At 63.5% G+C, this 56,357-nt stretch carries 55 protein-coding genes and 1 pseudogene (2 of these 56 cut by a window edge); 20 read left to right on the forward strand and 36 right to left on the reverse strand.

Translation table 11 applies throughout. From position 1 onward, the window contains the following. From gnd to AB6809_RS21605, 3 genes are all read right to left on the reverse strand, one after another. Positions 1-781, reverse strand: the 5' portion of a protein-coding gene (gene gnd, locus AB6809_RS21595; RefSeq protein ID WP_371027121.1) for a phosphogluconate dehydrogenase (NAD(+)-dependent, decarboxylating). It extends 257 nt beyond the left edge of the window; only the first 781 of its 1,038 coding nucleotides appear in the window; its start codon is at positions 779-781; the stop codon falls past the left edge of the window. A 201-nt stretch (positions 782-982) separates the two neighbouring features. After that, complete coding sequence (locus tag AB6809_RS21600; protein WP_371027122.1) at positions 983-2,326, reverse strand: sugar efflux transporter; 1,344 nt, start codon at positions 2,324-2,326, stop codon at positions 983-985. A gap of 159 nt (positions 2,327-2,485) precedes the next feature. Beyond that, entirely contained in the window at positions 2,486-2,782 is a 297-nt protein-coding gene (locus tag AB6809_RS21605) for a DUF2628 domain-containing protein (protein ID WP_053859122.1), read from the reverse strand. A 272-nt stretch (positions 2,783-3,054) separates the two neighbouring features. Between AB6809_RS21605 and AB6809_RS21610 the strand changes: the two genes are divergently transcribed. The 3 genes and pseudogenes from AB6809_RS21610 (at position 3,055) to AB6809_RS21620 (ending at position 4,914) form a co-directional block, all read left to right on the forward strand. Beyond that, a complete protein-coding gene (locus AB6809_RS21610; protein ID WP_006047069.1) occupies positions 3,055-3,375 on the forward strand; it encodes a thioredoxin family protein in 321 nt (106 codons plus the stop codon). A 22-nt stretch (positions 3,376-3,397) separates the two neighbouring features. Then, positions 3,398-3,818: pseudogene (locus AB6809_RS21615) on the forward strand (secondary thiamine-phosphate synthase enzyme YjbQ). A 76-nt stretch (positions 3,819-3,894) separates the two neighbouring features. Beyond that, on the forward strand, positions 3,895-4,914 hold the full coding sequence (locus tag AB6809_RS21620) for a class I fructose-bisphosphate aldolase (RefSeq protein ID WP_371027123.1): 1,020 nt from the start codon (positions 3,895-3,897) through the stop codon (positions 4,912-4,914). Positions 4,915-5,046: 132 nt separating this feature from the next. On the opposite strand, the gene AB6809_RS21625 is transcribed toward AB6809_RS21620, so the two are convergent. Both AB6809_RS21625 and AB6809_RS21630 read right to left on the reverse strand, forming a co-directional pair. Beyond that, positions 5,047-5,349, reverse strand: coding sequence for a hypothetical protein (locus AB6809_RS21625; RefSeq protein WP_006047066.1), 303 nt, complete (start codon positions 5,347-5,349; stop codon positions 5,047-5,049). Positions 5,350-5,465: 116 nt separating this feature from the next. After that, positions 5,466-7,619, reverse strand: coding sequence for an ATP-binding protein (locus AB6809_RS21630; protein WP_371027172.1), 2,154 nt, complete (start codon positions 7,617-7,619; stop codon positions 5,466-5,468). 282 nt (positions 7,620-7,901) lie between these two features. On the opposite strand from AB6809_RS21630, the gene AB6809_RS21635 reads away from it, so the two are divergent. Further along, a complete protein-coding gene (locus AB6809_RS21635; RefSeq protein ID WP_371027124.1) occupies positions 7,902-9,494 on the forward strand; it encodes an FAD-dependent oxidoreductase in 1,593 nt (530 codons plus the stop codon). 147 nt (positions 9,495-9,641) lie between these two features. After that, positions 9,642-9,815: a hypothetical protein gene (locus AB6809_RS21640; protein WP_006047063.1), complete on the forward strand. Its 174-nt coding sequence runs from the start codon at positions 9,642-9,644 to the stop codon at positions 9,813-9,815. Between the two features lie 94 nt (positions 9,816-9,909). Here AB6809_RS21640 and AB6809_RS21645 read toward each other — a convergent pair whose 3' ends face one another. The 3 genes from AB6809_RS21645 to glgX all read right to left on the reverse strand — a co-directional run bounded on the left by AB6809_RS21645 (position 9,910) and on the right by glgX (position 14,543). Next, positions 9,910-11,982, reverse strand: a complete 2,073-nt coding sequence (locus tag AB6809_RS21645) for an AI-2E family transporter (protein ID WP_371027126.1) — start codon at positions 11,980-11,982, stop codon at positions 9,910-9,912. A 57-nt stretch (positions 11,983-12,039) separates the two neighbouring features. After that, the gene (locus tag AB6809_RS21650; RefSeq protein WP_006047061.1) at positions 12,040-12,219 is read right to left on the reverse strand and encodes a DUF2934 domain-containing protein; all 180 of its coding nucleotides are present in this window, start codon (positions 12,217-12,219) and stop codon (positions 12,040-12,042) included. A gap of 107 nt (positions 12,220-12,326) precedes the next feature. Continuing rightward, positions 12,327-14,543 carry a glycogen debranching protein GlgX gene (gene glgX, locus AB6809_RS21655; protein ID WP_371027127.1) on the reverse strand — a complete coding sequence of 739 codons (2,217 nt, stop codon included), beginning with the start codon at positions 14,541-14,543 and terminating at the stop codon, positions 12,327-12,329. A gap of 204 nt (positions 14,544-14,747) precedes the next feature. Between glgX and AB6809_RS21660 the strand changes: the two genes are divergently transcribed. After that, positions 14,748-15,167 (forward strand): PRC-barrel domain-containing protein, encoded by a 420-nt coding sequence (locus AB6809_RS21660; protein ID WP_192698993.1) that lies wholly within the window; start codon positions 14,748-14,750, stop codon positions 15,165-15,167. 87 nt (positions 15,168-15,254) lie between these two features. On the opposite strand, the gene AB6809_RS21665 is transcribed toward AB6809_RS21660, so the two are convergent. The 7 genes from AB6809_RS21665 to AB6809_RS21695 form a co-directional block, all read right to left on the reverse strand. Next, entirely contained in the window at positions 15,255-17,504 is a 2,250-nt protein-coding gene (locus AB6809_RS21665) for a xanthine dehydrogenase family protein molybdopterin-binding subunit (protein ID WP_371027128.1), read from the reverse strand. Next, positions 17,501-18,505: a xanthine dehydrogenase family protein subunit M gene (locus AB6809_RS21670; protein ID WP_371027129.1), complete on the reverse strand. Its 1,005-nt coding sequence runs from the start codon at positions 18,503-18,505 to the stop codon at positions 17,501-17,503. The genes AB6809_RS21665 and AB6809_RS21670 overlap by 4 nt, the downstream gene beginning before the upstream one ends. Beyond that, positions 18,502-19,062, reverse strand: coding sequence for a (2Fe-2S)-binding protein (locus AB6809_RS21675; protein ID WP_371027130.1), 561 nt, complete (start codon positions 19,060-19,062; stop codon positions 18,502-18,504). The genes AB6809_RS21670 and AB6809_RS21675 overlap by 4 nt, the downstream gene beginning before the upstream one ends. Before the next feature lie 180 nt (positions 19,063-19,242). Next, positions 19,243-20,109, reverse strand: coding sequence for an SDR family oxidoreductase (locus AB6809_RS21680; protein WP_053859132.1), 867 nt, complete (start codon positions 20,107-20,109; stop codon positions 19,243-19,245). Between the two features lie 255 nt (positions 20,110-20,364). After that, complete coding sequence (locus AB6809_RS21685) at positions 20,365-20,823, reverse strand: response regulator (RefSeq protein ID WP_006047054.1); 459 nt, start codon at positions 20,821-20,823, stop codon at positions 20,365-20,367. Between the two features lie 128 nt (positions 20,824-20,951). Then, positions 20,952-22,637, reverse strand: coding sequence for an ATP-dependent DNA ligase (locus AB6809_RS21690; RefSeq protein WP_006047053.1), 1,686 nt, complete (start codon positions 22,635-22,637; stop codon positions 20,952-20,954). Then, positions 22,634-23,788: a ligase-associated DNA damage response exonuclease gene (locus AB6809_RS21695; protein WP_371027131.1), complete on the reverse strand. Its 1,155-nt coding sequence runs from the start codon at positions 23,786-23,788 to the stop codon at positions 22,634-22,636. The genes AB6809_RS21690 and AB6809_RS21695 overlap by 4 nt, the downstream gene beginning before the upstream one ends. 134 nt (positions 23,789-23,922) lie before the next feature. Here AB6809_RS21695 and AB6809_RS21700 point away from each other — a divergent pair, with 134 nt between their 5' ends. The 3 genes from AB6809_RS21700 (at position 23,923) to AB6809_RS21710 (ending at position 27,233) form a co-directional block, all read left to right on the forward strand. Then, the gene (locus AB6809_RS21700; protein WP_371027132.1) at positions 23,923-24,825 is read left to right on the forward strand and encodes a YihY/virulence factor BrkB family protein; all 903 of its coding nucleotides are present in this window, start codon (positions 23,923-23,925) and stop codon (positions 24,823-24,825) included. A 151-nt stretch (positions 24,826-24,976) separates the two neighbouring features. Beyond that, positions 24,977-26,053, forward strand: a complete 1,077-nt coding sequence (zapE, locus tag AB6809_RS21705) for a cell division protein ZapE (RefSeq protein ID WP_371027133.1) — start codon at positions 24,977-24,979, stop codon at positions 26,051-26,053. 94 nt (positions 26,054-26,147) lie between these two features. Next, positions 26,148-27,233 (forward strand): hypothetical protein, encoded by a 1,086-nt coding sequence (locus AB6809_RS21710; protein ID WP_192699000.1) that lies wholly within the window; start codon positions 26,148-26,150, stop codon positions 27,231-27,233. 68 nt (positions 27,234-27,301) lie between these two features. Here AB6809_RS21710 and tkt read toward each other — a convergent pair whose 3' ends face one another. From tkt to AB6809_RS21730, 4 genes are all read right to left on the reverse strand, one after another. After that, positions 27,302-29,386 carry a transketolase gene (gene tkt / locus AB6809_RS21715; RefSeq protein ID WP_371027134.1) on the reverse strand — a complete coding sequence of 695 codons (2,085 nt, stop codon included), beginning with the start codon at positions 29,384-29,386 and terminating at the stop codon, positions 27,302-27,304. A gap of 241 nt (positions 29,387-29,627) precedes the next feature. After that, the gene (locus AB6809_RS21720; RefSeq protein WP_371027136.1) at positions 29,628-30,230 is read right to left on the reverse strand and encodes a cupin domain-containing protein; all 603 of its coding nucleotides are present in this window, start codon (positions 30,228-30,230) and stop codon (positions 29,628-29,630) included. Positions 30,231-30,329: 99 nt separating this feature from the next. After that, complete coding sequence (locus AB6809_RS21725; RefSeq protein WP_006047046.1) at positions 30,330-30,500, reverse strand: hypothetical protein; 171 nt, start codon at positions 30,498-30,500, stop codon at positions 30,330-30,332. A 26-nt stretch (positions 30,501-30,526) separates the two neighbouring features. Continuing rightward, complete coding sequence (locus AB6809_RS21730) at positions 30,527-30,859, reverse strand: hypothetical protein (RefSeq protein WP_006047045.1); 333 nt, start codon at positions 30,857-30,859, stop codon at positions 30,527-30,529. A 170-nt stretch (positions 30,860-31,029) separates the two neighbouring features. On the opposite strand from AB6809_RS21730, the gene AB6809_RS21735 reads away from it, so the two are divergent. After that, entirely contained in the window at positions 31,030-31,266 is a 237-nt protein-coding gene (locus AB6809_RS21735) for a hypothetical protein (protein WP_006047044.1), read from the forward strand. A gap of 20 nt (positions 31,267-31,286) precedes the next feature. On the opposite strand, the gene AB6809_RS21740 is transcribed toward AB6809_RS21735, so the two are convergent. After that, complete coding sequence (locus AB6809_RS21740; protein ID WP_006047043.1) at positions 31,287-31,532, reverse strand: DUF6723 family protein; 246 nt, start codon at positions 31,530-31,532, stop codon at positions 31,287-31,289. Positions 31,533-31,724: 192 nt separating this feature from the next. On the opposite strand from AB6809_RS21740, the gene AB6809_RS21745 reads away from it, so the two are divergent. Beyond that, complete coding sequence (locus tag AB6809_RS21745) at positions 31,725-31,946, forward strand: hypothetical protein (RefSeq protein WP_371027137.1); 222 nt, start codon at positions 31,725-31,727, stop codon at positions 31,944-31,946. A 110-nt stretch (positions 31,947-32,056) separates the two neighbouring features. On the opposite strand, the gene AB6809_RS21750 is transcribed toward AB6809_RS21745, so the two are convergent. Both AB6809_RS21750 and AB6809_RS21755 read right to left on the reverse strand, forming a co-directional pair. Next, a complete protein-coding gene (locus AB6809_RS21750; protein WP_006047041.1) occupies positions 32,057-33,163 on the reverse strand; it encodes a porin in 1,107 nt (368 codons plus the stop codon). 183 nt (positions 33,164-33,346) lie between these two features. Then, positions 33,347-34,027 carry a MarC family protein gene (locus tag AB6809_RS21755; RefSeq protein WP_006047039.1) on the reverse strand — a complete coding sequence of 227 codons (681 nt, stop codon included), beginning with the start codon at positions 34,025-34,027 and terminating at the stop codon, positions 33,347-33,349. A 300-nt stretch (positions 34,028-34,327) separates the two neighbouring features. On the opposite strand from AB6809_RS21755, the gene AB6809_RS21760 reads away from it, so the two are divergent. From AB6809_RS21760 to glgA, 3 genes are all read left to right on the forward strand, one after another. Further along, positions 34,328-34,543: a DUF3311 domain-containing protein gene (locus AB6809_RS21760; protein ID WP_006047038.1), complete on the forward strand. Its 216-nt coding sequence runs from the start codon at positions 34,328-34,330 to the stop codon at positions 34,541-34,543. After that, positions 34,540-36,012 (forward strand): sodium:solute symporter, encoded by a 1,473-nt coding sequence (locus AB6809_RS21765; protein WP_029970579.1) that lies wholly within the window; start codon positions 34,540-34,542, stop codon positions 36,010-36,012. Before AB6809_RS21760 ends, AB6809_RS21765 begins: the two co-directional genes overlap by 4 nt. Before the next feature lie 249 nt (positions 36,013-36,261). Continuing rightward, entirely contained in the window at positions 36,262-37,869 is a 1,608-nt protein-coding gene (glgA, locus tag AB6809_RS21770) for a glycogen synthase GlgA (RefSeq protein ID WP_029970578.1), read from the forward strand. 32 nt (positions 37,870-37,901) lie between these two features. Here glgA and AB6809_RS21775 read toward each other — a convergent pair whose 3' ends face one another. Together AB6809_RS21775 and AB6809_RS21780 are read right to left on the reverse strand one after the other, a co-directional pair. After that, on the reverse strand, positions 37,902-39,053 hold the full coding sequence (locus AB6809_RS21775) for a GGDEF domain-containing protein (RefSeq protein ID WP_029970577.1): 1,152 nt from the start codon (positions 39,051-39,053) through the stop codon (positions 37,902-37,904). Continuing rightward, positions 39,013-39,885, reverse strand: coding sequence for a hypothetical protein (locus AB6809_RS21780; RefSeq protein WP_371027138.1), 873 nt, complete (start codon positions 39,883-39,885; stop codon positions 39,013-39,015). The genes AB6809_RS21775 and AB6809_RS21780 overlap by 41 nt, the downstream gene beginning before the upstream one ends. A gap of 299 nt (positions 39,886-40,184) precedes the next feature. Here AB6809_RS21780 and AB6809_RS21785 point away from each other — a divergent pair, with 299 nt between their 5' ends. Continuing rightward, entirely contained in the window at positions 40,185-40,493 is a 309-nt protein-coding gene (locus AB6809_RS21785; RefSeq protein ID WP_035570365.1) for a hypothetical protein, read from the forward strand. Here the strand turns inward: AB6809_RS21785 and AB6809_RS21790 are convergent. The 7 genes from AB6809_RS21790 to AB6809_RS21820 form a co-directional block, all read right to left on the reverse strand. After that, complete coding sequence (locus AB6809_RS21790; RefSeq protein WP_029970574.1) at positions 40,487-40,846, reverse strand: cupredoxin family copper-binding protein; 360 nt, start codon at positions 40,844-40,846, stop codon at positions 40,487-40,489. The two genes, AB6809_RS21785 and AB6809_RS21790, sit on opposite strands and share 7 nt — an antisense overlap. 29 nt (positions 40,847-40,875) lie before the next feature. After that, positions 40,876-41,817: a metallophosphoesterase gene (locus AB6809_RS21795; protein ID WP_029970573.1), complete on the reverse strand. Its 942-nt coding sequence runs from the start codon at positions 41,815-41,817 to the stop codon at positions 40,876-40,878. 198 nt (positions 41,818-42,015) lie between these two features. Further along, on the reverse strand, positions 42,016-44,184 hold the full coding sequence (locus AB6809_RS21800; RefSeq protein ID WP_029970572.1) for a M1 family metallopeptidase: 2,169 nt from the start codon (positions 44,182-44,184) through the stop codon (positions 42,016-42,018). Positions 44,185-44,795: 611 nt separating this feature from the next. Next, a complete protein-coding gene (locus AB6809_RS21805) occupies positions 44,796-45,431 on the reverse strand; it encodes a glutathione S-transferase family protein (RefSeq protein ID WP_371027139.1) in 636 nt (211 codons plus the stop codon). Positions 45,432-45,482: 51 nt separating this feature from the next. Further along, the gene (locus AB6809_RS21810) at positions 45,483-45,929 is read right to left on the reverse strand and encodes an SRPBCC domain-containing protein (RefSeq protein WP_029970570.1); all 447 of its coding nucleotides are present in this window, start codon (positions 45,927-45,929) and stop codon (positions 45,483-45,485) included. A gap of 2 nt (positions 45,930-45,931) precedes the next feature. Beyond that, positions 45,932-46,264 carry a helix-turn-helix transcriptional regulator gene (locus tag AB6809_RS21815; RefSeq protein ID WP_029970569.1) on the reverse strand — a complete coding sequence of 111 codons (333 nt, stop codon included), beginning with the start codon at positions 46,262-46,264 and terminating at the stop codon, positions 45,932-45,934. Between the two features lie 210 nt (positions 46,265-46,474). After that, positions 46,475-47,629, reverse strand: a complete 1,155-nt coding sequence (locus AB6809_RS21820) for an epoxide hydrolase family protein (RefSeq protein ID WP_371027140.1) — start codon at positions 47,627-47,629, stop codon at positions 46,475-46,477. A gap of 136 nt (positions 47,630-47,765) precedes the next feature. Between AB6809_RS21820 and AB6809_RS21825 the strand changes: the two genes are divergently transcribed. The 4 genes from AB6809_RS21825 to AB6809_RS21840 all read left to right on the forward strand — a co-directional run bounded on the left by AB6809_RS21825 (position 47,766) and on the right by AB6809_RS21840 (position 51,647). Next, positions 47,766-48,149 (forward strand): CidA/LrgA family protein, encoded by a 384-nt coding sequence (locus AB6809_RS21825; protein WP_006047025.1) that lies wholly within the window; start codon positions 47,766-47,768, stop codon positions 48,147-48,149. Next, positions 48,146-48,886, forward strand: a complete 741-nt coding sequence (locus tag AB6809_RS21830) for an LrgB family protein (RefSeq protein ID WP_006047024.1) — start codon at positions 48,146-48,148, stop codon at positions 48,884-48,886. Before AB6809_RS21825 ends, AB6809_RS21830 begins: the two co-directional genes overlap by 4 nt. A gap of 331 nt (positions 48,887-49,217) precedes the next feature. Next, complete coding sequence (gene treA / locus AB6809_RS21835; protein ID WP_029970566.1) at positions 49,218-50,921, forward strand: alpha,alpha-trehalase TreA; 1,704 nt, start codon at positions 49,218-49,220, stop codon at positions 50,919-50,921. A 135-nt stretch (positions 50,922-51,056) separates the two neighbouring features. Then, the gene (locus AB6809_RS21840; RefSeq protein ID WP_371027141.1) at positions 51,057-51,647 is read left to right on the forward strand and encodes an alpha-ketoglutarate-dependent dioxygenase AlkB; all 591 of its coding nucleotides are present in this window, start codon (positions 51,057-51,059) and stop codon (positions 51,645-51,647) included. A 45-nt stretch (positions 51,648-51,692) separates the two neighbouring features. Here AB6809_RS21840 and AB6809_RS21845 read toward each other — a convergent pair whose 3' ends face one another. Together AB6809_RS21845 and AB6809_RS21850 are read right to left on the reverse strand one after the other, a co-directional pair. Then, the gene (locus tag AB6809_RS21845) at positions 51,693-52,328 is read right to left on the reverse strand and encodes a carbonic anhydrase (protein WP_006047021.1); all 636 of its coding nucleotides are present in this window, start codon (positions 52,326-52,328) and stop codon (positions 51,693-51,695) included. 217 nt (positions 52,329-52,545) lie between these two features. Beyond that, positions 52,546-52,818, reverse strand: a complete 273-nt coding sequence (locus tag AB6809_RS21850; protein WP_371027142.1) for a DUF1488 domain-containing protein — start codon at positions 52,816-52,818, stop codon at positions 52,546-52,548. A 226-nt stretch (positions 52,819-53,044) separates the two neighbouring features. Between AB6809_RS21850 and AB6809_RS21855 the strand changes: the two genes are divergently transcribed. Further along, positions 53,045-54,538, forward strand: a complete 1,494-nt coding sequence (locus AB6809_RS21855) for an MDR family MFS transporter (protein WP_371027143.1) — start codon at positions 53,045-53,047, stop codon at positions 54,536-54,538. A 68-nt stretch (positions 54,539-54,606) separates the two neighbouring features. On the opposite strand, the gene cobM is transcribed toward AB6809_RS21855, so the two are convergent. The 3 genes in view from cobM to AB6809_RS21870 are tightly spaced (at most 28 nt apart) and all read right to left on the reverse strand, a layout consistent with a single transcriptional unit that may run on beyond the window. Beyond that, entirely contained in the window at positions 54,607-55,332 is a 726-nt protein-coding gene (gene cobM / locus AB6809_RS21860) for a precorrin-4 C(11)-methyltransferase (protein WP_192699005.1), read from the reverse strand. Positions 55,333-55,360: 28 nt separating this feature from the next. Continuing rightward, on the reverse strand, positions 55,361-56,083 hold the full coding sequence (locus AB6809_RS21865) for a cobalt-precorrin-6A reductase (protein ID WP_371027144.1): 723 nt from the start codon (positions 56,081-56,083) through the stop codon (positions 55,361-55,363). Beyond that, positions 56,080-56,357: the final stretch of a cobalt-precorrin-5B (C(1))-methyltransferase gene (locus AB6809_RS21870; protein WP_029970560.1), read on the reverse strand. It continues 811 nt past the right edge of the window; the window shows 278 of its 1,089 coding nt (coding positions 812-1,089); the start codon falls outside the window, past its right edge — the gene reads right to left on this strand; it ends in the stop codon at positions 56,080-56,082. The genes AB6809_RS21865 and AB6809_RS21870 overlap by 4 nt, the downstream gene beginning before the upstream one ends.

Consider the following 56,357-nt stretch of genomic DNA (forward strand, 5'->3'; position numbering starts at 1 on the left):
TCAGGTCGAGCAGCCACGAGCCGATCACGCTGCCGCGCCGCCACACTTCGGCGATATCGGCCAGATTGAAATCGTATTGATACAACTGTGGACGACGCAGCGGCGAGGTCTCGGCGTCCGCCTCGCGCGCGTGCTTGCCGGCATCCGCGTGACGCAGAATGTTGAGGCCCTCGGCATACGCGGCCATCAAGCCGTATTCGATGCCGTTGTGGACCATCTTCACGAAGTGCCCTGCGCCGAGCGGACCGCAATGCAGGAAGCCCTGCTCCGCCGTGCTGCTGCCCGGATTGCGTCCTGACGTCGCGGGCGCGGCGGCGGCGCCTGGCGCGAGCGTCGAAAAGATCGGCTCAAGCCGCTCGACGACCTGCGTTTCCCCGCCGATCATCAGGCAATAACCGCGCTCCCGGCCCGCGACGCCGCCGCTCGTACCGACGTCGACGTAATGCAGTTTGCGTGCGGCGAGGTCGGCGCCGCGGCGAATGTCGTCGTGATAGTACGAGTTGCCGCCGTCGATCACGATGTCGCCCGGCTCGAGCAAGGGCACGAGTTTTTCAAGCGTGCCGTCGACCACCGCGGCGGGCACCATCAGCCACACGGCGCGCGGCTTGTCGAGCCTGGCGACGAGGTCTTCGAGCGACGACGCGCCCGTCACGCCCTCCTGCGCGAGCCGCTCGACAGCCGCAGGCTGTACGTCGTAGACGACGCATTGCTGCGCGCCCTTCGTCAGGCGCCGCACCATATCCGCGCCCATGCGTCCCAATCCAATCATGCCTAGCTGCATTTTCACCGCTCCCGAAAGTGCCTTGTGATGCTGCCTGGTTTCAGTCAGATGGTCATGCTGCGTTTGTTGCGTCGGCCGCGTCCGGCAGCATGCGTGACGACAACGATACGCCTCCTTGCCGAAGTTGTGCGCGACGTAAGGTCCCTGTCATTCAGCGCGTGGCAAACCGGCCCGCCGCACATGAAACGTGTGCCGTGCCCGCTAAAGCTCGCGCCCTCCGCGCAACGCGCGCCTCGATTGAAGCTTCGCGTATTGCGTGCGGGCGAAACGCCGCCCGGCTCGCCACATCAGCGGATAACGATAGCCCGGCACGGCAAACAGCACGAGCGCGCACAGCGCGAGCAAACCGCAAAAGAGAAACGTGCCGCGATAGCTGAACGCCTGCACCAGCAGGCCGGACAACACGCCGGAAAGAATCGAGCCGACCCGCGCCGCGTTGAAGAAGAGCGCGGTGGCGCGGCCTGGCGCATCGGGCATCAGGTCCTGCACGTAGGTCATGCCGAGGCATGAAGTCACGGCAACGACGAACGCGTTGAGAATCTGCATCGGAATCAGCACATGCACGTTTCCGGCGAGCGACATCGCGACGAAATAGGCCGCATGAACCGCCGCGCAGGCGGCAAGCCAGTTCGGCTTGTGCAGGCTCGAAGACTTCGCGCCGAGCGCGAGCATCATCGGAATCTCGGTCAATGCGCCGAGGCCGAGCATCACCGATACGTCCAGATGCGTGCCGTTCAGGCCATGCACGATGTAAAGCGGCAACACGATCATCGTGGCGTTGGCCGCGAGCCCGAGCAAGGTCAGCGCGGCGACTGCACGGCCAATGTCGTTCGCCGATGCGACGCCCGGCAGGTCCTCGTGCGCATCCGCTCCGGGTTCCCTGAGCGGCGGCACGGTAATCGACGACGACGGCTCGGATGCGGTGTCTTCTACCGTATGGTCACCGAGATGCCCTTGCGGCTCGCGCATGCGCCACACGATGGCCGCGCACGCCGCAAAGCTCGCCGCGGCGAACAGAAAGAGTCCGGTGAAACTCGTCGCCGCGAGCACCAGCGCGCCCACCGACGGCCCGAACACCCACGCCGCCGAGAGAATCGTGCGCAGCGTCGCGCTGGCGAACGCGCGCTCGGACGCGTCGGGCACGGGCAGCGCGGCGCGGCTGAACGAGAACACCATCGAAATAGCCGAGCCGCCGACGCCGATAAACACAATGCCGACGACGAGCAGCAGCCTGTAATCGCGCACCACGCATAACGACAGATAGCCGAGCGCGGCCAGCACGAGCGCGACGAGCAGTAACGGCCGATGCCGCCCGCTTGCATCGCTCCAGCGGCCGGCAAAGGTGCTCGCGAGCACGCCGCTCGCCGCGATCAGCGTCATGAAGACGCCGAGCCGGAACGGCGTCATGCCGGCGCGCTCGACGCCGAACAGCGACAGATACGGCGCGGTGAACGACATGGCCACACCGAGCATCAGCGTGGCGGCGGCAAGCGGCTTGAAGCCGGGAATGTGCAGCAGACCAAAAAAACGTGAGTTTTTCGACACGGGCGGCTGTGAGTTCAGGAGAAGCCAGCCTGCGAGGCGCGGCGCGCACGGCAGGCTTCGTGGCGGGAATGAACGGGGCATTATCGACCGCTCGCGCGGGCGCGTAAAGGTGGGGAGGCGTGTCCCAAATCTCACTCCCGACCGCACTGGCGCTCAGACTTACAGCACCGCATACCCCCGTTTCTCCAAGACCCGTCGATGCCAGCCATTGCCATACTTACCGCAGGCGATGCCAAACAGGATCGACAGGAGCAAGGTCACTATGTCGCCCCGGTCTAACCACAAGCTCGGTAAGTACAGTGCCAGCTCCACAGCCACCATTGCAAAGGCCGCAAACCACATGCGCCTCGACAGAGCCCAGATCGGGCCCAGCAAGAATGCGCCCCAACTGAAACCAGTGGGGACGCCAATGGTGTCGTCCGTGCCGGGGCGCCCCAGATAAATCCTGTCCGCCATTTTTCCTTCCTCAAATTCGCCGGCAGATTGCCGATGATGTGCGGCATTGTTTAACAGCCGCGCGTGACGAACTTGTACGTTTGTGTCAAATCCCCGTTCCGCCAGTCTGAACCCCGAACCAATAGCTGATACTCTTATCCAAGCAAAATGCGGCGCGTGTTGACCGCCGCGATTACTGCGGCGATTACCGTAGCGACCAGCACAACGGCCACAGGATCGCCGCGCGCCGCGGCAACCCCACACCGCACAACCCGATCCACAGCGGAGCATGCATGGCAATACGGACGCCCTATTCCACCAAAGCCCCGTCGCGAGCCGAAGTCGACGCCCTGCCCGGCGCCACCGTCATCGAGTTCGGCACGGACTGGTGCGGCTACTGCCAGGGCGCGCAGCCTTCGATTGAAAAAGCCTTCGAAGCGCATGCCGGCGTCAGGCACCTCAAGATCGAGGACGGCCCCGGCCGGCCGCTCGGCCGCTCGTTCAAGGTCAAGCTGTGGCCCACGCTGATCTTCATGCGCGACGGCGCGGAAGTGGCGCGCGTCGTGCGCCCCACCAGCGTCGAGCAGATCACAGACGCGTTCGCGTCGCTATAAACCGTAGACGAGCGCTTCCATCATGAAGCAGGCCATCCACCATCTAAGCGTCAAGGCGCGCACTCGCGGACTTGCCGAATTCACCGACGAAGCGCGCCGCTTCGTCGCGGCGCAGCACATCGACACGGGACTGCTGACGCTCTTTTGCCGTCACACGTCGGCATCGCTGCTGATTCAGGAAAACGCGGACCCGTCGGTGCAGCGCGATCTGGAGCGCTACTTCGCGAACCTCGCGCCCGAAGACGAGCAAACGCTATGAGCACGACGCCGAAGGTCCCGACGACATGCCCGCGCATCTGCGCACCGCGTTGACGCAAGTGCAATTGAGCGTGCCCGTCGAACATGGACAGATGGTGCTCGGCACGTGGCAGGGCCTGTATCTATTCGAGCATCGGCGCCATGCGCAGCATCGCGACATCGTGTTGCATCTGATCGGCGAATAAGTCATAACCCGGGCGCAGCCGCACGCGCCGCGACGGCAGGTTTTCTTCCGCAACCCGAACAAAGGGAGCACATCTCATGGATACCCGCAGCGAACTGCAAGCCACCGTCGACGCCATGGTTCAGCCCGGCAAGGGTCTGCTCGCCGCCGACGAAAGCGGTCCCACCATCGCGAAACGCTTCAAGACAATCGGCATCGACTCCACGGAGGAAAACCGCCGCGCGTATCGCAACCTGCTGCTCACCACGCCCGGTCTCGGCGAATTCGTGAGCGGCGTCATTCTGTATCAGGAAACACTCGGTCAAAAGGCCGACGACGGCACGCCGTTTCCACAACTCGCCGCCCGAAACGGCATCGTGCCGGGCATCAAGGTCGACCTCGGCAAGATCGCGCTCGCCCATGCTCCGGGCGATGAAATCACCGAAGGCCTCGACGGCCTCGCACGCCGCTTCGTCGATTACAAGCAACAAGGCGCCCGCTTCGCGAAGTGGCGCGCGGTCTACAACATCACGGCCAATTTGCCGAGCCGTCTCGCGATCAAAGCCAATGCGGATTCGCTCGCGCGCTATGCGGCGATCTCGCAGGAAGCGGGCATCGTGCCGATTGTCGAACCCGAAGTGCTGATGGACGGCGATCACAGTATCGAGCGCAGCGCCGAAGTCACCGAAGCGGTGCTGCACGAGGTGTTTGATGCGCTGCATCGGCATCGCGTGGTGCTCGAACATATTCTGCTGAAACCGAGCATGGTGCTCGCCGGTTCGGAGAACGCGCGGCAATCGTCCACCGCGGACATCGCCGCTTATACCGTGCGGATTCTGAAACGCACGGTGCCTTCGGCCGTGCCCGGCATCGTGTTTCTGTCCGGCGGACAATCGCCCGAGGAAGCCACCGCCAATCTCGACGCAATGAATCGCCTCGGGCCGCTGCCGTGGAATCTGAGCTTCTCGTATGGGCGCGCGTTGCAGGAACCGCCGTTGCAGGCATGGAAAGGCGCGGCGGGCAACGTCGAGGAAGCGCAGCAGGCGTTGCTCAAACGCGCGCGTTTGAACAGCGCCGCGGCGCTCGGGAAATACGACGCAGCGCAAGAGAAAAGCTAGGCTGCGTTAGCCAGAACAAACGCGAAAGTAAAAACAACAGCGCGGTGTAAATGAGTGACGCGCACACGGGCGCGTCACTCACGAAACTTACGCAAGCGTGCGTGCGTGAACTCTACGCACACGACGCACGCATTACTTACCCTTCGTGTCGCTGCTCGCGTTCGCGCCCGGCATATTTGTGGTGTCGGTCGCGGGCTTGGTCGTCTTCGACGAATGCTTCTTCGTCTTAGAATGCGACATCGTGCCCGATCCCGTGTCGCCGCCTTCGCGCGTCGACGTATTCGCGCCGGCGCTCGTGCTCGGGTCGTTGCCGGCCGGGCCCGCGCCGCCACCTCCGCCGGCGCCGCCACCACCCGCACCGCCTGTGCCTTGCGCCATGGCCAGCGACGACGCTGCGAGCAGTGTGGAAACGAGCAATGCCTTCTTGATCTTCATAACTGTTCTCCTGTCGGGATGAATGCGGAATAGAAGCGGATTGCGCAAGCGGACGCGCCGCCTGCGCATGCCTCATCAGGAGTTCAGCAAGGGGTGTGCCGCACAAACGGCGTGGCTTACGATTCGCAAGCGACGAGCGCGTGCAGTTCCTCGATATCGAATGGCTTCGCCAGAATGGCGACGCCGATGCGGCGCGCGCGTTCGAGCTCGTCGGCATAGCCCGTCATCAACGCGATTTTCTGCGAAGGCCAGGTGCTGCGCACTCGTTCGGCGAGGTCGATGCCGTTCAGCTTGCCCGGCATCTGAATGTCCGACAGCACGAGTTCGAAACGCTCGCCGCCGTTGAGCACGTCGAACGCCTGGTCGGCGGTCGGTTCGTGCCGCACTTCGCAGCCGAACGTCTCGAGCACCGCTGCGACGCCCGCGGCGACATCCTCGTTGTCTTCCACCAGCAGCACCATGCCGGCATGCCGCAGCGCGGGCTGTTCGACCACGGTCTGACTCGCCGCGTGCGTCGCGCGGCGCTCGCGATAGCGCGGCAGATACAGCCGCACCGTCGTGCCGCTGCCAGGCACGCTGTCGATCTTCGCGGTGCCGCCCGCCTGTTCGCACATCGACAGCACCTGCGCGAGACCGAGGCCCGCGCCCGAGCCGCCCAGCTTGGTCGTGAAAAGCGGCTCGAAGGCGCGCCGCGCGACCGATTCGGGCATGCCCTCGCCGTCGTCCGAACAGGCGATCAGCACATACTCGCCGTCGGGCAGCAAGGTATCGCTGCCGACCAGCCGGTTGTTCTGGCAACGAATCACAAAGCGTCCGCCTCGCGGCATGGCATCGCGCGCGTTGACCGCGAGGTTCATGATCGCGAGTTCCAGGTCGGTCGGATCGGCGAGCACGGGCCACACATCGTCGACGATGCTGAGCGCCAGTTCGATCTTGTCGCCGAGCGCCGCTTCGATGAGCGGCGCGGCGCCCGGCATCCATTTCCTGAGGTCGATCGGCTCCTGCTTGAGCGGCTGCTTCTTCGCGACACTCAAAAGCCGGCGTGTCAGCGATTCAGCCGTTGCGGTCGCACGCTGCACGGCGGTCATCTCCTTCTCAAGGTTGTTGTAGCGCTTTAGCCGCGCCAGTTCGATATTGGCGGACACGACCATCAACAGATTGTTGAAGTCGTGCGCCACGTTGGCAACCAGATTGCCGAGCGCGCCCATGCGCTGCAGTTGCCGGCTCGATGCTTCCGCCGACAGCCGCATCGCGACCTCGCCCTGCCAGCGTTCCCACGCGACGCGCTCGCCGTCGAGCTGACGCAGCGAGTACAGCACCAGCATCCAGATCGCGATGCACGGCACCGCGGTCAGCGCGGCGATCACGATGAAGTGCCGGCGCCATGCATCGACGATCGAGCCCGTTGCATAAGCGCTCGACACGTAGAGCGGATAATCGCCGACGCGCCGAAACGCAACGAGCCGCTCCACGCCGTCGACCGGCGATTTGACGCGCACATGGCCCGACAACTGTTTGTCGCGCAAGGCCGCGCCAAACGCGTTCGCCGCGGGCGGCTGCACGCCGCCTGGCCACGGCGGATAGCGCACCAGCAGACTGCCGTCCTGCCGATACAGCGAGAGCGCAAGCGACGGATCGCCGTTCGTCAACTCGCGATAAAAGCGCGAGAAGTACTCGCTGCGCAATGCGACGGAAACGACGCCGAGAAATTTGCTGTCCGCACCGATACGCCCGATCGATGTGTTGAACACGTTCGTCTGCGACAGCGTGCCGAGCATCGGCAGCGAGAAGTACGGATGCGGGCGCATCGCGCGCGCGGCGATAAAGTCTTCGCGCTGACTGACAGACACGGTTGGCGCCGGATAAGCACGGGTCGACACGAGCAGATCGCCGTTCGCGCCGATCAGATAGATGGACGCCACTTGCGGGAAGTCTCCGCCGATCTCGCGCAACTGCCGGTTCAATTCCGCCTCGCGCGCGCGAATCTGCGCGTCGTCTTCGGTGCCGATCAACTCGACGATGCGCGACGCCATCTGCTGATTGAGGTCGAGCACCTTGACCGCCTGTTCTTCGGCGACGCGCACGAGCCGGTCGATCACATCGTTTGAATCGGCGATACGGCGCTGGTAATCGAAGTAGCCATAACCGGCGAGGCAGGCAAGCGGGAACAGAATGGAAACGGCAAGAACAATAAGGAGCATTCGCCGCGTCGCCGCAAAGTTGCGCGACGGCATCGGAAAATCAACTGCGACTCGCTCCGCACGCTGCACGGCCCACGCTCCATCAAAGGTCATACAAGTTAGGCAATCGGACGCACGTATCGTGCCGCGGCGTTCGTGCGCTAATTCCTTAGTGAGGAATCTACCCCACTTTCGGCCATGTACATAGCGACGCGCGAAGAAACGCGAACGTTTCTGCTTAACTGATTTATCAGGGCGTGTTGGGCACATGAATTGCTGCTCACGCAACGAGTTTCGCATTCTCCCGAGTCGCCGAATCGCTGCGGCATCCTGCCGCGCCGAATCCTGCTGATTACGTTCACGGAAACCAGCATGCCCACCACCGCCCGACACGTTGCCCAGCTTTCGCAACTGCGCGAAGACCGGGGCCAACGCGTTGTCGTGGACGGTGAAAAGATCATGCTGATCCGCGACGGCGACGTGGTGCGCGCGTATTCCGCCGACTGTCCGCACGCAGGCGGACCGCTCGAAGAAGGCGCGCTATGCCGCGGCAGGATCATTTGTCCGTGGCACAAAGGCACTTTCGATGCGGCCACCGGCAAGGTGCTGGAGCCGCCGCCGCTGGTGCCGCTCAAACGTTACGCGGTGATCGTCGACGGCGACGACGTCATGGTCACGCCCGACAAGCTGCCGGACGAAACCGAACCCGCCGCGACGCAAGAGCCGCACTTCGCGGTGATCGGCGCGGGCGCGGCCGGCGCGGCCGCCTGCGCGGCGCTGCGCGAATATGGCTTTACGGGGCGCCTCACGCTGATCGGCGATGAACCGCACGCGCCCTACGACCGCACATCGCTTAGCAAGTTTGTCCCGTCCGCCGAAATGCCTCCCGCCGACGTGCCGCCGCTGCTCGGGCCCGACTGGTACGAGCAGCACCGCGTCGAGCGGATCGTCGCGAAGGTCGCGCGGCTCGACGTGCGCAATCGCACGATTCATCTGGAAAGCGGCGGCGAACTGACGTACGACACGGCCTTGCTCGCCAGCGGCAGCACGCCGAAAGTGCCGCGAATTCCGGGCTGCGAACTCGGCGGCGTGTATGTGCTGCGTCATCTCGACGACGCCACCGCGATTGTCGAAGCGCTCGGCGACGCGGATGCCGGCGGCCCCTCGGAAAACGCCGGCTCCGTGCAAGTCGCCATTCTCGGCAGCAGTTTCATCGGGCTCGAAACCGCAGCCGCGCTGCGCAAACGCGGCGTGCAGGTCACGGTTATTTCGCCGGATAAGGTGCCCTTTGCGAAGCAGTTCGGCGAGCGCATCGGTGCAATGTTTCGCGAGTTGCATGAACGCAATGGTGTCAAGTTTCATCTGCAAGCGAGGGTTGCTTCGCTCGAAGGCGAAGAAGGCAATGTGCATGAAGTGATGCTCGAAAGCGGCGAACATATTCCGGCGGACCTCGTGCTGTTGGGCACCGGCGTTACGCCTGCGACCGGGTTTATCGACGGCTTGCCGTTGCAGAAAGATGGCGGCGTAATCGTGAACGCGGGCATGCAGGCCGCGCCGGGTCTCTATGCCGCAGGCGACATCGCCGTGTTTCCGCTGCGCGAAAACGAGGAGCCGTTGCGGATAGAACATTGGCGCGTCGCGCAGCAACATGCGCGCATCGCGGCTCAAAACATGTGCGGAGCGCGCAACCGTTACAGCGGTGTGCCGTTTTTCTGGACCTATCACTTCGGCAAGAACTTCGAATACCTCGGCCATGCAAGCGAGTGGGACGAGCTTGTCGTCGACGGCGATCTGGATCGTCAGGATTTTGCCGCGCTCTATGTGAAGGACGACAACGTGGCCGCCGTGCTTGCCTGCGAACGCGACGCGCAGACCGCGCATCTGATCGACGCGATGCGCCGCGGCCCGCTCACATGCGCGCAGGCATTGCGGATTGTCGGGCGCGACTCGTGCGACAGAAGCTGAACCAAAGTGAAAAACAGGCTGCTTCGAATCGAAGCGTACCGGCTTATCGTTCAACTCTACATGCTCATGTAAAAAGCACCGCACGTGGGCCGCGCGAACCGCGTGTCTTTTTTGCGCACACCATTCGTTAGCTAAAGGAGAAGCGCCATGCCAGAACCCAAGGAACAACATCCGAACGCCGACAAGACGGAGAAGCAGATCGACAAGGAAGTTGAAGACACGTTTCCGGCGAGCGATCCGCCCTCTACCGGCGGCACCACCAAAATCGTGACCGACGACGAAGATTCTTCGTCCGACGATGGGGAAGCTACCGGCAAATAAATAGCATCCGCATCGCGATGCAGCGATGCACAATGCACAACGCCCGGACGCGCAAGCGCCGGGCGTTTTTTACATGCGCGGGTTGCGTCCGTTGTTATCCGTTAGCCACCGCTAGCGATTCATCGCGCGTCGTGCTGCCGCACAAATGGCAAGCGGCCAGCATCTCCTGCAAGGAAGTCACGTAGCATTCGGCGCCCATCGCGTTTTGCAGATCGACGCTCCACTTTTGCAGATCTTCGGGCGTCCATAGTCCGACGATAATCGACACGTTCGGCAAGCGCGCGCGAATGCGCCGGACCATGTAGCGCAAATGCGAGGGAATGCCGTCTATCTGAAGATAGAGAAGGCACACGATACCGACATCGTCGGCGTCCATCCGGTCGATCGACGCACGCGATGCCGCTTCATGCGGCAATGCGCGCGCCGTGAAGCCGTGCTTGCCGAGCAACTGCAGCATGATCGTCGTCGCAAGCGGATCGAGCGGGCCGCGCCCAGGAATGCACAAGATGCGTTGATTCCCGACGCGCGGCATTGTGTGCGCCTGCGGCAGTTCGGGCGCGCGTTGCAAGGCTTGCTCGCGCGTATCGTCTTCTGCGCTCTCGGCGGCGTTTTCGCGTGCTTCATCGGCCGCGCCGCGTGCCTGGTTCGCGAACAGCATATGCGTTGCCGTCGAAGCAGGCGGGCCTTCACGCGACGGCGCGACCGGTCCGATCTCAGCACTTGCGTTTTCTGCTGCGTGCTGCGGCGGCTCGTCGGCGTAACTATCGAGGCCATCGACCAGATCGTTCGTGGTCGACTCGATGCGTGCAAGCTGCACCGCCGTGACGCTGCCGCGCACGACATCGTTCGCGGCCAGTTGCAAACCCTTTATCGCCACCTCGTCGTAGTAAGCCGATAACGAACGCTCGCGCAGCAGCGCTTCGGCTTGCGCAATCGCTTCGTCGGGATCGCCCGCAAGTGCGCGCTGATAAAAATTTTCGACCGGCGTGAGCGCCGGCTGATCGCCGAGCATCACGTCGAGAAATTCCAGGCGCCGGATATGTCGGCCGAGCACGAGCAGGCAAAGCGTCAACGGCGTCGACAGGATCAGGCCAATGGGCCCCCAGATCCAGCTCCAGAAGATCGCCGCGACGACCACCGAGAACGGCGAGAGCCCCGTGCTGCGTCCGTACAGCAACGGCTCGACTACCTGGCCCACCAGCAGTTCGACCGTCACGAAGAGCGCAATCGACCAGATCGCCATGTCCCAACCCGGACTCACCGCGGCGGCGAGCGCAGTGGCCAGCCCGCAGGCGATCCAGATGCCGACATACGGCACGAGCCGCAGCAAGGCCGCGAGGATGCCCCACAGAATCGGACTCGGCACGCCGATAAAAAAAAGCCCCGCGCCAATCGCCACGCCGAGGGCCGCATTCAATCCGAGCTGCGAAACGAAGTAGCGGCTCAAGCGCCGCGCGGCTTCGTCCATCACCATCGTCGTGCGGTGCAGATCGCGCGAACCGAACAGACGAATCGCGCGGTCGCGCAAGTCGTCGCGTTGCAACAGGATCACCACCATCACGACGAATACGATGAACGCCGTCTCCAGCGGACTGATGGCCGGCGACAACACGCGGCGCGCGACTTCGAGCGGCGTCGGCACCGGCTCGCGCACTTCGACGGGCACGGCGGCAGGCGCGCGGCCATCGGAAGAAGACGCATCGTGGCGCGGCTCCGGTTGCGGCGGCTCGACGGTTGCGCGTTGCAACGCCTGGCCCGCGGCTTTCGCAAAACGGTCGAGCTTGCCCACCGTCAGCGTGTGCGCCGCTTCCATCTTGCGCTCGATCGTCGCCTGATAACGCGGCATGCCCGCGGCGAGGTCGCTCAACTGCATCGTGATGACCGCGCCCAGCACACCGATCACCGAGATCGACATCACGACGGCCGCAAACACCGACGCAACGTGGCCAAGCTTCAGTCGGCCCAACCATTTGACGAGCGGCGCGACGAGAAAGCTCAGCAGAATCGCGAGCGTCATCGGAATCAGCACGGCGCGCGCGAAGTACAGGCACGCGACGAAACCGGCGCCGACCGCGAGTGCGATCAGCGCATCGAGACCGAACGCGGCAGGCGGCGCGTCGATGCGCGTGGGCGTCCCGCCGCGCGACGGTTCCGGAATGTCCTTCATTGCGCTACGTGCTGCTTGTCGCTTGTGATTGTGATTGTGGCGCTCCCTGTCATCACGCTATTTTTTCGGCTCTTCTGCAATCGGCCCGCTTTCCACTGGCGGCGCTTCCTTCTCGATCTCACTGCGGGCCTGTTCCCAGTACTCGTCGGGCGTGCCCTTCGGCTCCGGCGCATGCTCCCACAGGTAGTACGCGCGCGTGCGGATCTGGTCCTCCTGGGAGGTCTGCTCCTGTTCCATATGAGTCCCCTACGGTTTAGGTCTCGCGGATGCCGGCATGGCGAAGCCGCGCGCATCGTCGTGACGAATGCGCGTGGCCATCCACGCAGAGCAAGTGCTATTCCCGCTCAGCTAGCGGGCGGCGCTTCGCTTTCATCCGAAGTGAGTTGCTGTTCGAGTCTGTCGAACACGCGTTGCGTCGCGCGGCTCGGCGCTTCGAGTGCGAACAGCAGCAACGAACGCGCGGTGACCTGATACTCGTCGCCGGCGCTGAACTGCGGCAAGTCTGGGCGCACCGGCATGTTGGTATCGAGCAGGCAGGTCCAGCGCTCGCCCTCGGGCACGTCGGGCAATTTAAAGTTGACGACGTCGTGGTGGGCATTGAGCACTAGCAGCAACGTCGCATCCGACGCGGGGCGGCGGATGCCGCTCGCCTGCGCGCGGCCGTCGATCACGAGACCGAAGCAGCGCATCAGCGGATCGGCCCATTGCTCGGCGGTGAGATCGGTGCCGTCCGGCGCGAGCCAGCGCGCATCGGTCACGTCGAGCGCCTCGTTGTACTCACCCGTCAGAAAGCGGCTGCGGCGCAGCACCGGCAAGCGGTGGCGAAGCGTCGTCAGATTCCTGACGAACTCGGTGAGCGCGCGGCCGTCGTCGTCGATACCTTCCCAGTCGACCCAACTGATCTCGTTGTCCTGGCAATACGCGTTGTTGTTGCCCTTCTGCGTGCGGCCGAACTCGTCGCCCGCGAGAATCATCGGCGTGCCTTGCGAGAGCAGCAGCGTGGCAAGCAGATTGCGCTTCTGACGCTCGCGTTGCTGGCGAATCTCGGGGTCGTCGGTTGGACCTTCGACGCCCATATTCCACGACTTGTTATCCGAGTGGCCGTCCTTGTTGTCCTCGCCGTTCGCCTCGTTATGCTTGTCGTTGTACGAGACAAGATCGTTCAGCGTGAAACCGTCGTGCGCGGCGATAAAGTTGACGCTGGCCCACGGACGCCGCCCACGATGATTGAACTTGTCGCCCGATCCGGTGAGACGTGTCGCGAGATCGGCGACCATGCCCTCGTCGCCCTTCCAGTACGCGCGCACGGTGTCGCGAAAGCGGTCGTTCCATTCGGCCCAGCCCGGCGGAAAGCCGCCGACCTGATAGCCGCCGGGGCCGCAATCCCACGGCTCCGCGATAAGCCGCACGCTCGAGAGCACCGGGTCTTGCCGGCAACTGTCGAGAAAGCCGCCGCCTTCGTCGAAGCCGTGCGGCTCGCGGCCGAGAATCGTCGCGAGGTCGAAACGAAAACCGTCGACCTTCATCTCCGTCACCCAGTAGCGCAGGCTGTCGGTCACCATCTGCAGCACGCGCGGATGCGAGAGATTGAGCGTATTGCCCGTGCCCGTATCGTTGATGTAATAGCGCGGCTCATCGGGCATCAGCCGATAGTACGACGCGTTGTCGATGCCCTTGAACGAGAGCGTCGGCCCGCGTTCGTTGCCTTCGGCGGTGTGGTTGTACACCACGTCGAGAATCACTTCGAGATTCGCGTTATGAAACGCGTCCACCATGCCCTTGAACTCGCTGACGGACTCGTTGTTCGACGCGAAGAAACGCGGGTCGGCCGCGAAGAAGCCGATGGTGTTATAGCCCCAGTAGTTCGTGAGGCCCTTGTCGAGCAGATAGCTGTCGTTGACGAAGGTCTGGATCGGCATCAGTTCGACCGAAGTCACGCCGAGGCTCCTGATGTAGTCGATCACCGCCTTCTGCCCGAGTCCGGCGAAGGTGCCGCGCAGATTCTCCGGCACTTGCGGATGACGCTTCGTGAAGCCGCGCACATGCGTTTCATAGAAGATCACGCGGTCCCACGGCAACGGATTGCGTTCGGGATGAATCCACGAAAAGTTCGCGTCCACGACCTTGCACTTCGGCACGAAGGGCGCGCTGTCGCGCTCGTCGAACGACAGATCCGCCTCTTCCGAATCGAGCGTGTACCCGAAAATTTCCGGCGCCCATTTCAGTTCGCCGATATGCGCCTTCGCGTAAGGGTCGAGCAGCAGCTTGTTCGGATTGAAGCGATGACCCTTCTCCGGCTCATACGGACCATGCACGCGATAGCCGTACACAGCGCCCGGTTTCAGGTTCGGCACGAACACATGCCAGACCTCGTCGGTATATTCCGGCAATTCGATGCGCTCGATTTCATGCTGACCGGTTTCATCGAACAGACACAGTTCGACTTTCGTTGCGTGCGCCGAGAACAGCGCGAAGTTCACGCCGTTTCCGTTCCATGTCGCACCAAGCGGGAAAGGCGTGCCTTCCGCGATACGCGTCGAGTAATTGGCCGGGGATGACATAGGTTTTCCTGTGAGAAGCATGGGCGCGCACGCGCCTTTTTAGTGTAGGCGATACGGATAAGAGGCTCGCTCCTGTAGCAATCCGCGGGCCTGGACGTCGCGCGCCACGGGGCCACGCGGCATGCAATTTGCGGTAACGCGTTTGAAAGCCGACTCGGCTCGACGCGCCGCGACCGGCGCGAGACATAACAAGGAGAAACCATCATGCGAAGCATGCAATCCAAGGCGCTGCTCGCGGCAGCGCTGCTCGTCAGCACGCTCGTGCCGCTAACGCCTTTTTCGCTCTCCGGCAACGCGCATGCGCAAGGCGCGCCGCAGGCGATTACCGAAAAGCGCACGGACGTCGTGCAACTCGCGAGCGGCTATCGCGCATCGAAGCTGACCGGCGCGGACGTGTTCAACAAGAACAAGGACACCATCGGCACAGTGGACGATCTGATCGTCTCGCCAGGCGGCGACCGCAGCACTTACGCGATTCTGTCCGTCGGAGGATTCCTCGGCATCGGCAAGCATCTCGTGGCCGTTCCGTTCAACGATCTGCAGATTACCAACCGTCGTGTCGTTTTGCCGGAGGCGACCAAAAAGTCGCTCGAAGCATTGCCCGAATTCAAGTACGCGGATTGACGCTGCATTTCGCGCGCCGCGAAGTGGCGAGAGCGCAGCGCGGCCAATGCACCGCGGCACGGCGCTACGCTCCTCGCCATAGCGAACTCACGCGAACAGTTTATCCAGCGTAATCGGCAAGTCGCGCACGCGCTTGCCCGTTGCATGCCAGATCGCGTTGCTCACCGCGGCCGCCACGCCGACCACGCCGATTTCACCCACGCCCTTCACGCCGAGCGGATTCACGATCGTGTCGTGCTCCTCGACAAAGAGCACCTCGATGTCGTGAATATCCGCGTTGACCGGCACGTGATACTCGGCAAGGTTATGGTTCATCTGACGGCCTATGTCATGATCGAACTGCCCTTCTTCATGCAGCGCCATGCTGATGCCCCACACCACGCCGCCCGCCACCTGGCTTGCCGCGGTCTTCGGATTGACGATGTGCCCCGCCGCAACCGCGCTCACCACGCGCGTTACGCGCACGGTGCCCAGCGCTTCGTCCACGCGCGCTTCGACGAAGATCGCCGAATGGGTGCCCATCGAATACGCCTGCTGCTTTTCGTGCGGCTTCACGGTGGCCTGTTCTTCGAGCTTGTCGAGCCCGGCGCGCTCGAGCAACGCGTCGATGTCGATCGCGTCGGCCGTGCCGTGACCGCACACGAGGCGCTTGCCCATGCGTCGTATGTCGTCGCGATCAATGCTTGCGAAACGTCCGCCGCCATATTGCCGCGCCAGTTCGACAAGGCGATTGCGCAACCGCTTGCACGCGGCATCGACCGCACTGCCTACCGACGATACCGTCCACGATCCGCCTTCTATCGGCGCCTTCGGCAGGCGCGTATCGCCGAGTTCGAACACCACGTCCTGCAGCGGCACGCCGAGTGCATCCGCTGCGATCTGCGTCATCGCGGTGTAGGTGCCGGTGCCGATGTCGGCGGTTGAACTGGACACGGTCACGCGTCCATCGCGCGTAAGCACCGCGCGCGCCGACGCTTCGTTTTGCATCGCGTCCCACGCGCCCGTCGCCATGCCCCACCCGATCAGTTCGGTGCCCTCGCGCCGCGCGCGTGGCGCGAGCGGCCGCTTGTCCCAGCCGAAACGCGCCGCGCCTTCGCGATAGCAGTCGCGCAACGCCTTGCTCGAGAACGGCAGGTTCTTGTTCGCATCGCGCTCGGCGTAGTTGATGAGGCGCAGTTGCAGCGGGTCCATCCGCAATGCTTCCGCGAGTTCGTCCATCGCGACTTCGAGCGGGAAAAGACCTTGCGCGGCGCCCGGCGCGCGCATGTCGGCGGGCGTGGGCACGTCGAGCCGCGCGACCTTGTAGCCAAGCGTCACGTTCTCGCATCGGTAAATCTGGCCGGCCCAGTTCACCACGACGTCACAGTAGTCCTCGTACTGCGAGGTCTCGGACACCGCCTCGTGAATCACCGCCTGCAAGCGGCCGTCCGCATCAGCGCCGAGCGCCACGCGCTGAATGGATTGCGGCCGATGCGCGAACGTGAACATCTGCTGGCGCGTCAGCGTGACACGCACCGGCCGCTTCAATTCAAGCGCGGCCATGACCGCAAGCGCAAGGTGATACTGCGGCCTCAGACCCGAGCCGAACGCGCCGCCGACGAACGGCGAGACGACCTGCAACTCATCGTCCTTCAAACCGAACACGGCCGTCAGATACGACTTCGTATTGACGACGCCCTGAGTCTTTTCATACACGGTCAAGTGCCCATGCTCGTCGGGCACCACCGTGCAACCATGCATTTCCATCGGATTGTGATATTCCGCGGGCGTGCTGTAGAACGCATCGACGCGCGCCGCGGCGTTCGCCAACGCGGCGTCGGCGTCGCCGCGAGGTTCGGGCGGCGGATCGAAGCCGCCCTTCTCCGTGGACGGCGGCTCGGCGTTCATCAGCACTTCGCCCATCTCCGTTCGATGCGGCGCCGATTCATAACGCACGTCGACGAGCGAGGCCGCATGACGCGCGAGTTCGAGCGACTCGGCGAGCACCAGCGCGACAGGCTGGCCGCTGTACCACACGCGATCGTCCCACAGCGGCCGGAGCGGGCTGCCGCCGGGCGCGACCATGTCTTTATACGGCTTGTCCTCGCGCGGCAACTCCGGGCGATTCTGCCAGGTCAGCACATGCAGCACGCCAGGCAACGCGAGTGCCGCCGATGAGTCGATCGACACGATGGTTCCCGCCGCGATCGTGCTCGATACGACGAAGCCATACGTCAGTCCGTTGGCGCTGAAGTCGGCCGCATACTGCGCGGCGCCGGTCACTTTCAGCCGGCCGTCGACGCGCTTGTGCGGCACACCGCTCGCACGCAACGCGGGCAAAGTCTCAATGCGGTTCATCGCGCGTGCTCCTCCAGTGAACGTTGCGCCGCCATCGCGAAGGCGCGTTCGATGGCGCGCGCCGTCAATTCGATCTTGAACGCGTTGCCGCGGCGGCCGCGCGCATCGCGCAGGATGTCGGTCGCGAAGTTGCGCACCGTGTCGGCATTCAGCGGCTTGCCGCGCAGCGATGCTTCGGCATCCGTATTACGCCACGGTTTGTGTGCAACGCCGCCGAGCGCGCAATGCGCATTGACGATGATGTCGCCGTCCAGCTCGAGCCCGAGTGCAACGGAGACCAGCGCGAACGCATACGAAGCCCTGTCACGCACTTTCACGTAAGCGTGATGTTCCGCGAAGCCCTGCTTCGGCAACTCGACGGCGGTGATCAGCTCGTCGTCGCGCATGTTCGTGTCGATGTGCGGTGTGTCGCCGGGCAAGCGGTGGAAGTCCGCGAACGGCAGCACGCGCGAACCGTCAGGCCCCGACAGATGAACCGTTGCATCGAGCGCGGCCAATGCGACGCACATGTCCGACGGATGCACGGCGATGCAATGCTCGCTTGCGCCAAGAATCGCATGCATGCGATTCACGCCTTCCATTGCGGGACAGCCGGTGCCGGGCTCGCGTTTGTTGCAGCGCGTGCCCGCGTCGTAGAAATAGAGGCAGCGCGTGCGTTGCAGCAGATTGCCGCCGACGCTCGCCACATTGCGAATCTGCGGCGACGCGCCCGCGAGAATCGCCTTCGAGAGCAACGGGTAGCGCGCGCTTATCGTCGCGTCGTAGGCGGCCGCGCTGTTGGTCACGAGCGCGCCGATCTTGAGTCCGCCCGCGGCGGTCGGCTCGATTTGCCGAAGCGGCAAACGGTTGATGTCGATCACGAGCTGCGGATGCGCGACGTTCTCGCGCCACAGGTCCACGAGATTCGTGCCGCCTGCGATAAACGCAGCCGCCCGGTTCGCGCGATGCTGGTCGATGGCTTGCGGCACTTCGCTCGCGCGTGTGTAGGAGAAGCGGTTCATGGCCGCGCTCCTGCATCGCCGACTTCGGCTGCCTCCGCCGCTTCCTCCGGTTCGGACACGTCGAGAATCGCGGCGACGATGTTGTTGTACGCGCCGCAGCGGCACAGGTTGCCGCTCATCAGTTCGCGCACGTCGTCGGCGGTTTTCGCGTGGCCTTCCTCGAGCATCGCGACGGCGGAGCAGATTTGCCCCGGCGTGCAGTAGCCGCACTGAAACGCATCGTGATCGATGAAAGCCTGTTGAAGGGGATGCAATTGTTCGCCGTTCGCGAGTCCTTCGATCGTGGTGATCGAAGCGCCGTCGTAGATAACCGCGAGCGCAAGGCACGTGTTGATGCGCTGCCCGTTCACAATCGCGGTGCACGCGCCGCATTGTCCGTGGTCGCAGCCCTTCTTGGTGCCGGTCAGATGGCAATGTTCGCGCAGCAGATCGAGCAGCGACGTCCAGGCTTCGACGCCGAATGCATGCTGTTTGCCGTTGATGTCGAAGCTCACCGGCACGCGCTCGACGTCGCTCGGCGCGACATCCAGCGGCGTATCCGCAGTGGGTGTATTCATGGGGAGGTTCTCCTGACGAGGGTGACGCACAGCGAGCGCTAGGAAGAACTAGTGGTGCGCGCAAACGCCGTGCCCGGCAGGAAGGCGCGTGTCGAAATATCGGGGACGTTCTCGCACGAACCGCTGTCTGCACTAGCGCACAGACTGCGGTTCGCTTGCGTCGAGATTCAATCAATATGCCTAAATAATCGGCGAGCCGCCCGTGACTGCAATCGTTGCGCCCGAAATGTAGCTCGCTTCGTCGGAGGCGAGCATCACGTAAGCGGGCGCGAGTTCGGCGGGTTGGCCTGGCCGCTTCATCGGCACTTGCTGGCCGAATTTTTCGACCTTCTCAGGCGGCATCGTCGATGGAATCAGCGGCGTCCAGATCGGCCCCGGCGCGACGCAATTCACGCGAATGCCCTTCTCCGCGAGCAGTTGCGCGAGTCCGCCGGTGAAGTTCTGAATCGCGCCCTTGGTCGTCGCGTACGCGAGCAGGCCGGGGTTCGGATGGTCCGCGTTGATCGACGTCGTGTTCACGATCGCGCCGCCCGGCTTCATGTGCTTGACCGCCGCGCGCGAGATCCTGAACATCGCGCCGATGTTGGTATCGAAGGTCTTGTCCCACTCGTCGTCCGTGATCGCGTCGAGCGACGGGTACGTCATCTGGTACGCGGCGTTGTTCACGAGCACGTCCAGCCGGCCGAATGCCTGCACGGCCTTGTCGACGATCGCATTGCAATGCGCGCGATCGGTGATGTCGCCCGGCACCAGCACCGCCTTGCGGCCCGCTTCTTCGACCCAGCGCGCGGTTTCGCGCGCGTCGTCGTCTTCGTTGAGATACGCGATCAGCACGTCCGCGCCTTCGCGCGCGAACGCAATGGCGACCGCGCGGCCAATGCCGCTGTCGCCGCCCGTGATGATCGCCGCCTTGCCGGCGAGGCGGCCCGAGCCCTTATACGATTTCTCGCCGTGATCGGGCTGCGGCTGCATCGGCGCGGTGCGGCCCGGCGTTTGATCCTGCTGCTGTCCGTCGAACGGTGGCGTAGGACGTTCCTTGTCGCTCATACGATCCTCCAGAGTGCTGATGAACATGTGCGGCGTGCGAGACGCACGGCGTTGCAACAGGGTCAGCAACCGGCGGGCCTGCATACATGCGGTTTGTTACGGCGCATGCGTGCGGCGGTAGAAGATGTTGGGAAAAGATGAGGACAACGCGTGGATGAAGTGTGGCGCTCGCGCCGCGATCTGCGCAAATAGAGGGAATCGGCAAGCATATGCAGCGAAACGGCAATCGCAGTTTTTTCAAAGGCCGCGCAGGCTTTACGGCGGCCCCGCCGCATGCAGCGCAGCAGCCGATTCGAGCACGCGCAAGAGCCGTTCGGGCGTCAACGGCTTCGCGCAATGCGCGTCGAAACCCACCGCGCGCGCGCGGGCGCGGTCGTCGCGCGAGGCGAAAGCGGTGCACGCAACAAGCAGCATATGCGCCGTCGATGGATGCGCCCGCAAGCGCCGCGCAAGTTCGAGGCCGTCGATTCCCGGCATCTTGATGTCGAGCACGACGGCAAACGGTTGCCACTCCGACGCCATATCGCATACCGCGTGCGGGTCGTCCAGCGCGCGGCATTCGAATCCGTCCGCGTTCAGCAGCATCTGCAGCGCATCGGCTGCTTCACGATAGTCGTCCACCACCAGCACGCGACGGTGCGACGCCATCGCATACTGGATCGGCCGCCATACGACCACGTCTTCGCTGTCGTCGAATCGGTTATCGAGCGTCACCTTCTTCTCCTTGATCGTCGCGTGCGCCGCTATGCGGCACCCGGCGCACGGCCGCAAGATTCGCTCCCGCGCCGCGTTGTTGTTGCTTACATGGTGTGGCTTAGATGCTTGGTGAATGACTGCGGCGCTTATGCGGCCCGATCGTCGATGAAACCCTTGAGCATCGCGAGCGTATCGGCGTCGTCGATATGCTTGTCCGTGCGCCAGCGCAGCATGCGCGGAAAACGCACCGCCACGCCGGATTTATGACGCGTACTCGCCTGGATGCCTTCAAAGCCGATTTCGAATACGAGTGTCGGCGTCACGCTGCGCACCGGTCCGAACTTCTCGATCGTAGTCTTGCGCACGATTGCGTCAACCTGGCGCATTTCCTCATCGGTAAGACCCGAATACGCCTTGGCGAACGGCACGAGCGTGCGCACGCCATTGGCTTCGTCCCACACTGCGAACGTGAAGTCGGTGTACAGGCTCGCACGCCGGCCGTGTCCGCGCTGCGCGTAAACCAGTACGGCGTCCACCGCATACGGATCGATCTTCCATTTCCACCACGTACCCGAAGCCTTCGTGCGGCCCACGCCATACAACGACTCGCGCTCCTTCAGCATGAAGCCTTCGACGCCGCGCGCGCGGCTTTCTTCACGCAGTGCAGCCAACGTCTGCCAATCGGCTGCCGATACGAGCGGCGATACGCGCAGCAGATCGCGCGCAAGCGTGGTGTCGAGCGATGCCGCCAGCGCGTCGAGACGCGCACGCCGTTCGACGAGCGGCGTCATGCGCAAATCTTTGCCGTCCGCTTCGAGCAGATCGTAAGCGAGCAATGCAGCGGGCGAATCGGCGAGAATTTTTTTCGTCAGCGTCTTGCGCGCGATGCGCGGTTGCAAACGCGCGAACGGCAATGGCGCGATAGCGCCCGGCTCCCACGCAAGAATCTCGCCGTCTATCACGAAGCCGTCGGGCAACGCCTCGCCCAACGCGGTGACTTCGGGAAAGCGATCGGTGATCAGGTCCTCGCCGCGCGACCACAACCACACGCGTCCCGCACGTTTGACGAGTTGCGCACGTATGCCGTCCCACTTCCATTCGATCAGCCAGTGCGACGGATCGCCGAGCGTCTCGGGATCGGCCTGCAACGGATGCGCGAGAAAGAACGGATACGGCAGGCCGAGATCGCTGTCGTGCCGCTCTGTTGGATGCTGCGCATCGTCGCCGGCAAGTTCTGATGCCTCGGGCGCGATCAGCCGCAGATAGCGCGCGGCGTCCGGCTTTTGCCGCGAATCCGTCCATCCGACCATGCGTTGCGCGATCCGCTTATGGTCGACACCGGCCACTTCCGCGAGCGCTCGCACGACGAGTTGCCGCGCGACCCCGACACGAAAGCCGCCGCCGATCAGCTTCGTGAGCAAGAAGCGGCCGCTCCAGTCGAGTTCGTCCCAATAGCTGAAAAGACGCGTGCGCAATTCGTCCGGCGGAAGACCGCGCAAGATCAGCACGCGCTGCTCGATCCATTGTGTGAGGCCGAGTTCGGAGCTGCGTTGCGCGGGCGGCAGGATATGCGCGATGGTCTCCGCCAGATCGCCCACTGCGTGATACGACTCTTCGAAAAGCCATGCGGGCAAGCCGGCGCGTTCGCGCGCGAACTCGGTCAGAAGACGCGTGGGCACCGATTGCCGCGGCTTGCCGCCCGCCAGAAAATACGATGCCCACGCGGCATCTTCAGGCTCGGCCACGGAGAAATAACTCGTGAGCGCTTCGAGCTTGTCATGCGTGGAAGTGGTCGCGTCGAGCGCGGTGTAAAGAGCGGCGAAGCGCTTCATGAACGGCTCGCGGTATCGTGGGCGTCGAATGCGGGCGCGCGGGCTTCGTCGCCCGGTGCATGTGTCACCGAGTCTTGCGTGACGGTTTCGACGCTGCCCAACGCATCGGCTTCGACCGTGTCGTCGCCGTATTGCGTCGCGAAGGCTCCCGCTTCGAGCCCTTGCTCGCGCAGCCAGCGCACCATCGGTTCAACCGATCCATGCGTGACGATGACGCGCTGTGCGCCGCTCGCGTGAATCGCCGTTTGCAGCGCGGGCCAATCCGCATGATCGGAGAGCACGAAGCCGCGGTCGACGCCGCGCCTGCGGCGCGCGCCGCGCAGGCGCATCCAGCCCGACGCGAAAGCGTCGCTATAGTCGCCGAAGCGTTTGAGCCACGCGCTGCCTTGCGCCGACGGCGGCGCGACGATCAGCGCCTGTTTGAACGTGGCCTTCTCTTTCGGCGGAATTTCGCTGACGAGCCGTACCGGCGGCAAGCGCACGCCGGCCTCGCGATACGCGCGGTTGAGCGGCTCGACCGCGCCATGACAGAAGATCGGTCCGATGCCCGCGTCGACGCTCGCCAGCACCCGCTGCGCCTTGCCGAACGAATAGCAGAACAACACGGACGCGCGCCCCTGGGCCGCATTGTGACGCCACCATGAATCGATTCCGTCGAACACGGTTTGCGGCGTGTCCCATCGATAGATCGGCAGACCGAAGGTGGATTCGGTGATGAATGTATCGCAACGCACGGGCTCGAATGCATCGCAGGTCGGGTCGGGGTCCAGCTTGTAGTCGCCCGATGCGACCCACACGCGGCCACCGTATTCGATGCGCAATTGCGCGGAACCGAGCACATGTCCCGCCGGATGCAGCGAGACAGTGACGCCGTTGATGTCGAGCCGCTCGCCGTACGCGAGCGTTTGCAGCGAGATGTCGGGCAGACGCGAGAGCAGCACGTTCGCGCCCGCGCGCGATGCAAGATAGTGCCGATGCCCGAAGCGCGCATGATCCGAGTGCGCATGCGTGATCACGGCGCGCTCGACGGGCTGCCACGGATCGATATAAAAATCGCCCGGCGGACAATACAAACCCTCGGGCCGTGCGATGACGAGATCCCCGGGGCCGGCATTGTCCGCTGCGATATTCGAGGTGGGTTCGGATGCCATGTCGCCGTATCAAGCAAAGGTTATTCCCGGCTGCACTGTCATGCGCATGGCGGCTTTCTTGCTTGTCTTTGCGATCAGGCGTGTCGGAATGCGCCGCTCATCGGCGGCGCGAAACGCGCTTGTTGCGAGGACCCATGCACTTCACCATCGATCGACGCACGCTGTACGTCGCGAAACATCCGGGCCGGTTTACGCTCGACGCGCTCAAAGCGTTTCGCGCGAACCAGGGACTGCTGCTCGCCGGCGCGGTCGCGTATTACGCGCTGCTTTCCATCGTGCCGCTGATGATACTCATCGTCATCGCACTGTCGCGCATCGTGCCGCAACACGTTTTGTTGTCCGCGCTGGGGCATCTTCTGCAGTGGCTCGTGCCTGGCCAGTCGAAGGCGCTCGTGCATGAACTCGCCAATTTCCTCGCGCATCGCGCGGTGGTCGGCTGGGTGCTGTTCGTCACCATGCTGTTCTTCAGTTCGCTCGCGTTCACCGTGCTCGAAAACGCGATGTCGCTGATCTTCGTGCATCGCGTGGTCATACGGCGGCGGCATTTTTTGCTGTCGGCGCTGCTGCCGTATTGCTACATCCTGTTCCTCGGCGTCGGCGCGTTGATCGTCACCGTTGTGTCGAGTGGACTCGAAGCGGTCGGCGCCGCAGGCATCGATCTGTTCGGCACCTATGTTTCGTTGCAAGGTGCGTCGCGCGTGCTGCTGTATCTGCTGGGTCTCGCCGGTGAGATTTTTGTGCTGACGTCGATTTATATGGTGATGCCGGTAGGACGGCCTTCGCTGAAACACGCGCTGTTCGGCGGTATTGTCGCGGCCGTGTTGTGGGAGATCACGCGGCATGTTCTCGTGTGGTACTTCGCGACGCTTTCGCAGGTCAGCGTGGTGTACGGCTCGCTCACGATGGCGATCGTGATTCTGTTCAGCCTGGAATGGCTGGCGACGCTGCTGCTGTTCGGCGCACAGGTGATCGCGCAATACGAGCGCTTCGGCCTCGAGCCGCAAGACGCGCCGAAGCAGCCGATTAAAACCGGCTGAGTGTGTTCTCGCAGCAAGGCGCAGCGCGACCAAAACGCTGCGGTAACATTACGCGCATTCGCCGCTTCCATTCCGGCGCACTTACGGGATTCGATCATGAGCGCCGTTCAGCGCCACAAGATAAACCCCTGTCGATACAACAGCGCACCCTATGCTGGATGAAGCGCTGATCGAAAACAGTCTCGCCGCCCGCGGCATCGTTGCCGATGCGAGGCAACGCGAGGCCATCGCGGCGCTCGCCGAATTACTCCGCCCGGCTGCGCGCGATTTTCACTCACGATACCAGGGCGTGTATTGCCACGGACTGCCTGGACGCGGCAAAAGCCTCGTGGTCGATACCGTGTTCGAACTCGCGGATTGCCGCAAGCGGCGTCTGCATTTTCACGAGTTTCTGCGCGAGATGAACCGGCGCCTCGTGAACGAACCGCGTGGCGACGACCGGCTCGGCTCCGTGTCGAAGCAATGGCTCGATGGCATCGAGCTGTTGTGCTTCGACGAATTCCATGTGCACGACATTGCCGACGCGTTTCTGATGGGCCGCTTTCTCGACACGGCCATCGCGCTCGGCACGCGCATCATGCTGACGTCGAACTACGCGCCGGAGCATCTATTGTCCGACCCGGAGTTTCACGAGCGCTTCTTGCCGACCATCGGGCAGATCAGGCAGCACTTTCGCGTGATTCATTTCGACGGCGCCCGCGATTATCGCTTCGGCGGTCAGGCGCATCCGTCGCCGCGTTTCTTTTCTCCACTCGATGCCGCGACCGGCGACGCGCTGCGCGATGTTTTTCTGCGCTACGAAAGCAGCGGCGCACTCGACGCGACGAAGCTCAGCGCAGCGGGCCGCCCGCTGATTGCGCGCGCGGTCGGCGCGGCTCTTCTTTGGGCCGACTTCGAAGCGCTTTGCGTGGCAAGCCGTTCACATCTCGACTACCTCGATCTCGCCGAGCGCTGGCGTGGGCTCATCGTCGACAACGTGCGTACCGAATGGCTCACGAAAGCGCATACGCTGCAGCGGCTCGTATGGCTCGTCGACATTCTTTACGACCGCAAGCGCGCGCTGTTCATTGCATCGGATCAACCGATTCATGCCGCGTTGGGCGGCCTCGAAGGCGCGCATGATCTGTCGAGAACGCTGAGCCGGCTCGCGGAAATGCAATCGCGCGGCTATCGGAATGCGCTCGACGATGCGATGGACCGGCCAGCGCAAACAGCGGACGAACGCTAAGCCAGCACGCTTAAAAACCCGCATACGATCGATACGGGAATGCACCGTGCTACCGCCGTTGAAGTTTCATTCTTCAGCGGATAAACACTCCGAGATGATCAAAGCCGTTTCGGTCGCCGCCGCACTGTGCGCGGCGTGCCTTTCTTCCGCCTGCGTGCATATTGGCCCCGCGCGCCTGAAGGCCGATCAGGTCGACTATGCCCGCGCACTCGGCGATGCAAAAAAGCGCGAGATTCTCGCGGCCGTGGTCGGCTTGCGCTATGGCGACGCACCGGCGTTTCTCACGGTCAGCAGCATCATCGCGGCCTATACGTTCGATGCCGGCGGCGGCGCGACCGCAAACGTGGGCTCGGGTAGTCAGCCGAACTATGCGCTTGCCACCGGCAGCGTGTCGTACTCGAATCACCCTACTTTCACGTTCACGCCGACCACCGGTGAAGCCTTCGCCTCCGCTTATATCCGGCCGCTCGCGCCGGCGCTCGTGCTGCCGCTCGCCGAAGGCGGCGTTCCGATCGATCTGCTGTTGCGCATTACCGCGCAATCGGTGGGCGGCTTGCAGAACGGCAATGCGCTCGGCGGTGAAAACAGCGCCGGCGCGCCGGGCTTTTTCGAATTGCTGCGCGCGTTGCGGCGTCTGCAACTCGCGGGCGAGTTGAATGTGGAATCGCGCAACACGGGCGACAAGAACGAGCCGATGCGCGTCTTTCTCGTGATGGGCGCAACCACCAGCGGCGACTCGCCGCAAATCACCGCCGACGTCGCGCGTGTGCGCAAGCTGCTGCATCTTTCGTCGAATACGCGCAGCTACGAAATCGTTTACGGACCGTCGTCGGCATGGCGGAAGGCCGACAAGATTCCGATGGTGACACGCTCGGTGCTGGGCATCCTGACCGATCTGGGCGCGCAGGCACAGGTGCCCGCCGAGCGCATCAGCGACGGTTCGACGAAGCCGACCGTGGGCCTGATCGGCGGCGAGACGAGGCCGACCATCGTCATTCATTCGGGCAAGACCGCGCCCGAGAATGCCTACGTGATGATCCCGTATGGCGCGTCGTCGTATTGGGTGGACCGCAACGACTTCGACTCGAAATACGCGTTCACGGTCGTGCAGAATCTGATGGCGCTCGCGGAAGCCGATACGAGCAGCAAGGCGCCCGTCGTGACGATTCCTGCGAATTGAGTTCACGATAAAAAAAACCGGCGGTTTTTACGCCGCCGGCTTGTACTAGCGCATTGCTTGCGCGTTCATCACTCCTGGCTGCGCTTGCTCTGCACTCTTTCAATCTGCTGCTTCGCCGCTTCATAAACATGCTCGGGCGTGAAGCCGAACTTCTTCTTCAGATCCGCAAGCGGCGCAGAAGCGCCGAACGTGTGCATCACGACTTGCGCGCCGAGCCTGCCGACATAGCGGTCCCAACCGAGCGTCGCGGCCTGCTCGACTGCGACTCGCGCGTCGATGTCCGGCGGCAGAACCGCGTCCTGATACGCCTCGTCCTGCCGCTCGAACAGATCCCATGAAGGCATCGACACCACGCGCGCCGCAATGCCCTCGGCCTTCAGCTTCTCGTAGGCGTCGACGCAGAGCGAAAGCTCGCTGCCGGTGGCCATCAGAATGACTTGCGGCTTCTGTCCGTCGGGTGCATCGGCGAGCACATAGGCGCCCTTCTTCACGCCCTCGGCGGATGCATAGCGGCTGCGGTCCAAAGTAGGCAGCGCTTGCCGCGATACGACGATGCACGCAGGACGGCGCTTTTGCGTCAGCGCGACGCGCCATGCTTCGGCCACTTCGTTTGCATCGCCCGGACGCAGCACGGTCAGGCCGGGCACGCCACGCAGCGAGGCCAGTTGCTCGATCGGCTGATGCGTCGGGCCATCTTCGCCGACGCCGATCGAATCGTGTGTGAAGACGTAGATCGCCTCCACTTCCATGATCGCGGACAGGCGAATCGGCGGCTTCATGTAGTCGCTGAAAATCAGGAACGTCGAGCCGAACGGCCGCAGGTTCGACAGCGCGAGGCCGTTCACCACTGCGCCCATGCCATGCTCGCGAATGCCGAAATGCAGATTGCGGCCGCCGTAGTTGTCGTGCTCGAAACTGCCCGCGCCCTCGAATTTCAGATTCGTTTTCGTGGATGGCGCGAGGTCGGCCGCGCCGCCGATCATCCACGGCACGCGCGCGGCAATCGCGTTCAGCACCTTGCCCGACGATTCGCGCGTGGCTATGCCTTTCGGGTCCGCGTCGAAGGTCGGAATGTCGTTGTCCCAACCCACCGGCAATTCATGCGCTTCGATCAACGCGAATTCGCGCGAGAGCTCGGGATACTGCTTGCTGTAGGCATCGTATTTCGCCTGCCATTCTTCGCGCGCCGCCTTGCCGCGCGCGCCGATGCCTGCGGCGAAACGCTCGTGAACGCCGTCGGGCACATAGAAGAATTTGTCTTCGGGCCAGCCGTAAAACTTCTTGGTGAGCGCGACTTCCTGCACGCCGAGCGCCTCGCCGTGCGCGGACGCGGTGTCCTGCTTGTTCGGTGCGCCCCAGCCGATGATGCTGTTGACCACGATCAGCGTCGGCCTGTCGGTAATACTTTTTGCTTCGACGAACGCGGCTTCGAGCGCGGCGGCGTCGTTCGCATCGTTCACATGCAGCGTGTGCCAGTTATAGCCGCGAAAACGGCTCTCCACGTCGTCGCTGTACGCGAGATCGGTGTGCCCTTCGATCGTCACGCGATTGCTGTCGTAGATCCAGATCAGGTTCGAGAGCTTCAGGTGGCCCGCAAGCGACGCCGCTTCGTGCGAGATGCCTTCCATCATGTCGCCGTCGCCGCACAGCGCGTAGACGCGGTAATCGAAGAGCGGCGCGTCGGGCTTGTTGAAGCGGTTCTCGTACCAGCGCGCGGCCATCGCCATGCCGACGCTGTTGCCGAGACCCTGGCCGAGCGGACCTGTGGTGGTCTCGACGCCCGTCGTCATCCGATACTCGGGGTGGCCCGGCGTCTTGCTGTCGATCTGACGAAAACGTTCGATGTCCTCGAGCGACACCGCGGGACCGCCGGTCGGCTTGCCTTCTTCGTCGACGGCCTTCACGTTCGCGAGATGCAGCAGCGAATACAGCAGCATCGACGCATGCCCGACCGACAGCACGAAGCGGTCGCGGTTCGGCCACAGCGGCTCGTCCGGGTCGTAGCGCAAGTGGTTCTGCCACAGGTGATAGGCAACCGGCGCGAGCGCCATCGGCGTGCCTGGGTGGCCGGAATTGGCTTTCTGCACAGCGTCCATCGACAGCGTGCGAATCGTGTTGATGCACAGCTGATCGAGGGCGGGATCGTTTTGCATGGGACACTCCTTGTTCGGCCGTTGGGAGATTGCCCGCGCGCGCTGCCGCGACGTCGCAGGGGAGCGGTGTTCACACGCAACGCATGAACATCGCCCAGGCGTTGACGATGATGCGCCGATGCGCGCAAATGTGCACGCGGCGTGACATCGCGGGGCGTTTACGGGGGGCTTGCACACGCGCTTGCGGATTCGGACATCAGCCGCACTTCGCGCACCGCTGATATCCGGTGCACTGAACGCACTAGCGGCATTCAGCCGCGCCAAGCCAGTGCTCGCAAAGCGGGCCGTGCTTGCCGTCGACGGGGTCCATCGGCGGAAACGGCAATGCGTGCATCGCCGCCAGTTCCTGCGGCGTGAGCGCGTCGCGGCGAATGTCCCACTGCTGGCCCGCCGGATAGCCGGCCACGACACGAAAGTGTCCCTCGAACGATTGCAGGCAATGGCCGGTGCCGGCGGGCAGCAGCAAGACGTCGCCGGCAGAAATGCTCACCACTTTCCCGCCCGGTCCGCCGACGATCACTTCGGCCGAACCCTCGCTGACGCCGAGCACTTCGTGCGCGGTCGAGTGGAAATGATGGTAGTCGAAGATGCCGTCGCGCCACTGCGGCGGCCACTGGTTGCGGCCGAACAGCACTTCGAAGGCGGCGGCAAGATCGCCGATGGCCGGATCGACCGCTTGCCGGTAAATCACGACCGGCAGCTTGCGGTTATTCGGCACCCAGTCGTGCGGTTCGAGCATGAAGGCTTCGTACTCGGTTTGCGCGGCATCGAACGCGTGTATCGAGTCTTGGCGCGAGCCTTCGGGCGAGTTTATGTGCGAACTTTCGTGCGGGTTTCGGTCCATACATGGCTCCTGTGCGTAGCGTGGCCGGTCCGGCAATCGCATGCCGGACACGGACGATCTTGCACTGCCGCATAAAGCGCGCCCGCTCGCGCGGCGCGTTCAACCGCCGCCGATGCCTTGCAGCACTTTCCCCGTGCCGCCGCACACCGTGCATTGCTTTCCTTCCACTTTGCCGGTGCCGTGACACGCGCGGCAGATGTCTTCGCCGACGCCGGGCGCGTCGGGGGGCGCTTCATCGCCGGGATTGAGGGGTTCGTTGTCCTGTTGCATGTGTCTCTCCGTTCGGTTTGACGCGATCAGTTCTTGTGCGACGCGCGCCCGCCGCCGCCCGCGGGCTCGCCGTGCGTGCCGGTGCCCAGCGGCACCTCGGCGGTTTGCTCGGGGTGCTCGTTCGAGCGCGGCGGATTCGTTTGCCGATCGACGCCCGTCTGCACGACCGGTTCGATGCCGAGCGGACTCGGCTCGACGTATTGCTCGCCGCTCGGCTTGTTGCGCTCTTTGACTTCCGGCGCGAGGTCGGCAGTGGCGGAATCGTCGCGGCGTGCGTCGAGTTGCGGGTCACGTTGTGAATCGGCTTGCGGATCGCGTTGCGGATCAGGTTGCGTGTCTTGCTGCGTGTTGGGCTGCATGGCGCTCTCCATTTTTATCGGCTACTCCGCTATGCCAGCAACATACGGACCCCATCACGCGAAGCCCGCGTTCTCTCGACACACCGCACGCATGCGCGCGCGGGTTGGGCACGGCCATTGCATCGAACAGGCTGAAGCTTCGGATTCATCTTTGTAAAAAGGAGCGCCTCATGACAGTCACCACCATTCGCGTGTCCGATACGGAAGTGCAAGTCGAGCGAACGCTTTACACGTTCTCGCAAAAGAGCGACGCGGACGCATTCGCGCAATGCGTAATAAACGATTCCATCGACGTGTGTTATCGCAGCCATCCGCCGCTGTCGGCGCGTCCCGTGGTCCCGGACGAACATCCCGACGATCCGAACCGCGGCAGCACGATCTCGCCTTCGTTAGGCGGAATGCCTTGACGAGTGCGAGCGCGCTGTCGTCACTTTTCCGGCGAAGCCCGGTCGGCGGCGACGATCTGCTTGCCGTACTCGATGGCGGCGCGGCGCGCCTGGTCCGCCGTCTCGTAGGGCCCGATCTCGGGAGCGCCGTCGAACGGAAAAAGAATTCTCCTGTCCGCTTTGCGGACAACCTTCAGTCCACCTACGTAACGGCCGTCGCCTGTTCCGTGATAGCTGGCGAAAATCTCGAACTCGCCGTCGGCGACGTCGGCCTTGTGTCGCGCCATGTGTATTTCCTTGTCCCTGTACCCGCTGCTCGGGGAGCAGCCCACGCTGTGCCGCGTCATGCTCCGCGCATGCCGCGTGACGGAACGGAGCAACGTCCGTTCCACGCGCGAAAGCCGCTACGCAAAAGGCGATGGAGGAATCAGAGAGGCGTGCGCATTGCGCGCAAAACACGAACGATGACGGAGGTCACGATGATTCTATGGGAGCCGCACGACGCAGCCACTTTTGTCATGCACACGCCGACGCCGCCCGAGATAGACCCGGAAGCGCCGCCGCCGCCGAACATCGATCCCGATCCGCCGCCCGCGCCGGACGATGATCCAGGCGGCCCGCCGCCGGGCGCGCCGGAAGGCGATCCGCCCGCGGCGCCACCGCCGCTGCATGCGCTGCGGCCTGGCGTGCGGCGGGCTTGAATTCGCTTCGCGGTTCGTGTGTTTTGTGTGTTTGACCAAGACGCGCGGACGCACAGCGCAACGTGAAAGCGGCGCGCTAAAAATCGCGCGCCGCTAACCCACATAGCAAATCAGAACTGATGCAGCATGCCGACGTAAGCGCCGGTCTGCGATTCGCCGACGAGCGGGTTCGTGTTGTTCGCCGCATCGCGCGGCGAAGCCTGCAGCGAAAAGTTCGAGTTGCCGCTGTTCCGCACATAGCCCACGGTGCCGTAGACGAACGTGCGCTTCGACAGGTTATAGGTGGTGCCGAGCACGTACATCATCGCGTGGCCGGACGGATCGTGCGCGGCATCTCCGGTGCCGTCGCCGACCTTCACGTAGTAGCCGCCCGCGGTCACCGCCCAGCGCGGCTGGAAGTTGTAGGTCGCGCCGAGCCAGTAATGGTCGGCGGTGTCGGCCACACCTGCGGGCGAATCGGGCGCCGAGTAATGCGTATAGGCGCCCTGAATCTTCACCGCGTCGAAATGCACGTTCGCGCCGACAAAGTACTCGCGCGAACTCTGGAAGATATTCGAGAACCGGCCATTGCTGTCGCGCAGTTCGTCGTAGATGCCGCGTACGTCGAAGAGCTGCGAATGATAGGTCAGCATGATGCCGTCCGAGCGGCCGAACTCGCCGCTCGCGCCGCTGTTGAAAGCGCCCGGCTGATTGCCGAATGCGTACTGCGCCTGCACGTCAAAGCCCCAGAAATTCGGGCTGTGATATTCGACGTTATTACTGGTTTGCTGCCAGTTGCGTCCGCGCACGAGCGACGCCGACGAAAACGCCTGCTGCACGAAGGGATCGAATTCCCACACGCCGTCGCTGTCGATGAAAAGATTGCGGCCCGCTTGCAGCGTGCCCCACGTCTGGCTGCTCAGGCCCGCGAATGCGCGCCGCGACCACAGGCGTCCGCCGCTCGTCGTGCCGTCCATCACCTGCAGACCGGTCTCGAGATTGAAGATCGCCTTGAGTCCGCCGCCCAGTTCCTCGCTGCCCTTCAGGCCGAGCATGCTGGTGCCCCAGTCGCCGCCTTCACCGCGCCAACGGCTCGAATTTCCGCCCGCGCCGTTGTCGATGTGATTCATGTATTCGATGCCCGCGTCGAGACGGCCATATAGCGTGACGCTCGTTTGACCATATGCAAGCGGGCTTGCGACCGCGAGTGCGGCCACCAGTTTTGTGTGTAATCTCATTGTCTCGCCGTGAGTTTTTATGATGCTTCTTGTGACGCTGTACTGGGCAACGCGGGGGCAAAGCAGAGGCAAAACCAGGAGTAAGACCAAGACACAATTGCCGCCGAACTATAGGCGATGCAGCGCCCGTTCACTATCCGTTTTTCGCAATAGATTTTTGCGGCGCGCTCAATGGAGGGCGGCTTATTTGCTCACCGCCGGCTGCATCGTCGCAATCGGAATGAGAAATTCGGAGAAGCCGGTCAGCATGATCTGCACGCCGATGCACAACAGCAGGAACGACGACACGCGCATCGCCACCTTCGTGCCTTCCGTGCCGAGATACCTGGCGAAGACGTCGGAGCGGCTATAGACCACATAGACGGTAAGCGCAACCGCGAGCGAGATCACCACCGAGGCGATACCCGACAGCACGAATTCCGAGAGCTTATGCGTGCGGTTCGCGGTGAGCGCAATGGCCGTGGCAATCGAGCCCGGCCCGGTTGTGAGCGGGATGGTCAGCGGGAAGAAGGCGCGCGCCTTCGCGTTCTCGGCGTCGACGCGCTTCACGCCCGGCTGTTCGGCGGGCTGCGTGTCGGGCGCATTGAGCATTTGCCAGCCGCCGACCGCGACGGCCAGCCCGCCGCCGATGCGCAGCGCCTCCATCGAAATGCCGAAGAAATGCAGAATCGGCGTACCGATGAAAAACGCCACCAGCAGCACGCACACCACATTGATCGCGATCTTTCTGGCGAGCACCCTGCGCTCTTCGGTGGTCAGCGAAGCCGTCCGGTCCAGAAAGACAAAGGCGACGCCGATCGGGTTGATGATGCTGATGAGCCCCGTGAAGCCAAACAGAATGTCCGAGATCAGGCTTTCGATCATATGCGATCCGTGTTGTGCGGCGGCCCGGCATGGCGGCTGCTCAGCCGGAATCATATCGCGGCGCGATATAAGTTCGCGGAAAATGCGCGGACGCGCGGCATTGCAATGCGGCCTTTGCTCACGAGCCTGGCGCATTGCAATGCAACAAGCGGATCTGCCGAGCGCCGATCGATGCGCGCGCAACTTTCAGACAGCCTACATTTATTTTGAACTGCTTTACGCGACCAAAGCATCCGGCATACAGTCGCCAGCGAAGCCGCAGTTTCAACGAGATCTACTCACCGTTCGAGGAGTTGCCCCATGTTGCTTCGTGTACTCGCCGCGCTGCCGTTCATCGGCATTCTGCTCGGTGTTCCGTTTGTGAACCGCGTCGAGCCGCTGCTGCTCGGCATGCCGTTCGTGCTGGGATGGATCGTCGCGTGGGTGGTGTTGAGTTCGATCATCATGGCGATCATCTACCGTCTCGATCCGTCGAACCGGCAGATCGCGGCGGACAGCGAGGAGGTCCGCCCATGAGCGCACTCGTCATCATTGCAGCGATTACGCTGTTTGCGCTGTTTCTGGGCGTGCGCGCCAGGCATGGCCACGACATGAGCCTCGAGCAATGGACCGTGGGCGGCCGCAGCTTCGGCACCGCCTTCGTGTTCCTGCTGATGGCCGGCGAGATCTATACGACGTTCACGTTCCTCGGCGGCAGCGGCTTTGCATACGGCAAGGGCGCCCCTGTCTACTACATTCTGGCGTATGGCACGCTCGCCTACATTCTTTCGTACTGGATGCTGCCGCCCATCTGGCGTTATGCGAAACAGCAGCGCCTCGTTTCGCAGCCGCATTTCTTCACGCGCAAATACGAGAGCCCCGCGCTCGGCACGCTCGTCGCGCTGGTCGGGGTGGCCGCGCTGATCCCCTACCTGGTGCTGCAACTGAAGGGTTTGGGCATCATCGTCGCGACCGCTTCGTATGGCGCGATTTCGTCGACGGCGGCGATCTGGATCGGCGCGGCCGTGGTCACCGTGTATGTGATCGTCTCGGGCGTGCGCGGCTCCGCGTGGAATTCGGTCGTCAAAGATCTGCTGATTCTCGCGATCGTCCTATTCCTCGGTATTTATCTGCCGCTGCACTACTACGGCGGCCTCGGCGAGATGTTCCATGCCATCGACACCGCCCGCCCCGGCTTCCTGACTTTCCCGGCGAAGGGCTCGAGCGTGACGTGGTTCCAGTCGACCGTGCTGCTCACGGCGCTCGGCTTTTTCATGTGGCCGCACACGTTCGGCTCGATCTTCACCGCGAAAGACGAGCGCATTTTTCGCCGCAACGCGATGGTGCTGCCGCTGTATCAACTGATTCTGCTGTTCGTGTTCTTCGTGGGCTTCGCGGCGACGCTCAAGGTGCCGGGGCTGAAAGGCGGCGACATCGACCTGTCGCTGTTCCGTCTTTCGTTGCAGACCTTCGACCCGTGGTTCGTCGGCGTGATCGGCGCGGCCGGCATTCTGACCGCGCTGGTGCCGGGCTCGATGATTCTCACGTCGGCGTCCACGCTGCTTGCCAACGACGTCTATCGCGGCATGGTGAACCGCAATGCGTCCGACGCTACGGTCGCCAACCTCGCGCGCGTGCTCGTGCCGGTCGTCGCGCTGGTCGCGGTCGCCTTCACGCTGCATGGCGGCGAGACCATCGTGGCCTTGCTGCTGATGGGCTACAGTTTCGTCACGCAACTCTTTCCTGCGGTGATCTGCAGTCTCTTTCCGCGCAACCGGGCGACCAAGCAAGGCGCGTTCTGCGGCATCCTCGCGGGCGTGGCCGTCGTTGCGATCACTACGACGATGCACCTGACCATCGGGCAATTAATGCCCTTCCTGCCCGACGCGATGAAAGACGTGAACATCGGTTTCGTCGCGCTGGCGGTCAACGTGATCGTCTTCGTCATCGTGAGTGTGATGACGCAAAGCGGACGCGTCGAGCACACGCACGCATCGGCGCATTGATACGGACGGCGCACGCCGCCTGCGAAAGCCGTCGCCTCGCGCGACGGCTTTTTTTATTGCGCTCGACGAACGGACGTCAAAAGTACACCCGCGTGAAAAATCGGCGGGAGCGCGACCGCCCTAACCGCTGAAACATTCGCATCGACGCTGCCCGCGAAGAACGACGTACTGGGCACAGCGCTTGCTGTTTTATGGCCCTGTGTTTCCGCCGCACTGCACAAGTGCATATCGCGTCCTCTGGGGGCCACCTTGCCGCTTAACGTTCTACTTGTCGCTTCCGAAGCCGTGCCTCTGGCCAAATCCGGCGGACTCGGCGACATGGTCAGCGCCTATGCCGCCGCGTTGCGCGACGCGGGCGTCGACGTCTCTATCCTGATGCCCGCCTATCCGTCCGCGCTGGAACGCGCCGTCGACATCGCCCCAGTTGCGCGCATGACCGGCCTGCCCGGCGGCGACGCGCGCCTGTTGCGCGGGCGGATGCCCGACACCGGCGTGACGGTGCTGCTGCTGCAAATGGATCATCTGTTTGCACGCGAAGGTCTGTACCGCGATCCGCAAGGACGCGACTACCTGGACAACCTCACGCGCTTTGCGTCGCTCGCCGCCGCGGCGACGCGCGTGGCGCGCGGCGTTCGCAATCTGAGGCGCCCCGACATCGTGCACGCGCACGATTGGCATGCAGGTCTCACGCCGCTTTATATGCGCCTCGCGGGCGTGGCCGCGAAAAGCGTGTTCACGATTCACAACCTCGCATTCCAGGGCAACCATCCGCTCGCAATGGGCGGCTGGATCGGCGTGCCGCCCGAATTGCTCGTGCCCGCGTTGAGCGACGAGCGCAGCATCGAATTTTACGGATCGCTCAGCATGATGAAGGCCGGCATCGTACACGCGGATCGTGTCACGACCGTGAGCCGGCGCTATGCGCGCGAAATCCTCACGCCCTGCTTCGGTCACGGAATGGAAGGTGTGTTGCAGGCGCAGGCGGCGAAGCTGTGCGGCATCGTCAACGGCATCGACATGTCGGTGTGGAATCCCGCTCGCGACGAGTACATTGCCCGCGCCTATTCGGTCGACGACACCGCCGGCAAGCAGGCCTGCAAGCGCGAACTGCAACAGGCATTCGGTTTGACGCGCGAGCCGTTCGCGCCGCTTGTGGCGATCGGCAGCCGTCTCACGGAACAGAAACTCGCCGATGTAGCGATACGCGCACTGCCCATGTTGCTCGAGCAGCATCCGCGTTTGCAGTTTGCGATCCTCGGCCAGGGCGAGCGCGCTTTCGAACACGCGATGCGGGAACTGGCCGCAGCGTGGCCGGGCCGTGTGGGTGTGCAGATCGATTACGACGAGCGGCGCGCGCATATGCTGCACGCGGGCGCGGACATGCTGCTGCACGGCAGCCGCTTCGAGCCTTGCGGACTCACGCAGCTCTATGCAATGCGTTACGGCACGATTCCGGTGGCCTCGCGAGTGGGCGGCCTCGCGGATACGATCGTCGATTACGCGCCGCATGAAGCGCGCGACGAAGATTGCGCGACCGGCTTTCTATTCGACGGCCAGCATCCGCACGACATCGTGCATGCCGTGGGCCGCGCGCTTGCCGCATTCGCGCAGCCGTCGTCGTGGCATGCGTTGCAGCGCAACGCGATGAGCCGCGACTCGAGCTGGGAAGTGTCGACGTCGAACTATCTCGCGTTGTATGCGGATCTCGTCGATGCACGTCCCGCAGTACACGACACGCGCGTTCGCAAGACGCCTGGCCGCGCGAGAACGGCGAACGCTGCCGGCGCGCGGCAGGTTCGCCGCGGCCGCGATGAAGCGTTCAATGCGGGTGTCGAGGAGATGGTGAGAAGCGCGTGATGTAAGGCACAGCGGTGAAGCGCAGCGTTGCCTCACTGCTCGCGCCCGCGTGATGCGAACGCGTAACCGTCCTTGCCGCTGCGCTTGACCTGGTACATGGCTTCGTCGGCGGCAACCACGAGGCGGCGATAGTCGTCGACGAGATCGGGATAACTCGCGATGCCGATGCTCGCGCGAACCATGCCCATGCCCATCTGTTCGTCGGTGCGAACCACGCAGCCGATCAGCCGCTGCGCGATGTGGCGCAGTTCGTCCTGCTCGGAGAATTCGCGCACCAGCACCGCGAATTCATCGCCGCCGATCCGCGCGACGACATCGTCCTTGCGCACCGATTCGCGAAAGCGCTTCGAGACTTCGATGAGAAACTCGTCACCGACGCGATGACCCAGCGAATCGTTGACCTTCTTGAAGCCGTCGAGATCCATATACAGCACGGCGATCTTGCGCAGCCTCGCGCCGGTCGACACCTGAGTGGCGGCCTGCTCCAACGCAGCAACGAGCTTGCGCCGGTTCGCGAGGCCCGTCATCGGATCGTGCAGCGCCGCGTGTTCGAACTCGTGCGACTGCCCGGCCAACAGACGATTGCGCTTCGCATACATGCCGAGCGCCGTCAGCAGCATGCAGAAAAGCAGCGCCGCGACGGCGAGCAACATCCGCGCGACGAGCGTGATCCGCTTGCGCATGTCGGCGCTTTCGGCGTCGCGTCGCGCGTGCCAATACGACGACGCGTCGTGGAGCAACGTGTCCATCTGCGCGAGCGTGGTATCCGGCAACAGCACCGATGAAGGAATCCGCGGCGAGCCCGCCGGACTCGCATTCACCAGCGCGGCAAGCGACGCGAGGCGCCGCGTCAGTTCGGCGCGCGCGTCGCGATAACCCGCGGCCGCGGACTCATGCGCGCCGGGCACCTCGTCCCACACGCCGACGCGCGCGCGCGCCGTCTCGGCCCGCTCGACCGCTTCGAGCACGAGACTCGCGTATTCCTGTTTGACGTGATCGGAGAACACGGTCCTGATCTGCATGGCCAGATACAGCAGGCCGACCAGCAGGCACAGCAGCGACGCCACGGCGACGGTGGCGGGACCGAGCGTGAGCCGCCAGCCGTTGGCACGCGGCAGGCCCGGGCGCGACGCGAACAGCGGCTCAGGGATGGGAGTAGAGGTCTTGCTGGCTTCCGCTGCCATGTTGTCGATAGCTTATGCGTCGAAAGAACGAACCCATTTTGGTGAAGAGATTGCCTTTGCGCCGCGCGCCGTTTGCCGACGCGCGCCGTTCCTGCGGTGCGTATTTGGCTTCGCGCGCGGGACGGCTCGATGCAAGCTCCGGCGCGGGCGCTTCGGCCGGGCCCGCGGTGGCTTGCATCGCGGGACGCGCAGCGCCTCGCGCAGCCGCCAACGTCGAGGGCGCGTCGGCGCCGTCGTCCGCGAGCACCTCTTCGACCTCGTCTTGCTGCGGACGTATGATCTGGCCGGCCCACGTCGACGGCTTGCGATTGTCATCGGCAGTGGATGCGGATGCTTGCGCCGGCATTGCGGGCAAGTCGAGCAGTGCGATGGAGTCGGCGGGCGTGTTGGGTGCAACGGCGGGTGCAGTGACAGATGCAGTGGCGGGCGCAGAGCCGGGACTTCGCGCAGGTGCCCCGATCGCGGACGTCACGAACGGCGTGGTCGCGACCGATGCTGCCGAGGGCGTGGTCGTCGCTGGTCGCGTATCCGGCGCATTGCCGTTCACCTCCGACGATTTCGCCAGCACCGTTGCCGCGTTGCCCGGCGCCGGCATGCGCAATGCCTGGCGCGCGCGGGCGATGGCCTCCGCATAAGTCTGCTGATCGCTATTGAACCAGACGCTATAAGCGACCGTGCCGACGACGCCGAACGCCAGCGCGCTCGCTGCCGCCACGCACAGCGCAAGACGTCCGAAGCGGGGGGCCGTGCCCGTCACGTCCGCGGCGTCGCTCTCGCGCGCTGCATCGTCGTAGTCTCCGCGAACAGGAGGCAAGTCAGGATCGTTGTACATCGTAATACGCTCCGCAATTCTTCCGTCTGACGCTCCATCAGGCCTGGATCACACAATTCGCACGGTCGATGCAAACGCTGCTGGAAGAATGTAACTCTCTCGTCCGATAGCGACAACACGACGGGCTCTGCTTCGAACGTCTGTTCGGCAGATCGCATTCGAGCCTGGAAAAGCAGGTAAAACGTTCAACGCCGCATGCATATGCGACACACTTTAGTGCCTCGATGGGGGCAAGTCCCGCTGCGAAAGCCCGCCGCGCATGGCGATGAAACCAGCGGCGGATGCGGGGGCTCCCTTCCATGCAAAAATCGGGCCGGTCATGGCCGATTTCGACGAACGCCGCGCGGACAGACTTCAACCCTTCGCGCCACGACGCGCACGGAAATGGTTGCGCCCTCCACCAAATCGAGAAATTTTCTCGCGACGTCGTGCGTGAGCGCAAGCAGGAGATGCTGGCTGCGATGATGCAACGTCGACGCAATGTCGTTTTCGCTCCTCTCGTCTGGTGCGGCCAAACGATGGCGCGTTTCGACGAGATTTCGGCACAAAAACGCTATGGTGAAAACGGCACGCCTCGCGGTTCATCGACACGAGTTCCCAGTTACTGAACGGTGATCGTCTCCTTCATGTTCGGATGAATGCCGCAAAACACGTTGTAGACGCCAGGCTTGTCGAAGCGAAACTGATACGTGTCGTTCTGATCGAGCGCGGCCGAGCGGAAGATGCCCGCGTCGTTGACGACCGTGTGCGGCTCGCCGTCGAGATTCTTCCAGGTGACGGTGGACCCGGCTTTGACGGTGAGCGACATCGGCGAAAACATGAAGTCCTTGATGACGATCTGGTTGGGCGTTTCCGCCCAGGCCGACAGTGCGCCGGCGCCCGCGATGACCGCGACGAACGTGACAGATGCTGCGCCGGCAGCAAGCCGAAACCATCCGCGGCGAATGAAATTGTTCTGCATGACTGATCTCCATGAAGCGGGCATTGGCGCTACGAGACGAGCGTCGCGTCGGCGAGCGTCGCGCTGAGCGGATGACGCGCGATGGTGACGCTCGTCACGCCGAGCATCCTCGGCAACTGGTCGTCGGCGACCTTCATCGGGCCGGGACCCGAGCCCTGTCCCGCGGCCGGCTGCGGATAAGCCGTGGAGCGCGCGGTATGGAACGTGACGTTGCCCTCCACCTTCGACACGATCTGATGGATATGTCCGTTCAATACGGTCACCGAGCCGAAGCGTTTCAGATAGCTCAGCGCCTCGCCAGCGTCGCCGGTGCCCCAGCCCCACGGCTCGTAAATCGTCCACATCGGCATGTGTGCGAACACCACGATCGGCGTGCTGGACGAGCGCGCCTTCAGGTCGTTTTCGAGCCACTTCAATTGTTCGTCGCCGAAACTGCCGAGGCCGTTCGGCTTGAAGTGCATGACATTGACGAGACCCACGAAGTGCACGCCTTGATGGTCGAAACTGTAGTAACCCCTGTTATTCGACGCCTTGCCGAAGCGCTGGAAGTACTCGGCTCCGGGCCCGTCGGTGACGTCGTGCTCGCCGGGCACGGTATGCAGTTCGGTGACGGGCAGTCCCGACAGCAACTGCGCGGCGAGATCGAATTCGGACGCTTTCGAAAGATGCGTGATGTCGCCGGTATGAATGGCGAGCGCAGGTTTGACGGGCATCGCGTTAACGAACTCGATGGTCTGCTTCAGCGTGCCCGCCACATCGGGGTTGGCTTCCTTGTTAAAGCCGATATGCGTATCGCTGATCTGAAGAAAGAGCGGCACGCCGCTCGCCGCGGCCGGTTTGCCGTCGGCGGCGAGTGCGAGTTGAACCGGCGTCAGCACGCCGCCGGCAAGCACGAACAGCGTGCCCGCGCCGCCGAACGCGAGACATTTGAGCGCGCCGCGGCGCGATGGATCGAAGGGATGGGACGACATGTTGGCCTCACGATGACGGGCCACCGACAGCGCGCCGGCTTATCCAGCGTTCTTCGGGCCCGGTTCGTCAGGCATGACTGCGGCCGCGCGGAATTTATTCCCGGCGGCCGCGAATCTTCAACATTGTCTTCAACATTGCAGCGCTACCGTGCAGTGGCCGGCATCGCGCGAACGACGCCGGCCGTGCTGCGGATCGGCTTACTCGCCTTGAGCCTTCTGGCGCAGCTTGCCCTGATAACGGATCGTCGGACGCAGCGATTGCGTGGTCGGCGCCGGTGCCTTCAGCAACTGGCGGGCAACCATCGCATTCGACGAACTGAGCGAGCCGATGCTCGATTCACGCGACGGGTCCGCGAGACCATGCGCGACGAGCAGCTTGGCTTCGAGTTGCAGGCTCGTCAGCAGCACCGGGTCCTTCAGTGCGCTGCTTTGTGCGAGCAACTGGCTCCACGCGTTGTTGCTGTAGTTCGTCACGTAGTAGTCCAGGCCGCTCGGATCGGCCAGCACCGCGGAACAGCCGTTCAGCCGCAACTGCGTTTGCAGGTCCTTCATCGCGACCGTCTTGCGCGAGGCGAGTCCGTCGCCATAAGCAAGCGTCAACGGAATCGTCCACTGCGTGCCGGGATACTGGTTCTGATTCGGGAACGGCGACTGTTTGAGCGTCACGATGGTCTGGTTCGTCGTCAGATCGCACTGCGTGTCGAGCGAGATCAGCGGTACGCCGGTTTGCCGCACGAAGCTGTCGCCGATCGCGACCATCGGCTCGCCGCTCGCCTTCGCGAGTTCGTCCCACAGGCGCTTGGGCGTCACGTTGCCGAGCGAATAGTCCGCGAGATACTGCTGCAGACCCTTGCGCATCGTTTCCTCGCCGAGATAGTTCTCGATCGTCTTCAGAACATGGCCGCCCTTGTCGTACGTGAAGGCGCTTGCGCTCAGCACGAAGTCGTTGGACGCCCAGCCGTTGAAGTTCGGCTGCACAGGGAACGACGTCGACTTGAGATCGGCGTTGATGACCGCGTACTTGTTCTTCACGTCGTCGACCCAGCTAAAGCGGTCGGGGAAGAAACGGACCTTGGTCTTGTTCTCGAAGAACGTCGCGAACGATTCGTTGAGCCACACGTCGTCCCACCAGTCGAGCGTAACGAGATCGCCGAACCACTGATGCGCCGCTTCGTGCGTGAGCACCGTCACGCCGTAATCGGACATGGTGGTGCCAGGCGCGGGCAGGATGTCGTCGGCGAATTCCAGAATCGCGCCCCAGTTCTCCATGCCGCCGAAGTTCAGGTCCTTCTGCTCCTTGAACGCGTCATTCGCGGCGACCGTGTCGAACTTCGTAAGCGGCAACGGGATGCCCGTGTAGCGATAGTAGTAATCGAGCGCCTGCTTGGTCTGCTGCATCGCGGGCTTGGCCCAGTCACGCATGCCGGGCGGCGTGAAGATGCGCAGATGCAAGCCCTTGCCGTCCGGCAGCGGACTCGTGAAATCGTCTTCGAGAATATCGAACTGACCGCCGCCGAAGAACAGCAGATACGACGGCATCGGCGGCGTCTTTTCGAACGACACCAGCTTGTAGCCGCTATCCACGTTCACCGCCGGCTTTTCGGCTGCGTTCGACACGACGTTCCAGTTCTGCGGCACTTCGGCGCTCACCTCGTAGGTCGGCCGGAATGCCGGCTCGTCCCAGCCAGGGAACCATTGCCGCGCGAGATTCGACTCGCCTTGCGTGAGAATCGCGCCGCTCGTGGTGCCGTCGGTCGACTTCAGATCGACGCGGAACACGCCCTCGGCCGCCGAGCAGCCGGGATAGTGGTCGTCGCCGCAACTGCCGCCCGTTTTCGCCACCGGGTCGTCATAGCTCTTGAAGTTGATGATGCCGCTCCACTCCATGTGCAGCGAGTAGTTGCCCGCGGCGATCTGGCCGCTGACAGGCCGCAGCTGATAAAAATCGCCGTCGTCCTGCGGCGTGGCGATCAACGCGATGTTGCCCGGTTGAAGCGTGATCGTGCCGTTGGTGAACTTGACGCGATGGCCGGCAATCGTGATCGCGTTGACCGGCTTGAGCACCTTGATCTGCACGTCGGCGCGGCCGTCGAACGAGGAAAGCGCCGGGTTCGGCCTGAACCACAGCTTGTAGTTGATCGGCGTGACCGTGTTCGGCAATTCGACCGGCTGCACGGTCTTGTCGATCGATGTATTCGCCAGCACGGCGCTCGCCGGCGGCACCAGCGGAACGTCGGATGCGGCCGTTGGAGCTTGCGCGGATTTGCCCGTCAACGAAGCCGAGCCGTCGCCTCCTCCGCAGCCGGCCATTACCATTATTCCGGCTAACGCCAGGCACTGCACCTGTAATCGGAAATTAATACGCATTTTTAATCCTCGACTGACAATATCGGTATAAGGAAAGTGCGTTGAGTCACTTCAGCCGTGTTTCTTTTTTCAGCGAAAAAGGTCTCCCGCACTAGCACCGAATTGCTAGCGAGAATATATGGACGTGTTATGTCCTCAGCACTAATGGCTGATTTTTAAAGCGGAAACTCGTTTATTACAAAACTTTCAGAAAGACGATTAAAGCCGCCCTTGCGGATCGACGGGTCAAGCGCAGCCCGCCTGCTCTTCCGGGTGCAATGCAATAAAACAGGATCAGTATTGACGACAGTGCGTAGCCTAGTTTGGCAAACGTTACCGTGTCAACTTCCTTTCACAATCTTTCTTCGATTGGCGCGCGCCGTATGCAAAGCGAATGCCTTAAGTAATCGGCCTGAGTTAATACTCTAAATAGCGGGATTTTCGCCCGGGACTACGGAAAATTTTTTATTTTCCGGGTGCGGGATGTGATAAGCGGAGATGAGCCAGCCGATTGGAAAACCGGTGGCGAATTTGTACTAGCTATTGAGTCCAGCGGGCGGGTTCGGTGGATAAGCCGAGCCGCGCGCGATCGTCATAGGTCATGGCAACGATCGCGCGGCACATGCGTTTGCTCAGGCTGCTGCCGCCTCGGTCTGCCGCGAAGGAAACGGATTGCGCCACGCTTCCAGTTCGTTCAGCCGATCGTGCCAGCGCACGACACTCGGAAACTCGCCGAGCGGCATCGCGGCGCGCGACGCATACGGCAACGTGACGGCGACCGAGAAGTCGGCAATGCTCATCGCGTCGCCGAGCAGCCACTTCCGGTTCTCGAGATGCCGGTCCAACACCGCTGCGTGCTTGCGAAACCAGCCTTGCGCTTCGGCGATCTTCGCGCTGTCGGGTCCGCCGAGTCCAATAGCGGGCTTGATCAGGTGCTCGAAGTAAAGCGTTCCGCCGTGGCGATAAAAATGCTGGCTATTCCAGCTCAGCCAGCGCAGCGCGTCTGTCTGCTGCTCGGCGTTCTGCGGCCACAGCGGCGATTGCGCACGTTGCGCGAGATGGCAAATGATCGCGTCGGCTTCCCAGATGCTTCGCTCTCCGTCGACGAGGCACGGCACTTTGCCGTTCGGATTAATCGCCAGATAAGCGGGCGCAACGTGCTCGCCCTTGCCGAGGTCAACGAAAACATATTCGATTTGCAACCCTAAATAACGCGCAACTGCGCAAGCCTTGCGAGGGGCCAGCGTTTCTGAATAGTAAAGCTGCATGTGACGTCTCCGTGTGAGTTCACTCCATTCGATGTTGCCTCTTCAAGCGCTTCAAACTCCTGTGCTGCCGAGTTCCGCGATCAATGCATCGAGCTTCTCGAACGCGCCTTTCCAGCCTGCATCGTGACCATCGCGCGCGGCTTCGTCGAAGAACTGCGAGTGCGTGAAATTCATTTCCGTGCCTTCGTCGACGGGACGAAACGTGATCGTCACGAGCGAGCGGCGCTCGGGCAGCGTCACCCACTGCCACGTGAACACGAGCTTGCGGTCGGCCTCGACTTCCTGATATTCGCCGCGGCAATCATGCGTTTCGCCGTCGAGCGTCTGGAACACCACGCGAAAACGGCCGCCCACGCGCGGATCGGCTTCGGCGCTCAGCACCGGCCCGGCGTCGGGGCCCCACCAGCGCGCCATCAACTCCGGTCTCGTCCACGCGGCATAGACTTTCTGCGGCGGCGCCTTCAGGCGCCGTACGATCGTCAGGCTCGGCTTCTGCATATTCACTCCTCTCCTTCGACAAAATCGGCGAGCCGGTCGAGGCTCGCGGACCAGAAGCGCTCATAGCGTCTGAGCCACGCCATCGCCTCCTCCATTGGGCCGGCCACCAGGTCAACCGACACGGTCCGCCCATGCTTGGCGCGCGTGATGAGCCCGGCGTCGCTCAGCACGTCGAGATGCTTCATGACGGCGGGCAGCTTGAGCGGCAATGGGCGTGCGATTTCCGTGACGGACAGGCCCGGCTCCCGCTCGAGGCGGACGAGGATGGCCCGCCGCGTGGGGTCCACCAGCGCGGAAAACGTACGATCGAGTTGACTGACAGGAGACTTCACCATGTGGTGAACTATAGAGACTCGGCGCGCGGTGTCAAGGTGTTCTATGTCTACTTTTTCTCGGAGCTTGAGACCGGGGAATTGGCGCGGCGCTGAGCAACGTATCCAACCTCGCCTGCGCCGCGAACCGCGATCAGCTCGTCAGCGCGTTGCGCTTGCTGGCGGGCACGCTGAAAGATCGTCCGCGCGCGCCGTTCGGCACGATTTGACGCGCTACGTGCGTAGCGGTCTGAAGAAGCTGCGGATCTCGGCGGCCAGCAGATCGGGCTTCTCCATAGCGGCGAAATGGCCGCCGCCCGGCATGTCCGTCCACTGCGCGACGTTGAAGGTTCGTTCGAGCCAACTGCGCGGCGGATGGCTGATCTCTTTCGGAAAGCGCGCAAAGCCGACGGGCGGCACGACGCGCTGGCCTTCGGCAAAACGCATCGGCTGAAGGCGGTTCTCCCAATACATCTGTATGGCCGGCCCGATGCATTGCGTGTACCAGTAAAGCGAAATGTTGGTCAGCAACTCGTCCTTCGAAAACACGCGCTCGACGTCGCCTTCGCAATCGCTCCACGCGCGAAATTTTTCGGCGATCCAGGCGGCGAGTCCAACGGGCGAATCGTTCAGCGAAGCGGCGAGCGTCAGCGGCTTCGTCGCGTGCATGTGGGCATAGCCGCCTTCGAGTGCGGCCCAGTCGTTTTTCTCGCGCAAAAAGCGCTCTTCTTCCGATGTCAACGGTCGTTGCGCCGCGCCGATTGCCGGCTCGTAGGAACTCGGCAGGAAGTTCAAATGAACGCCGTCGACAGCCTGCGGATGCCGCGCCGCCAGCGCAAGCGATACGCCCGCGCCAAGGTCGCCGCCTTGCGCGCCGAAGCGCCGATAACCGAGGCCGCTCATCAGCGACACCCAAAGATTCGCGACCTGAAACGCCGACGTGCCGGGTTGCGCGGGCGCCGGCGAAAACGCGAAGCCAGGCAGCGAAGGCACCACCACATCGAACGAATCCGCGGGATCTCCGCCGAACGCCGCGGGATCGCAGAGCCGTTCGAGCAGCGCCTCGAACTCGACAAACGAACCGGGCCAACCATGCGTGACGACGAGCGGATAAGGCGCGTGACCCACGCCGCGCCGATGAATGAAATGCACGCGCTGTCCCTGCACATCGGCGATGAATTGCGGCTGCCGGTTCAGGCGCTGCTCGGCCGCGCGCCAGTCGAACTGGTTCGCCCAATAGTCGACGAACTCGCGCAGCCATGCCGGGTCGATGCCCTGCTGCCATGCGGGCGACGGCGTCGCGGGCGCCCAGCGCGTTGCACGAATACGTCGGTGAAGATCGTCGATGTCGGCATCGGGCACGGCGATATGAAACGGTTCGATTTGCATGGGCGTCATCCAGGTTGAAGTAGCCGATAGCGCACTGCCGAGCCGCGAGACTCGCGGCAATGCGCTCGCGTGAACCACGAAATTATCGGCATGGTACACAATGGCCGCATTTCCGTTTCGTGCGCTGGAGATCGACATGCTGGGAGCGCTCGCCGCCCTGCTTCTATTTCAATGCCTTGGAGAAGGCGTGTCTTACGTATTCCACTTGCCGGTGCCGGGCCCGGTGATCGGCATGCTGTTGCTGTTCGGCTTCATCATGATGCGCCCGCAAACGGCGGACGCAATCGAGCCGACCGCGCTCGAATTGCTGCGGCATCTGTCGCTGCTGTTCGTGCCTGCGGGCGTCGGCATCATGGTGTCGGCAAGCCGCATTCGCGGCGATGCCGTTGCGGTGATCGTCTCGATTGCCGTCAGCACGACGCTGGCGATTGCAGCGGCCGCGCTGGTCACCCGCGCGTTGATGCGCCGGCAGCAGCGCCGGCAACCACACGATCGCGCCGATACGGAGGCCGCACAATGACCGCGTTACCCAAGCTCGGCGCGATCTGGGTCTATCTTGCGGCAAGCCCGCTGCTCGGCCTCACCATCACGTTGATCGCGTATCTGATCGCGCAGACGTTGTATGCGAAGGCGCGTTTCAATCCGCTCGCCAATCCGGTGTTGATCGCGGTGGCGCTGCTGGTCGCGGTGCTCGAGATCACGGGCACGCCGTACGCCACGTATTTCGAGGGCGCGCAGTTCGTGCACTTCCTGCTCGGTCCCGCGACGGTCGCGCTCGCGTTGCCGCTCTATCGTCAGTGGCCGAAGCTGCGGCGCTATGCGTTGCCGCTGTTAGGCGGGCTCGTCGCCGGCTCGTTGACCGCGATCGTGTCGGCGATCGGCGTGGCCGCGCTGTTCGGCGCATCGCATCAAACGCTCGCGTCGCTCGCACCCAAATCCGCGACGACGCCGATCGCGATGGCCGTCGCGTCGGAAATCGGCGGGATTCCGTCGCTGACCGCAGTGCTCGTCATATCGACGGGCGTCTTCGGCGCGGTCTTCGCGCGTGCCATCCTCAACGCGCTGAAGATCGCAGAACCCGAAGTGCGCGGTTTCGCACTCGGCATTGCGTCGCATGGCATCGGCACGGCGCGCGCCTTCCAGGTCAGCGAGCAGATGGGCGCGTTTGCAGGGCTCGGCATGGGGCTTAACGGCGTGTTCACCGCGTTCGTGGTTCCTGTGCTGATGCCGGTTGTTGCACGCTGGTTGGGTGCGTGAGCGAAGGTTTCTTTCATGCTTCAGAAACAGATTAGCCCGTGAATCAAGGGCTAATCTGAAACACGCCGGCGCGCTTAGCTCCGCATCGCGGACAGCAACGGCGTCGACTTAATCATTAACTAATTCGCCATCCGAACTAAACAAAGAGCGCGGCCAGCAAGCGCTCGCGACACCTCATCAGAACGCTGCCCACCCATTCGTCCCGCATAGTTTGAAGCGCCGTCTGTTTTATGCCATGCTAGCCACGCCCCAAAAGAATCATCACGGCTAGTCATCAAAAGAGAGGGCGTGAGAGGCGACCAATCCTGTTGTCCATTCCTCAGGAGGAGACATGATTGTGTCATCGCAAGCGCGCAGCATTCGCTGTGCCGGACGCGTGCCCGGCGTCGCCGGTTTCCCCGCTTCTTTATCGCAGCCTTCCCTTCCCGCCGCGCGGTTCAAGTATCTGCATCGCGCGGCCGCCGTGTCGAGCTTCGCTTTCCTCATCGGCCTGTCATCCGTCTGTCACGCCGACACGCAGGTCGGCGGCACCTTGCCGCCCGCGCCGGACATACTCTATGGCGACCTGTTCGTGGCCGTGCAAACGGCGCAGATCTATCCGGACCAGAAGACCTTCGTCGATGCAACGCCGAATGCGGATCCCGCCGCAATCGTGCAGCTTTATCACCAGCAGAGGAGCAAGCCCGGCTTCTCGCTCGCGAACTTCGTGAACCAGTACTTCACGCCGCCGAGCGAGCCGGTCATCACGCCGCCCGCGAATCAGACGCTGCGTGAGCACATCAACTGGCTGTGGCCCGCGCTCACACGCACGACCATGAGCGCGCCGCCGAACAGCTCGCTGATTCCGTTGCCGAAGCCGTACGTGGTGCCCGGCGGACGCTTTCGCGAAGGCTACTACTGGGACACCTACTTCACGATGCTGGGCCTTCAGGAAGCGGGCCGCGAAGATCTCGTCGACAACATGCTCGACAACTTCGCGTACATGATCGACACGTTCGGCCATATTCCCAACGGCAATCGCACGTACTACCTCGACCGTTCGCAGCCGCCCTTCTTCTCGCACATGGTGGAGCTCGCGGCCAAGGTGGAAGGACGCGGCGTCTATCAGAAGTACCTGCCGGCGCTGCGCAAGGAATACGGCTACTGGATGCAGGGCGAAAGCTCGACGCCGGCCGGATCGGCGACGCGCAACGTGGTCGTGATGCCCGATCGCACGGTGCTGAACCGCTACTGGGACGAGCTCGACACGCCCCGCGACGAGTCCTATCTTGAGGACATTCAGACCGCGCAAAAGGCAACCGGGCGCAATCCTAACGACGTGTACCGCGAACTGCGCGCCACCGCCGAAAGCGGCTGGGATTTCAGCTCGCGCTGGTTCGGCGACAACATGACGCTCGCGACGGTGCGCACCACGTCGATCATTCCCGTCGATCTCAACAGCCTGATGTTCCACCTGGAGATCACCATCGCGAAGGGCTGCGGCGAGACGCGCGATTTCCGCTGTGTCGGCGAATTCGCGGGACGCGCGGCGAAGCGCGCGCTCGGCATCAATCGCTACTTGTGGAACGCGAACGGCTACTACGGCGACTATGACTGGCAACTCGCCAAACCGCGCGACAACAAAACCGCGGCGATGGTGTTCCCGCTGTTCGTCGGCGCCGCGTGGCCGGATCGCGCGAAAAAGACCGCGCAGCAGGTGCAATCGACGTTGTTGCAACCAGGCGGCCTCGTCACCACGACGTACAACACCACGCAGCAGTGGGATGCGCCGAACGGCTGGGCGCCGTTGCACTGGGTCGCGATCCAGGGCTTGAAGCGGTATGGCCAGGACGCGCTCGCGCAGCAGATCGGCACGCGCTTTCTCGCCGACGTGAAAGGCGTCTATGCGTCGGACAAGAAGCTCGTCGAGAAATACGTAGTGGAAGGCGCAGGCACGGGCGGTGGCGGCGGAGGCGAATATCCGCTTCAGGACGGCTTCGGCTGGACGAACGGCGTGACGCTGAAACTGCTGGACCTGTATAGCCCCGGCGAGTGAGTTCGCCGCGACGCGAGGAGACCAGAGGCTGGCGGCAGACTTCCGGGACCTGGAAACACTGTATAAAAACACAGTATAATGACAGGCATGAACCCGTCATTTCCTGGCCGGGGCCTGCGCGCCCGGCGTTGAATCATGGTGTCCCAGCAAGGCCTGTTTGCCCCCGAGCCCGTTACCCTGTTTAGCGACAACGAAGGCGGAATGCGTTATCTGCCCGACCTGGTCCCGCTTGCGCTCGCGCAGCAGTGGTTCGGCGAGGCGCTGAAGAACATCGGCTGGAGCAGCCATCAGCGGATCATGTACGAGCGCGAGGTGGCCGTGCCTCGGCTTATCGCCACGTTCCTGCGCGAATCGGCGGACTTGCCGGCGCCGCTTGGCGAGGCGTTCGAAGCGGTGCGCTCGCTCGTCGGCGCGCCGTTTAACCGCGTGGGTCTGAACCTGTATCGCGACGAACACGACAGCGTCGCGCCGCACAGCGACAAGACGGCGAACCTGGTGCGCGGCGAGCCGATCGCGATCGTATCGCTCGGCGCTGTGCGCCGCATGACGATCCGCCCGAAGAAAGGCCCCGGCCGCGCGGTGCATGTCGACCTCGAGCCGGGTAGCTGTCTGGTGATGAGCTACGCGTCGCAGTTCACGCACGACCACGGCATTCCAAAGCTCGGCGAGCGCGTCGGGCCGCGTATCAGCCTGGCATTTCGCTGCTACAACGGGCCACGGGAGTAGGCACGCCTGCGCGCGCGCAAGCCCCCGCCCGCATCCCCCACCCGATCACACGGCAAAAACGTCCGGATTTTCGAGCAAGGGCACAAACTTACCGCTGCGGCCATCGAGTGCAAGCATCACGCCGCTTTCAATCTGGAAGAGCCAGCCATGCAGTTGCAGCGTCTTGTTCGCGAGCCCGACCGCCACCGACGGATGCGTGCGGATATTAGCCAGTTGGGCCACCACGTTGTCCTTGACCAGCGCGTCGAGACGTTCCGCCGCCGACTCATAGGTGCGGGACGCATTGATCGCCTTCGCGGCATCGGCGTGACGCAGCCAGCCGGCCACCGCCGGCAGATGTTCGAGGTTCGTGTTGCTCGAGATCGCCGTCATCGCGCCGCAATTCGAGTGGCCGCATATCACGATGTCGCGTACGCCGAGCACCGCGACCGCATATTCGACGGTCGCCGACACGCCGCCCGGCTCGGGACCATACGACGGCACGATATTGCCCGCGTTGCGAATCACGAACAGCGCGCCGGGTTCCGACTGCGTCAGCAGTTCGGGCACCACGCGGCTGTCCGAGCACGTCACGAACAGCGCGCTCGGGCTTTGCGCGGCGGACAGGCGCTTGAACAAAGCGCTTTGCTGCGGAAACACGTCGCGTTGAAAGCGGATCAAGCCCTCGATGATTTCCTGCAAGATGTTCTCTCCGATAGTCGAAGGTTCGAAGTTGCGCGGCGCGCAGCGCACAGCCGCTACGGATTCGCGCGACTATACCGCGTTGCCGCGTTGCCACGCGATAGGCATGCGCCGCCGAGGCCGCCGCGCAACACGCCGCGCCAGTGCGACCCGGCGTGTCCTTGCCGCGTCGTCGCGCCGTCAAAGCCGGCGCATTGCCGGCCCAGCTACAACGACCTCACGGCGCCGTCTTGTCGAAATCGCGCGTTTCGAGCTCCACCGATTGCCCGCCGTTTTTTTCGAGCACCCGCTTGGTGGCGTTTTCGATCTGCGCGCGGTTCGCCTCGAACGTGCCCACGAGATCGTGCGCCGACGGCCCGCCGTTGCCGAAATGGTCGTTGAGCGCGTCGAGCGATACGCTGCACCAGACGTCCTTTCCGTCGACATTGGCTTCGAAGGCGACGCGCGCAGCCGCCACCACTTCACGGCGTCCGGTGAATTCGATCCTCATAATGATCCTCCATGTGTCGAAAGAATTGCGGGAGTCGCAAGCCTTGTGCCATGACGGCACGCAGCGCTTCACTGCAGCACTACGCTGCGAAGATTCCCTGCAAGGTGCATACTCGCTTTCGGCCGCTCGAACGGCCACGCCGACGTCATAGCGCCGACCGTGCATCATGCATCAGCCAGGCGCCGCCCAGCAGACGCACCCACTATTCTGATACCAACTTCGCCCCATGTCCCGCCATCCGCAATCGTCGCGTCCTTTGGTCATTGCCGCCGTCATGGCTTCGATGGCGATGGTCGCCATCGAAGCCACCATCGTATCCACCGCCATGCCGCAGATCGTCGCACAACTCGGCGATCTGCATCTGTATAGCTGGGTCTTCTCGTCGTTCCTGCTCGCTCAAACGGCGATGACCGTGGTGTTCGGCAAGCTGGCCGATCTCTACGGCCGCAAGCCGATCATGCTGGCCGGCATCGCCATCTTTCTGATCGGCTCCGTGCTCGCGGGCTGCGCGTGGTCGATGCCGGCCATGATCGCATTCCGGCTGATTCAGGGCGTCGGCGCGGGCGCGATCCAGCCGGTCACGCTGACCATCGTCGCGGACCTGTATCCGGCGCGCGAACGCGGCAAGGTGCAAGGTTATCTCGCGAGCGTGTGGGCGATTTCGGCAGTCGTCGGGCCGATGGTCGGCGGCTTCATCATCCACAACATGTCGTGGGCGTGGATCTTCTGGATGAACGTGCCGATCGGCCTCGCGTCGGCTGCTGGCTTCATCGCCTTCCTGCGCGAGGGTGAGCGGCACGCGCGCCCTTCCATCGACTTCGCGGGCGCAGCGCTCTTCATGGCCGCCATCGCCGCGTTGATGACGGCGCTCACCTACGCGGGCGACGACGACCTCGCGCATGCGTCGATGGCCGGCGCGGCGTTCGTCGTGTGCCTGCTGCTGTTCGTGCTGCAGGAGCGCCGCGCCAGGGAGCCGATGATCTCGTTCGCACTGTGGAGCCGCCGCCCGATTGCCGCGTGCAACGGTGCGACCTTGCTCTCCGGCATGATCCTGATGGGCTCGACCACGTTCCTGCCGATGTACGTGCAAGGCGTGCTGAACCGCTCGCCCGTGATCGCCGGCCTCGCGCTGACGATGATGATGGTCGGCTGGCCCGTCGGCGCCACGCTCGCTGCCAAGGTGTTTCACCGCATCGGCCTGCGGCGCATGCTGATCGCCGGCAGTGCGTTCATTCCGGTCGGCGCGGTGCTGCTGCTGTTTCTCGCGCCGGGCGGCTCGCCGCTCGTCGCCGCGTTCGGCTCGCTCATCATGGGCTTCGGCATGGGCACGTCGAGCGTCAGTTGCCTCATCCTGATCCAGGAAATCGTCAAGATGGAGGAGCGCGGCAGCGCCACGGCGTCGAACCTCTTCTCGCGTAATCTCGGCAGCACGCTCGGCGCGACGCTGTTCGGCGCGGTGCTCAACTTCGGGCTGAGTCATTCGGGAGGCAGCGCCGCCGTCCGGTCCGATCAACTGAAAAGCCTGCTGCAAAATCAGGCGGCGAATTTCGGCGGCGGCGACGCGATCCGCATGGTGCTGCATCAATCGCTGCACCTCACGTTCATGTCGATCTTCGCGATTGCGATTTTTGTGGTCGTGCTGCTGACGCTCGTGCCGGCGATCCACATCGGCGCCGAGAAAAAGATGCCGCTGGAAGCGCTGGCGCCGCTGGAAGATTGAGGCTTTGCGATGCGAGCTGCGCGACGGCAAGCCAACGCCGCCGCTTCGCGCCGCCCATGCGCAACGCGTCAGCCCTTCGCGTACAGCGTCGAGTCGGCAAACCCTTCAGCCGCCAGCACGTCGCCGACCAGAATCAACGCGGTGCGCTCGATCTGCGTCGACTGCACCTTGCCGAGAATATCGTCCAGCGTGCCGGTGATCTTTTCTTCGTCCGGCCAGCTCGCGCGATAGATCACCGCGATCGGACACGCGCCGCCGTAATGCGGCCGCAATTCGTCGACGATACGCGCAAGGTGCCGCACGCCCAGGTGAATCGCCATCGTCGCACGATGCCGCGCGAGATCGGCCAGTTGCTCGCCTTCGGGCATCGCGGTTTTCGTCGCGTAGCGCGTGAGAATGAGCGTCTGCGAAACGCCGGGCAACGTCAGCTCGCAACCGAGCGCGGCCGCGCTGGCAGCGGTCGCCGTCACGCCCGGCACGATCTCGTACGGAATCGCCAGTTCGCGCAGTCTGCGAATCTGTTCGCCGATCGCGCCATATAACGACGGATCGCCCGAATGCACGCGCGCCACGTCCTGGCCTTTATCGTGTGCGCGTTTCAGCAAGGCCACGATCTGATCGAGATCGAGCTCAGCGGTGTTGACGACCTCGACCGCCGAATGTCCTTCCAGCACCGCAGCCGGCACCAGCGAACCCGCATACAGAATCACCGGACAACGGCGCACGAGACGCTGCCCTTTCACCGTGATTAGTTCGGGGTCCCCAGGACCCGCGCCGATAAAAAACACAGTCATTCAAAGCTCCATGATTGATGCAGACCATTCAGTGCGACCGAGGCAGCGCTTCGAGCAAACTGGCCGCGCTGTCAAACTCGCGATCCACCGCGGGCAATGACGGCCGGCGCAGCATCACAACCGGCAAGCGGCGCTCGCGTGCGACTTCGAGCTTCGCTTCGGTCGCGCTGCCGCCGCTGTTCTTGCTGACGAGCACGTCGAAGCGTTGCAGCGCGAACAGCGCGCGTTCGCCTTCCAGTGTGAACGGTCCGTGCGCCGCGAGTATGCGAGCGCGTGCGGTGTCCGCGTGCGAGTCCAGACAGCGCACGAACCAGAACTGATGCGCGGGAATCTCGTCAAGATGCGCGAGCGGTTCGCGTCCAAGCGTGAAGAGCGGCCGCGCGAATGGCGCCAGCGCCGCCGTGAGTTCGTCCCAGTCAGCGACCATGCGCCAGTCGTCGCCGGCTTGCGGCTCCCATGCGGGCCGGCGCAGCGCCCAGCACGGCACGCGCGCGGACCTGGCCGCCTGCGCCGCGTTCGCGCTAATTTGCGCCGCGTACGGATGCGTCGCGTCGATCACGAGGCCGATCGCTTCCTGTTCGATATAGCGCTGCATCCCTTCACTGCCGCCGAAGCCGCCCACGCGCACTGCGCAGCACAGATCGTCGGGCACCTTGCCGAGTCCGGCGAGACTGTAGACATCGCGCGCAGCAAGCTGCCGCGCGATCCGCAACGCGTCGCCGGTGCCGCCGAGCAGCAGAACCCGCGTCATCGCGCCGCTCCGATCAGATTGCCCTGGCGGTCGATCGCGAATGTCTCGACGCTCACCTGCGGCGGCACGATCTCGCGCGCCACGCGAAGCGCATGTTCACAGACGATGTCGGCGAGCGGCACCTGTTGCGTATGCGCGAGCGCGACGGCCTGCTGACTCGTGTTGGCCGCGCGAATCGCGGCCTGCAACGCGTCGTCGGCGCCGTGTTCGGCGGCCCATACGGCGAGCCGTTCGAGGTCGATGCTCGAGTTGCGGCTATGCAGATCGAGGTGGC

Origin of the sequence: Paraburkholderia sp. RCC_158, assembly GCF_041355255.1 — a bacterium.
Lineage (GTDB): Bacteria > Pseudomonadota > Gammaproteobacteria > Burkholderiales > Burkholderiaceae > Paraburkholderia > Paraburkholderia graminis.

Coding starts and splice junctions, on each gene's coding strand:
- AB6809_RS21680 (WP_053859132.1), bottom strand. CDS start 20,109: ATGAGCGACAAGGAACGTCCTACGCCACCGTTCGACGGACAGCAGCAG.
- AB6809_RS21750 (WP_006047041.1), bottom strand. CDS start 33,163: ATGAGATTACACACAAAACTGGTGGCCGCACTCGCGGTCGCAAGCCCG.
- AB6809_RS21810 (WP_029970570.1), bottom strand. CDS start 45,929: ATGCAGAAGCCGAGCCTGACGATCGTACGGCGCCTGAAGGCGCCGCCG.
- AB6809_RS21635 (WP_371027124.1), top strand. CDS start 7,902: ATGCCCACCACCGCCCGACACGTTGCCCAGCTTTCGCAACTGCGCGAA.
- cobM (WP_192699005.1), bottom strand. CDS start 55,332: ATGACTGTGTTTTTTATCGGCGCGGGTCCTGGGGACCCCGAACTAATC.
- glgX (WP_371027127.1), bottom strand. CDS start 14,543: ATGTCATCCCCGGCCAATTACTCGACGCGTATCGCGGAAGGCACGCCT.
- AB6809_RS21790 (WP_029970574.1), bottom strand. CDS start 40,846: ATGCAGAACAATTTCATTCGCCGCGGATGGTTTCGGCTTGCTGCCGGC.
- treA (WP_029970566.1), top strand. CDS start 49,218: ATGATTGTGTCATCGCAAGCGCGCAGCATTCGCTGTGCCGGACGCGTG.
- AB6809_RS21605 (WP_053859122.1), bottom strand. CDS start 2,782: ATGGCGGACAGGATTTATCTGGGGCGCCCCGGCACGGACGACACCATT.
- AB6809_RS21625 (WP_006047066.1), bottom strand. CDS start 5,349: ATGAAGATCAAGAAGGCATTGCTCGTTTCCACACTGCTCGCAGCGTCG.
- AB6809_RS21865 (WP_371027144.1), bottom strand. CDS start 56,083: ATGACGCGGGTTCTGCTGCTCGGCGGCACCGGCGACGCGTTGCGGATC.
- AB6809_RS21695 (WP_371027131.1), bottom strand. CDS start 23,788: ATGGCATCCGAACCCACCTCGAATATCGCAGCGGACAATGCCGGCCCC.
- AB6809_RS21855 (WP_371027143.1), top strand. CDS start 53,045: ATGTCCCGCCATCCGCAATCGTCGCGTCCTTTGGTCATTGCCGCCGTC.
- AB6809_RS21665 (WP_371027128.1), bottom strand. CDS start 17,504: ATGAACCGCATTGAGACTTTGCCCGCGTTGCGTGCGAGCGGTGTGCCG.
- AB6809_RS21830 (WP_006047024.1), top strand. CDS start 48,146: ATGACCGCGTTACCCAAGCTCGGCGCGATCTGGGTCTATCTTGCGGCA.
- AB6809_RS21815 (WP_029970569.1), bottom strand. CDS start 46,264: ATGGTGAAGTCTCCTGTCAGTCAACTCGATCGTACGTTTTCCGCGCTG.
- tkt (WP_371027134.1), bottom strand. CDS start 29,386: ATGCAAAACGATCCCGCCCTCGATCAGCTGTGCATCAACACGATTCGC.
- AB6809_RS21620 (WP_371027123.1), top strand. CDS start 3,895: ATGGATACCCGCAGCGAACTGCAAGCCACCGTCGACGCCATGGTTCAG.
- AB6809_RS21610 (WP_006047069.1), top strand. CDS start 3,055: ATGGCAATACGGACGCCCTATTCCACCAAAGCCCCGTCGCGAGCCGAA.
- AB6809_RS21825 (WP_006047025.1), top strand. CDS start 47,766: ATGCTGGGAGCGCTCGCCGCCCTGCTTCTATTTCAATGCCTTGGAGAA.
- AB6809_RS21725 (WP_006047046.1), bottom strand. CDS start 30,500: ATGCAACAGGACAACGAACCCCTCAATCCCGGCGATGAAGCGCCCCCC.
- AB6809_RS21765 (WP_029970579.1), top strand. CDS start 34,540: ATGAGCGCACTCGTCATCATTGCAGCGATTACGCTGTTTGCGCTGTTT.
- AB6809_RS21805 (WP_371027139.1), bottom strand. CDS start 45,431: ATGCAGCTTTACTATTCAGAAACGCTGGCCCCTCGCAAGGCTTGCGCA.
- AB6809_RS21740 (WP_006047043.1), bottom strand. CDS start 31,532: ATGGCGCGACACAAGGCCGACGTCGCCGACGGCGAGTTCGAGATTTTC.
- AB6809_RS21650 (WP_006047061.1), bottom strand. CDS start 12,219: ATGGAACAGGAGCAGACCTCCCAGGAGGACCAGATCCGCACGCGCGCG.
- AB6809_RS21675 (WP_371027130.1), bottom strand. CDS start 19,062: ATGAATACACCCACTGCGGATACGCCGCTGGATGTCGCGCCGAGCGAC.
- AB6809_RS21690 (WP_006047053.1), bottom strand. CDS start 22,637: ATGAAGCGCTTCGCCGCTCTTTACACCGCGCTCGACGCGACCACTTCC.
- AB6809_RS21800 (WP_029970572.1), bottom strand. CDS start 44,184: ATGCGTATTAATTTCCGATTACAGGTGCAGTGCCTGGCGTTAGCCGGA.
- AB6809_RS21640 (WP_006047063.1), top strand. CDS start 9,642: ATGCCAGAACCCAAGGAACAACATCCGAACGCCGACAAGACGGAGAAG.
- AB6809_RS21780 (WP_371027138.1), bottom strand. CDS start 39,885: ATGTACAACGATCCTGACTTGCCTCCTGTTCGCGGAGACTACGACGAT.
- AB6809_RS21795 (WP_029970573.1), bottom strand. CDS start 41,817: ATGTCGTCCCATCCCTTCGATCCATCGCGCCGCGGCGCGCTCAAATGT.
- AB6809_RS21720 (WP_371027136.1), bottom strand. CDS start 30,230: ATGGACCGAAACCCGCACGAAAGTTCGCACATAAACTCGCCCGAAGGC.
- AB6809_RS21775 (WP_029970577.1), bottom strand. CDS start 39,053: ATGGCAGCGGAAGCCAGCAAGACCTCTACTCCCATCCCTGAGCCGCTG.
- AB6809_RS21645 (WP_371027126.1), bottom strand. CDS start 11,982: ATGAAGGACATTCCGGAACCGTCGCGCGGCGGGACGCCCACGCGCATC.
- AB6809_RS21730 (WP_006047045.1), bottom strand. CDS start 30,859: ATGCAGCCCAACACGCAGCAAGACACGCAACCTGATCCGCAACGCGAT.
- AB6809_RS21670 (WP_371027129.1), bottom strand. CDS start 18,505: ATGAACCGCTTCTCCTACACACGCGCGAGCGAAGTGCCGCAAGCCATC.
- AB6809_RS21735 (WP_006047044.1), top strand. CDS start 31,030: ATGACAGTCACCACCATTCGCGTGTCCGATACGGAAGTGCAAGTCGAG.
- AB6809_RS21700 (WP_371027132.1), top strand. CDS start 23,923: ATGCACTTCACCATCGATCGACGCACGCTGTACGTCGCGAAACATCCG.
- AB6809_RS21660 (WP_192698993.1), top strand. CDS start 14,748: ATGCGAAGCATGCAATCCAAGGCGCTGCTCGCGGCAGCGCTGCTCGTC.
- AB6809_RS21840 (WP_371027141.1), top strand. CDS start 51,057: ATGGTGTCCCAGCAAGGCCTGTTTGCCCCCGAGCCCGTTACCCTGTTT.
- AB6809_RS21850 (WP_371027142.1), bottom strand. CDS start 52,818: ATGAGGATCGAATTCACCGGACGCCGTGAAGTGGTGGCGGCTGCGCGC.
- AB6809_RS21760 (WP_006047038.1), top strand. CDS start 34,328: ATGTTGCTTCGTGTACTCGCCGCGCTGCCGTTCATCGGCATTCTGCTC.
- AB6809_RS21820 (WP_371027140.1), bottom strand. CDS start 47,629: ATGCAAATCGAACCGTTTCATATCGCCGTGCCCGATGCCGACATCGAC.
- AB6809_RS21745 (WP_371027137.1), top strand. CDS start 31,725: ATGATTCTATGGGAGCCGCACGACGCAGCCACTTTTGTCATGCACACG.
- AB6809_RS21785 (WP_035570365.1), top strand. CDS start 40,185: ATGCAAAAATCGGGCCGGTCATGGCCGATTTCGACGAACGCCGCGCGG.
- AB6809_RS21710 (WP_192699000.1), top strand. CDS start 26,148: ATGATCAAAGCCGTTTCGGTCGCCGCCGCACTGTGCGCGGCGTGCCTT.
- zapE (WP_371027133.1), top strand. CDS start 24,977: ATGCTGGATGAAGCGCTGATCGAAAACAGTCTCGCCGCCCGCGGCATC.
- AB6809_RS21755 (WP_006047039.1), bottom strand. CDS start 34,027: ATGATCGAAAGCCTGATCTCGGACATTCTGTTTGGCTTCACGGGGCTC.